This window comes from Nocardia sp. NPDC046763, from assembly GCF_040645495.1.
In the GTDB taxonomy this organism is placed as follows: Bacteria; Actinomycetota; Actinomycetes; order Mycobacteriales; family Mycobacteriaceae; genus Nocardia.
On sequence record NZ_JBEYYI010000005.1, the window covers coordinates 113,223 to 167,450 of the forward strand.

General features: G+C 69.1%; 60 protein-coding genes (2 of these 60 running past the window's edge). 32 read left to right on the plus strand and 28 right to left on the minus strand.

The features are described 5' to 3' along the window. A protein-coding gene (locus ABZ909_RS10030) for a hypothetical protein (protein WP_356997490.1) crosses the window boundary here: on the plus strand, positions 1–101 show its final stretch. It extends 382 nt beyond the left edge of the window; 101 of the gene's 483 nt are visible here — the last part of the coding sequence; the start codon falls outside the window, past its left edge; it ends in the stop codon at positions 99–101. 13 nt (positions 102–114) lie between these two features. Here ABZ909_RS10030 and ABZ909_RS10035 read toward each other — a convergent pair whose 3' ends face one another. Continuing rightward, a complete protein-coding gene (locus tag ABZ909_RS10035) occupies positions 115–1,443 on the minus strand; it encodes an FAD-dependent monooxygenase (RefSeq protein WP_356997492.1) in 1,329 nt (442 codons plus the stop codon). A gap of 47 nt (positions 1,444–1,490) precedes the next feature. On the opposite strand from ABZ909_RS10035, the gene ABZ909_RS10040 reads away from it, so the two are divergent. Then, positions 1,491–2,003: a CGNR zinc finger domain-containing protein gene (locus ABZ909_RS10040; RefSeq protein WP_356997494.1), complete on the plus strand. Its 513-nt coding sequence runs from the start codon at positions 1,491–1,493 to the stop codon at positions 2,001–2,003. A gap of 60 nt (positions 2,004–2,063) precedes the next feature. Next, positions 2,064–3,005: an aminoglycoside phosphotransferase family protein gene (locus ABZ909_RS10045; protein ID WP_356997496.1), complete on the plus strand. Its 942-nt coding sequence runs from the start codon at positions 2,064–2,066 to the stop codon at positions 3,003–3,005. Between the two features lie 16 nt (positions 3,006–3,021). On the opposite strand, the gene ABZ909_RS10050 is transcribed toward ABZ909_RS10045, so the two are convergent. Both ABZ909_RS10050 and ABZ909_RS10055 read right to left on the minus strand, forming a co-directional pair. After that, positions 3,022–3,462 carry a DUF1707 domain-containing protein gene (locus ABZ909_RS10050; protein WP_356997497.1) on the minus strand — a complete coding sequence of 147 codons (441 nt, stop codon included), beginning with the start codon at positions 3,460–3,462 and terminating at the stop codon, positions 3,022–3,024. A gap of 74 nt (positions 3,463–3,536) precedes the next feature. Then, a complete protein-coding gene (locus tag ABZ909_RS10055) occupies positions 3,537–4,127 on the minus strand; it encodes a TetR/AcrR family transcriptional regulator (RefSeq protein ID WP_356997498.1) in 591 nt (196 codons plus the stop codon). Positions 4,128–4,203: 76 nt separating this feature from the next. Between ABZ909_RS10055 and ABZ909_RS10060 the strand changes: the two genes are divergently transcribed. Both ABZ909_RS10060 and ABZ909_RS10065 read left to right on the plus strand, forming a co-directional pair. Further along, positions 4,204–4,989 (plus strand): SDR family oxidoreductase, encoded by a 786-nt coding sequence (locus tag ABZ909_RS10060; protein ID WP_356997499.1) that lies wholly within the window; start codon positions 4,204–4,206, stop codon positions 4,987–4,989. Continuing rightward, positions 4,986–5,477 carry an SRPBCC family protein gene (locus tag ABZ909_RS10065; protein WP_356997500.1) on the plus strand — a complete coding sequence of 164 codons (492 nt, stop codon included), beginning with the start codon at positions 4,986–4,988 and terminating at the stop codon, positions 5,475–5,477. Before ABZ909_RS10060 ends, ABZ909_RS10065 begins: the two co-directional genes overlap by 4 nt. Positions 5,478–5,487: 10 nt before the next feature. Here ABZ909_RS10065 and ABZ909_RS10070 read toward each other — a convergent pair whose 3' ends face one another. Further along, positions 5,488–6,348, minus strand: coding sequence for a LysR family transcriptional regulator (locus ABZ909_RS10070; RefSeq protein WP_356997904.1), 861 nt, complete (start codon positions 6,346–6,348; stop codon positions 5,488–5,490). A 112-nt stretch (positions 6,349–6,460) separates the two neighbouring features. Here ABZ909_RS10070 and ABZ909_RS10075 point away from each other — a divergent pair, with 112 nt between their 5' ends. The 7 genes from ABZ909_RS10075 (at position 6,461) to ABZ909_RS10105 (ending at position 12,832) form a co-directional block, all read left to right on the plus strand. Then, entirely contained in the window at positions 6,461–7,756 is a 1,296-nt protein-coding gene (locus ABZ909_RS10075; RefSeq protein ID WP_356997502.1) for an NAD(P)/FAD-dependent oxidoreductase, read from the plus strand. A gap of 79 nt (positions 7,757–7,835) precedes the next feature. Beyond that, the gene (locus tag ABZ909_RS10080; RefSeq protein WP_356997503.1) at positions 7,836–8,210 is read left to right on the plus strand and encodes an ABC transporter permease; all 375 of its coding nucleotides are present in this window, start codon (positions 7,836–7,838) and stop codon (positions 8,208–8,210) included. Positions 8,211–8,280: 70 nt separating this feature from the next. After that, positions 8,281–8,970, plus strand: a complete 690-nt coding sequence (locus tag ABZ909_RS10085) for an SDR family oxidoreductase (protein ID WP_356997504.1) — start codon at positions 8,281–8,283, stop codon at positions 8,968–8,970. Beyond that, entirely contained in the window at positions 8,967–10,013 is a 1,047-nt protein-coding gene (locus ABZ909_RS10090; protein ID WP_356997505.1) for an S-adenosylmethionine:tRNA ribosyltransferase-isomerase, read from the plus strand. The genes ABZ909_RS10085 and ABZ909_RS10090 overlap by 4 nt, the downstream gene beginning before the upstream one ends. Positions 10,014–10,321: 308 nt before the next feature. After that, positions 10,322–11,170: a GNAT family N-acyltransferase gene (locus tag ABZ909_RS10095; RefSeq protein WP_356997507.1), complete on the plus strand. Its 849-nt coding sequence runs from the start codon at positions 10,322–10,324 to the stop codon at positions 11,168–11,170. Positions 11,171–11,176: 6 nt separating this feature from the next. Further along, positions 11,177–12,130 carry a lysophospholipid acyltransferase family protein gene (locus ABZ909_RS10100; RefSeq protein ID WP_356997509.1) on the plus strand — a complete coding sequence of 318 codons (954 nt, stop codon included), beginning with the start codon at positions 11,177–11,179 and terminating at the stop codon, positions 12,128–12,130. A gap of 75 nt (positions 12,131–12,205) precedes the next feature. Then, positions 12,206–12,832, plus strand: a complete 627-nt coding sequence (locus tag ABZ909_RS10105; RefSeq protein WP_356997511.1) for a VOC family protein — start codon at positions 12,206–12,208, stop codon at positions 12,830–12,832. A gap of 296 nt (positions 12,833–13,128) precedes the next feature. On the opposite strand, the gene ABZ909_RS10110 is transcribed toward ABZ909_RS10105, so the two are convergent. Further along, the gene (locus ABZ909_RS10110; protein WP_356997513.1) at positions 13,129–14,232 is read right to left on the minus strand and encodes a hypothetical protein; all 1,104 of its coding nucleotides are present in this window, start codon (positions 14,230–14,232) and stop codon (positions 13,129–13,131) included. Between the two features lie 20 nt (positions 14,233–14,252). Between ABZ909_RS10110 and ABZ909_RS10115 the strand changes: the two genes are divergently transcribed. Together ABZ909_RS10115 and ABZ909_RS10120 are read left to right on the plus strand one after the other, a co-directional pair. Next, on the plus strand, positions 14,253–14,825 hold the full coding sequence (locus ABZ909_RS10115; protein WP_356997515.1) for a class F sortase: 573 nt from the start codon (positions 14,253–14,255) through the stop codon (positions 14,823–14,825). Between the two features lie 229 nt (positions 14,826–15,054). Further along, the gene (locus ABZ909_RS10120) at positions 15,055–15,195 is read left to right on the plus strand and encodes a hypothetical protein (protein WP_356997517.1); all 141 of its coding nucleotides are present in this window, start codon (positions 15,055–15,057) and stop codon (positions 15,193–15,195) included. Between the two features lie 64 nt (positions 15,196–15,259). Here the strand turns inward: ABZ909_RS10120 and ABZ909_RS10125 are convergent, their stop codons facing one another. The 7 genes from ABZ909_RS10125 to ABZ909_RS10155 all read right to left on the minus strand — a co-directional run bounded on the left by ABZ909_RS10125 (position 15,260) and on the right by ABZ909_RS10155 (position 20,698). Beyond that, complete coding sequence (locus ABZ909_RS10125) at positions 15,260–15,724, minus strand: phage tail protein (RefSeq protein ID WP_356997519.1); 465 nt, start codon at positions 15,722–15,724, stop codon at positions 15,260–15,262. Positions 15,725–15,828: 104 nt separating this feature from the next. Next, positions 15,829–16,464 (minus strand): glyoxalase, encoded by a 636-nt coding sequence (locus tag ABZ909_RS10130; RefSeq protein ID WP_356997521.1) that lies wholly within the window; start codon positions 16,462–16,464, stop codon positions 15,829–15,831. A 65-nt stretch (positions 16,465–16,529) separates the two neighbouring features. Then, positions 16,530–17,132: a TetR/AcrR family transcriptional regulator gene (locus tag ABZ909_RS10135; RefSeq protein ID WP_356997523.1), complete on the minus strand. Its 603-nt coding sequence runs from the start codon at positions 17,130–17,132 to the stop codon at positions 16,530–16,532. Positions 17,133–17,493: 361 nt separating this feature from the next. Further along, the gene (locus ABZ909_RS10140) at positions 17,494–17,685 is read right to left on the minus strand and encodes a hypothetical protein (RefSeq protein ID WP_356997525.1); all 192 of its coding nucleotides are present in this window, start codon (positions 17,683–17,685) and stop codon (positions 17,494–17,496) included. Between the two features lie 264 nt (positions 17,686–17,949). Beyond that, positions 17,950–18,819, minus strand: coding sequence for a helix-turn-helix domain-containing protein (locus ABZ909_RS10145; protein WP_356997527.1), 870 nt, complete (start codon positions 18,817–18,819; stop codon positions 17,950–17,952). Positions 18,820–19,906: 1,087 nt separating this feature from the next. Continuing rightward, positions 19,907–20,200 (minus strand): hypothetical protein, encoded by a 294-nt coding sequence (locus tag ABZ909_RS10150; RefSeq protein ID WP_356997529.1) that lies wholly within the window; start codon positions 20,198–20,200, stop codon positions 19,907–19,909. A gap of 33 nt (positions 20,201–20,233) precedes the next feature. Further along, positions 20,234–20,698 (minus strand): hypothetical protein, encoded by a 465-nt coding sequence (locus tag ABZ909_RS10155; RefSeq protein ID WP_356997530.1) that lies wholly within the window; start codon positions 20,696–20,698, stop codon positions 20,234–20,236. Positions 20,699–20,805: 107 nt separating this feature from the next. On the opposite strand from ABZ909_RS10155, the gene ABZ909_RS10160 reads away from it, so the two are divergent. The 6 genes from ABZ909_RS10160 (at position 20,806) to ABZ909_RS10185 (ending at position 27,583) form a co-directional block, all read left to right on the plus strand. Continuing rightward, entirely contained in the window at positions 20,806–21,603 is a 798-nt protein-coding gene (locus ABZ909_RS10160) for a murein transglycosylase (protein WP_356997532.1), read from the plus strand. A gap of 81 nt (positions 21,604–21,684) precedes the next feature. Then, the gene (locus tag ABZ909_RS10165) at positions 21,685–23,337 is read left to right on the plus strand and encodes an alkaline phosphatase family protein (RefSeq protein ID WP_356997533.1); all 1,653 of its coding nucleotides are present in this window, start codon (positions 21,685–21,687) and stop codon (positions 23,335–23,337) included. A gap of 288 nt (positions 23,338–23,625) precedes the next feature. Beyond that, positions 23,626–24,846 carry a cysteine desulfurase family protein gene (locus ABZ909_RS10170; protein ID WP_356997535.1) on the plus strand — a complete coding sequence of 407 codons (1,221 nt, stop codon included), beginning with the start codon at positions 23,626–23,628 and terminating at the stop codon, positions 24,844–24,846. Next, positions 24,847–25,968: a tRNA 2-thiouridine(34) synthase MnmA gene (gene mnmA / locus ABZ909_RS10175; RefSeq protein ID WP_356997537.1), complete on the plus strand. Its 1,122-nt coding sequence runs from the start codon at positions 24,847–24,849 to the stop codon at positions 25,966–25,968. Positions 25,969–26,003: 35 nt separating this feature from the next. After that, the gene (locus tag ABZ909_RS10180) at positions 26,004–26,459 is read left to right on the plus strand and encodes a hypothetical protein (protein ID WP_356997539.1); all 456 of its coding nucleotides are present in this window, start codon (positions 26,004–26,006) and stop codon (positions 26,457–26,459) included. Between the two features lie 80 nt (positions 26,460–26,539). Continuing rightward, positions 26,540–27,583: a methionine synthase gene (locus ABZ909_RS10185; RefSeq protein ID WP_356997540.1), complete on the plus strand. Its 1,044-nt coding sequence runs from the start codon at positions 26,540–26,542 to the stop codon at positions 27,581–27,583. Between the two features lie 43 nt (positions 27,584–27,626). On the opposite strand, the gene ABZ909_RS10190 is transcribed toward ABZ909_RS10185, so the two are convergent. Then, positions 27,627–28,181 (minus strand): helix-turn-helix domain-containing protein, encoded by a 555-nt coding sequence (locus tag ABZ909_RS10190; RefSeq protein ID WP_356997542.1) that lies wholly within the window; start codon positions 28,179–28,181, stop codon positions 27,627–27,629. Between the two features lie 145 nt (positions 28,182–28,326). On the opposite strand from ABZ909_RS10190, the gene ABZ909_RS10195 reads away from it, so the two are divergent. Beyond that, positions 28,327–29,175: an SAM-dependent methyltransferase gene (locus ABZ909_RS10195; RefSeq protein ID WP_356997543.1), complete on the plus strand. Its 849-nt coding sequence runs from the start codon at positions 28,327–28,329 to the stop codon at positions 29,173–29,175. Between the two features lie 61 nt (positions 29,176–29,236). Here ABZ909_RS10195 and ABZ909_RS10200 read toward each other — a convergent pair whose 3' ends face one another. From ABZ909_RS10200 to ABZ909_RS10210, 3 genes are all read right to left on the minus strand, one after another. After that, entirely contained in the window at positions 29,237–29,650 is a 414-nt protein-coding gene (locus tag ABZ909_RS10200) for a hypothetical protein (protein WP_356997544.1), read from the minus strand. A 59-nt stretch (positions 29,651–29,709) separates the two neighbouring features. Beyond that, positions 29,710–30,960 (minus strand): ATP-binding protein, encoded by a 1,251-nt coding sequence (locus tag ABZ909_RS10205; RefSeq protein ID WP_356997545.1) that lies wholly within the window; start codon positions 30,958–30,960, stop codon positions 29,710–29,712. A 149-nt stretch (positions 30,961–31,109) separates the two neighbouring features. Then, positions 31,110–31,529 (minus strand): PPOX class F420-dependent oxidoreductase, encoded by a 420-nt coding sequence (locus ABZ909_RS10210; RefSeq protein WP_356997546.1) that lies wholly within the window; start codon positions 31,527–31,529, stop codon positions 31,110–31,112. A gap of 135 nt (positions 31,530–31,664) precedes the next feature. On the opposite strand from ABZ909_RS10210, the gene ligA reads away from it, so the two are divergent. Together ligA and ABZ909_RS10220 are read left to right on the plus strand one after the other, a co-directional pair. Beyond that, positions 31,665–33,770: an NAD-dependent DNA ligase LigA gene (gene ligA / locus ABZ909_RS10215; protein WP_356997906.1), complete on the plus strand. Its 2,106-nt coding sequence runs from the start codon at positions 31,665–31,667 to the stop codon at positions 33,768–33,770. Positions 33,771–33,876: 106 nt separating this feature from the next. Continuing rightward, positions 33,877–34,407 (plus strand): GNAT family N-acetyltransferase, encoded by a 531-nt coding sequence (locus ABZ909_RS10220; protein WP_356997547.1) that lies wholly within the window; start codon positions 33,877–33,879, stop codon positions 34,405–34,407. Positions 34,408–34,581: 174 nt separating this feature from the next. Here the strand turns inward: ABZ909_RS10220 and ABZ909_RS10225 are convergent, their stop codons facing one another. The 3 genes from ABZ909_RS10225 to ABZ909_RS10235 form a co-directional block, all read right to left on the minus strand. After that, a complete protein-coding gene (locus ABZ909_RS10225) occupies positions 34,582–34,743 on the minus strand; it encodes a hypothetical protein (protein WP_356997549.1) in 162 nt (53 codons plus the stop codon). A 26-nt stretch (positions 34,744–34,769) separates the two neighbouring features. After that, positions 34,770–35,189 (minus strand): hypothetical protein, encoded by a 420-nt coding sequence (locus tag ABZ909_RS10230; RefSeq protein ID WP_356997551.1) that lies wholly within the window; start codon positions 35,187–35,189, stop codon positions 34,770–34,772. Between the two features lie 240 nt (positions 35,190–35,429). Continuing rightward, positions 35,430–36,080 (minus strand): amino acid-binding protein, encoded by a 651-nt coding sequence (locus ABZ909_RS10235; RefSeq protein WP_356997552.1) that lies wholly within the window; start codon positions 36,078–36,080, stop codon positions 35,430–35,432. 244 nt (positions 36,081–36,324) lie between these two features. Between ABZ909_RS10235 and gatC the strand changes: the two genes are divergently transcribed. The 3 genes from gatC (at position 36,325) to ABZ909_RS10250 (ending at position 40,382) form a co-directional block, all read left to right on the plus strand. Beyond that, complete coding sequence (gene gatC, locus ABZ909_RS10240; RefSeq protein WP_356997553.1) at positions 36,325–36,624, plus strand: Asp-tRNA(Asn)/Glu-tRNA(Gln) amidotransferase subunit GatC; 300 nt, start codon at positions 36,325–36,327, stop codon at positions 36,622–36,624. Beyond that, entirely contained in the window at positions 36,621–38,090 is a 1,470-nt protein-coding gene (gene gatA, locus ABZ909_RS10245; RefSeq protein WP_356997554.1) for an Asp-tRNA(Asn)/Glu-tRNA(Gln) amidotransferase subunit GatA, read from the plus strand. Before gatC ends, gatA begins: the two co-directional genes overlap by 4 nt. Positions 38,091–38,390: 300 nt before the next feature. Next, complete coding sequence (locus ABZ909_RS10250; protein ID WP_356997556.1) at positions 38,391–40,382, plus strand: ADP-ribosylglycohydrolase family protein; 1,992 nt, start codon at positions 38,391–38,393, stop codon at positions 40,380–40,382. Here ABZ909_RS10250 and ABZ909_RS10255 read toward each other — a convergent pair. After that, positions 40,343–41,653, minus strand: a complete 1,311-nt coding sequence (locus ABZ909_RS10255) for an alpha/beta-hydrolase family protein (RefSeq protein ID WP_356997557.1) — start codon at positions 41,651–41,653, stop codon at positions 40,343–40,345. The two genes, ABZ909_RS10250 and ABZ909_RS10255, sit on opposite strands and share 40 nt — an antisense overlap. Before the next feature lie 119 nt (positions 41,654–41,772). Next, positions 41,773–42,582, minus strand: a complete 810-nt coding sequence (locus ABZ909_RS10260; RefSeq protein WP_356997559.1) for a hypothetical protein — start codon at positions 42,580–42,582, stop codon at positions 41,773–41,775. A gap of 167 nt (positions 42,583–42,749) precedes the next feature. On the opposite strand from ABZ909_RS10260, the gene ABZ909_RS10265 reads away from it, so the two are divergent. The 3 genes from ABZ909_RS10265 (at position 42,750) to ABZ909_RS10275 (ending at position 47,010) form a co-directional block, all read left to right on the plus strand. Further along, the gene (locus ABZ909_RS10265; protein ID WP_356997560.1) at positions 42,750–43,973 is read left to right on the plus strand and encodes a histidine kinase; all 1,224 of its coding nucleotides are present in this window, start codon (positions 42,750–42,752) and stop codon (positions 43,971–43,973) included. A 131-nt stretch (positions 43,974–44,104) separates the two neighbouring features. Beyond that, complete coding sequence (locus ABZ909_RS10270) at positions 44,105–44,764, plus strand: response regulator transcription factor (protein ID WP_356997561.1); 660 nt, start codon at positions 44,105–44,107, stop codon at positions 44,762–44,764. 68 nt (positions 44,765–44,832) lie between these two features. After that, complete coding sequence (locus ABZ909_RS10275) at positions 44,833–47,010, plus strand: protein kinase (protein ID WP_356997562.1); 2,178 nt, start codon at positions 44,833–44,835, stop codon at positions 47,008–47,010. On the opposite strand, the gene ABZ909_RS10280 is transcribed toward ABZ909_RS10275, so the two are convergent. Next, positions 47,007–47,195, minus strand: coding sequence for a hypothetical protein (locus tag ABZ909_RS10280; protein ID WP_356997907.1), 189 nt, complete (start codon positions 47,193–47,195; stop codon positions 47,007–47,009). The two genes, ABZ909_RS10275 and ABZ909_RS10280, sit on opposite strands and share 4 nt — an antisense overlap. Before the next feature lie 392 nt (positions 47,196–47,587). Between ABZ909_RS10280 and ABZ909_RS10285 the strand changes: the two genes are divergently transcribed. Together ABZ909_RS10285 and ABZ909_RS10290 are read left to right on the plus strand one after the other, a co-directional pair. Continuing rightward, the gene (locus ABZ909_RS10285; protein WP_356997564.1) at positions 47,588–48,469 is read left to right on the plus strand and encodes a helix-turn-helix transcriptional regulator; all 882 of its coding nucleotides are present in this window, start codon (positions 47,588–47,590) and stop codon (positions 48,467–48,469) included. Further along, positions 48,466–48,663 (plus strand): DUF397 domain-containing protein, encoded by a 198-nt coding sequence (locus tag ABZ909_RS10290; RefSeq protein WP_356997566.1) that lies wholly within the window; start codon positions 48,466–48,468, stop codon positions 48,661–48,663. The genes ABZ909_RS10285 and ABZ909_RS10290 overlap by 4 nt, the downstream gene beginning before the upstream one ends. A 37-nt stretch (positions 48,664–48,700) precedes the next feature. Here ABZ909_RS10290 and ABZ909_RS10295 read toward each other — a convergent pair whose 3' ends face one another. Both ABZ909_RS10295 and ABZ909_RS10300 read right to left on the minus strand, forming a co-directional pair. After that, complete coding sequence (locus ABZ909_RS10295) at positions 48,701–48,925, minus strand: hypothetical protein (RefSeq protein ID WP_356997568.1); 225 nt, start codon at positions 48,923–48,925, stop codon at positions 48,701–48,703. Positions 48,926–48,990: 65 nt separating this feature from the next. After that, complete coding sequence (locus tag ABZ909_RS10300) at positions 48,991–49,485, minus strand: carboxymuconolactone decarboxylase family protein (RefSeq protein ID WP_356997570.1); 495 nt, start codon at positions 49,483–49,485, stop codon at positions 48,991–48,993. Positions 49,486–49,572: 87 nt separating this feature from the next. On the opposite strand from ABZ909_RS10300, the gene ABZ909_RS10305 reads away from it, so the two are divergent. Beyond that, positions 49,573–50,151, plus strand: coding sequence for a CGNR zinc finger domain-containing protein (locus tag ABZ909_RS10305; protein ID WP_356997572.1), 579 nt, complete (start codon positions 49,573–49,575; stop codon positions 50,149–50,151). A gap of 177 nt (positions 50,152–50,328) precedes the next feature. Here ABZ909_RS10305 and ABZ909_RS10310 read toward each other — a convergent pair whose 3' ends face one another. The 4 genes from ABZ909_RS10310 to ABZ909_RS10325 form a co-directional block, all read right to left on the minus strand. Beyond that, positions 50,329–51,360: an ATP-dependent 6-phosphofructokinase gene (locus tag ABZ909_RS10310; RefSeq protein WP_356997574.1), complete on the minus strand. Its 1,032-nt coding sequence runs from the start codon at positions 51,358–51,360 to the stop codon at positions 50,329–50,331. A gap of 70 nt (positions 51,361–51,430) precedes the next feature. Continuing rightward, complete coding sequence (locus ABZ909_RS10315; RefSeq protein ID WP_356997576.1) at positions 51,431–52,384, minus strand: hypothetical protein; 954 nt, start codon at positions 52,382–52,384, stop codon at positions 51,431–51,433. A gap of 195 nt (positions 52,385–52,579) precedes the next feature. Further along, on the minus strand, positions 52,580–53,533 hold the full coding sequence (locus ABZ909_RS10320) for a hypothetical protein (protein ID WP_356997577.1): 954 nt from the start codon (positions 53,531–53,533) through the stop codon (positions 52,580–52,582). After that, positions 53,523–54,228: the final stretch of a protein kinase gene (locus ABZ909_RS10325; protein ID WP_356997578.1), read on the minus strand. It continues 1,130 nt past the right edge of the window; only the last 706 of its 1,836 coding nucleotides appear in the window; the start codon falls outside the window, past its right edge; the stop codon is at positions 53,523–53,525. Before ABZ909_RS10325 ends, ABZ909_RS10320 begins: the two co-directional genes overlap by 11 nt.

Here is a 54,228-nt window from a genome sequence, read left to right on the forward strand (position 1 = left end):
TCACGGCGGTCCTGGTCACCGATGGACGCACCTACCTCTGGCGGACCGTCCACGAAACCGCGATGCCGGATACCGAAAGTCCCTCTCCCGCAGCGGGGTAGCTCAGCGGGCGACTCATCCGTAGACGCGGGCCGCGATGTGGCCGTCCGGGCGGATCAGCAGCGCGGTGGTGGGGGAGAGGTCGCACGACTTCCGGAGTTGTTCGGGGAGTTGGGATCCCGTGAGGAGAACGTGGCCGGGGCCGACCAGGTCCAGGGTGGAGCGGCCGTCGGGGAGCCAGGCGTGGGGGAGGCGGGCGCCGACGGCCGCTGACGGCGTGTAGGCGCCGGTGGCGATCGTCGTGCCGGTGTCGAGGTAGGTGGTCCCGAGCAGGAGTTCATCGTCGATGCGATAGCTGCCGCGGTTGCGGGCGTTCGCGGTGGAGGTGTCGATGACCTGACGAGCGAGTGGGCGGCGCTCGGATTCGTACGTGTCGAGCAGGGATCCGGGGGACGCGCCCGTCAGGACGGCGGCCAGTTTCCATGCGAGGTTGTCGACGTCGCCAATGCCTACGTTCATGCCATGGCCGCCGGTGGGCGGGATTGCGTGCGCGGCATCGCCGGCGAGCAGTACCCGGCCGGATCGGTAGGCGGCGGCCAGCCGCGCGTCCATGCGCCAGGTCGCGGTATCCCGGATGGTGATCTCCAGATCGGGTAGGCCGGTTCCTCTTCGTATGAGGGCCGTCAGGTCGAGGTCGCCGGGTTGCCTGCCCTGGAGCGGATGCTGGTAGATCCACTGGCGGTCGTTGTCGATGGCCAGGAATCCGCCGCCGCCGGTGAGGAAGTAGGAGGCACTCGCTCGATCCGCGACCAGTTCGCCCAGGGGTGCGTCGAAGCGGACGCTGAGGAATTCGTTCAGGCCGGTCGGGCCGTCCATGGTGATGCCGGCGCCGACTCGGACGGTACTGTGCGCACCGTCGCAGCCGATCAGCCAATCCGCTTGCAGCGTGGACTCTTCCCCGGTGTGCTCATCGCGCACGGTCGCGGTCACTCCGGGATCGGACTGCTCGTACGAGATCAGTCGCACGCCCCGCCGCACCGTATCGCCCGCGTGTGCGGACAGGACTCGCTCGAGCGCGTCCTGGGAGCAGACCAGGCCGGGTGTGGGCGTGTGGCCGGTGTCGTCCGAAACCGGCAGGGTGCGAACGTAATCCGGATCGTCGAGGGTGCGGCCGCGGAAGAACGCGACATGGTCGGCGGGCAGTCCCGCCGAGCGGATCTCCGCCTCGAGTCCGAGCCGTCGGAAGATCTCCATCGAGCGGGCCGAGATGCCCCGCGCTTTCGGGTGCGGGGACGGCTCGGTGCGGGCCTCGATGACTCGATGATCAATTCCCATCCGTGACAACAGGATCGACAGTGTCAGCCCGACGGGGCCGCCGCCGATCGCCAGTACCGAGGTACGCATCATCCTCCTGTAACGCCAATTATTTAGATTGACGTTACACTGTCGGAGTGGCGGATGACCAGAACCCGAGAGGGCTGTACTTCCTGGCCGACTTGGCGAATGCCGTGCGGGCCGGCAGCAGGGACGACGAGGTGCGGCGCATCCTGAGGGGGCATCGCGCGCCGGAACGCTATATCTCCGCCGAGCCCGCCGAGATCCGCCCCGCGGCCGCCCGGATAGCCGACATCCTCGATCTCGCGGAGCCCGATGCGGCGGCACATGCCATCAATGCCCTGCTGGCCGACTACCCCGCGCGCCCGACGCTCGTCCAATTCCCCGGTCGCCCATGGTCGATGCACTCACGCCCGCCGGAGGACGCCGATCCCGAATATTGGCTGCTGTCGAAGGCGGCGCTGGCGCTCGGCCTGTGGTTGAGCGATCGTGGCCGATGCGCCTGGGGGCGCTGTGCCGCCCCCGACTGTGGCCGCTTCTTCATCGATACCGGACGTCGGCAACCGCAGAAGTACTGCGGCACCACCTGTGCCACGAGAACCAGGGTGGCCGCGCACCGCCGGCGTTGATACCGGGCGACTCGGTCAAATGAATTGCCCGTCCGTTCCGCGGTGCGGCAGGCTGGACCGATGCCGATCTCACTGCCGTCCGACGTCGCCGAGAATATCGCTGACAGCTTCGGCGAGCGGGGGCCGGAGTGGCTGGCCGCGCTGCCGGGGGTGGTCGAGCAACGGTGTGCGACCTGGGGGTTGGAGGTCATCGGGGACAGCTTCGGTGGTGGGACGCACTCGTGGGTCGCGCCAGTGCGGCGTGTGGACGGCTCGGTCGCCGTCCTGAAGGTGCCGGTCGTCGACGAGGAGAACTACGGGGAGCCGACCGGGCTGTACTGCTATGGCGGGGATGGGGCGGTGCGGTTGTACGAGTTCGATCCGAGGACCGGGGCGATGCTGCTCGAGTGGGCGCGGCCGGGGACGGAGCTGCTGTATCAGCCCGGGTTTCCGAGTCTCGAGGGGCGGCCGGAGAACAGTGCCAAGGTCGAACAGGCGTGCCGGTTGTATCGGCGGCTGCGCCGGGAATCGGTCGCGGTGCCGGGCGGGTTCCCGGCCCTGCCGACGGCCTCCGGGATGGTGGCCGAATGGGAGGGGATGTTCGTCGAGTCGGAAGCCGGTGTGGCCGAGGTGATTCCGGCGCACCTGCTGGATCGGGCGGCGGAGCGGTGCAGTGAGCTGGCGGCGCCGGATGGGCCGCTGCTGGTGGTGAATCGGGATACCCATCTGGGCAATATCGTTGCGGCGGAACGGGAGCCGTGGCTGCTCATCGATCCGAAGGCGTATCTGGGGGAGGCGGCGTTCAATGCCGGGTTCCTGGTGATGATCCAGGTGCAGAGCGATCCGACGCCAGAGCATGCCCGTGCGGTGGTCGAGCGAACGGCGGCAGGGTTGGAGGTGCGCGCCGATCGGGCGCGTGCCTGGGCGTTCATGCGGTCGATGGAGGAGATCGTGTGGGCCGTCGAGGACGAGGAGCCCGAGGACCTGCGGTTGCATCTCGCGGTCGCGACCGCGTTGGCCTGATCGTGGCGGCCGAAACCTACAGCGGCCGGTACCGTTCGCGGGCCGCCCGCCGCCGCTGCACATCGCGTTCGACCACCATGCCGATGGAGGTGGGAATGAGCAGTGCGAGTCCCCACGGCACCGCAACCCAGATCGGCCAGAAGTAGCCCATCCCGGTGGCCAGCCAGATCACCACGCACATGAGGTTCACGAAAACCCACGGCGCCCAGATGATCTTGACCCAGATCGGCACGCTGCCGCTGTCGCCGGCACGGCTCGCGGGCCGTCCCGGACCCCGTGGGGCCGGTAGGTCGGACATGATCGGCGCCAGTTCCCCGTAGGTCCGGGCCGAGTACACCTGCTGCAATCGTTCGTCGAACTCGTGCAGCGTGATGCGCCCCTCGCCCATGGCCACGCGTAGCCGGTCGACGATCTGTTCGCGGTCCCGGTCGGAGGCCCGCATGTTCTCCTGCCCCACGATGCCAGGGTAATTCGGTTCCGCCCGATGTGTCGGCGGTATTCGGCCGGGCGGCCGCGGCTTTCGCGCCGCGGTCAGGTGTCGGCGAGCAGTCCGGCGAGGCCCGCCACCAGCGCCCGGGCGTCGGAGCGGGCGGTCGCGGCCCACGGCGCGCTCGGTTTGTGGATACGCAGGGAGGCCACCCCGTGCACGGCGCACCAGATGCGCAGAGCGGTGGCGCGGCGGGCCTGCGGGTCGGTGTCGGGCAACAGCCGGGCCAGGCGATCGAGCAGATCCAGCCCGGGGCCCTCGCCCTCGGTATCGAGCGGATCGGGCCGCTCGAACAGCAATTGGTATGCGCCAGGGTGGTTTTCGGCCCAGGTCAGGTAGGCGCCGAGCAGGGCGTCGAGTCGTTCGGCGGGGCTCGCGGCTTCCGGGTCGGCGGCGTCGAGGTCGGCGCGCAGCCGGCCGAACAGCTCGGTGATCACCGCGTAGTTCAGCGCGTCCTGGGAGGCGAAGTGCATGTAGACGGCGCTGGGTGCGACGCCGCAGGCGCGGGCGATGGCACGCAGTGACGGCGCGGGCAGCGGCTGTGGTTCGAGCAGCAGGTCGATGGCCGCGGCGACGAGTTCGGCGCGCAGCCGCTCGCCTTCGCCGCGGGTTCGGCGCTGTCGGGTACCAGGCACGAAGTCCTCCTTGACAGAGATGACTGAACAGCTGTTAAGTATACATAGCTGAACATCTGTTCACCTAGGAGGAGAAATGACCGAGTGGTATCCGGCGACCGCGGTCGTCACCGGCGCGAGCAGCGGCATCGGCGCGGCCTTCGCCACCGCCCTGGCCGCCCGCGGCTGCGATCTGATCCTGGTGGCCCGGCGCGAGCCGCGGCTGCGGGACCTGGCGAAGGAATTGGAAGCCGCGCACGGGGTTTCGGTGCGCGTACTCGCCGCGGACCTCGCGGATCCGGCCGGCGTGTCCCGGGTCGCCGAGGTCTGCACCGATCCGCTGCATCCCGTCGGCATCCTGATCAACAACGCCGGTTTCGCCACCCACGGCGCGCTGGCCGACCATGCGGCCGGGAAGGTTCGCGAGGAGATCGCGGTGAATGTGGCCGCGCTGGCCGAACTCACCCACGCCGCGCTGCCGGCCATGGTGACCCGCGATCGCGGGGTGATCGTCAATATCGCCTCGACCGCGGCCTTCCAGCCGATTCCGTTCATGGCCGTCTACGGCGCGACCAAGGCCTTCGTGCTCTCCTTCACCGAGGCGCTGTGGGGCGAACTGGACGGGTCGGGCGTCACCGCGTTGGCGGTCTGCCCGGGCGCGACCGACACCGAATTCTTCGATGTGGCAGGCGAAGCGGCGAGTGTCGGCAGCCGGCAGACGCCGCAGCAGGTGGTGGCCACCGCCCTGCGGGCCCTGGATCGCCGCAACCCGCCGCCGAGCATCGTGTCCGGAACCGCCAATGCGGTCTCGTCGGGTCTGCCGCGAATCCTGCCCCGCCGCACCACCATCCGCGTGACCAGGCGTCTGGTGGGGTCGAAATGATGTTCGCGTTGCGCCCGAGCGAACTCGGCGATATCGATGCCATGCGCCTGCACCTGCACAGCGAGCGCACCGTGGCGGCCTCGGCCGCGCGCACCTTCGAGATCCTCGCCACGGGGGAGGGGCAGACCGAGTGGGCGAACGGCTATCGCGCCACCACCTGGTACTCGAATGCCCGTGCCGCGGGCGCGATCCGCGATATCCACCTGCGCTGGATCACCGTGCGGGAACGCTTCCTGGCCTGGGAGCCGGCCGCGCGCTTCACCTTCGGCGCGGACGCCATGTCGATTCCCTTGGCCCGCCGCATGATCGAGGACATCTCGTTCACGCAGATCGACGCCAGGCACTGCACCCTGACCTGGCAGGTCCATCTGGATCCGGCCCCGGCGCTCGCGCCGTTCGAGGCGCGGTTCGTGCGGTCGATGCTGACCCCGATGTTCGAGTCCTTCGCGGCCGGTCTCGCCGAGTTCGCCGCCGCGCATCCCGGTTAGGAGCGATGCGTCACGCGCAGTGCAGCGCCGCCAGCAGGGTGGTCACGATGGGGGAGGTGCGGCCCTCGCTGCGGGTCACGGCCGAGACCGGGATGCGCAGCGGGTGCCCCGTGAGCCGCAGGGTGGCGATGCCCTCGGTCTGGCTGTCGGCGTAGAGGATGGTCCAGGCGTCGGGCCGGTTGATGAGTTCCATGGTGGCGGTGTGGTCCGGCGGGATGGGCGGGCCGAAGACCGGCCCGGTGGGGAGATCGGCGAAGGCGGCCCGCACCACATTGTGGAGCAGGACCTGTTCCGACTCGGGCGGGAGCAGCAGCGGATAGGCCCCCAATTCCGCGAGGGTGACATCGCCGCCGCGCATGACCAGCGGGTGCGCGGTGGAGGTGGCGATGACCGGATCCTCGTCCCAGAGCTTCTCGACGGTCAGTCCGGGCTGGTCCACACTGCCCCGGATGAGAGCGAGGTCACAGTCGCCGTCGGCCACCGCCTGGATGCGCTGCCGGAAGGGCTTGATGACGAATTCGATCTCCGCACCCGGATGCGCCTCGCGCGCGCCGGCGATGGCGGACAGTGATCTAGTTGCGAAGCTCATGTTTGCCGCCAGGCGAATGCGCGGCCCGGAGGCCCGCACAGCTGCGCGAATGGCCGATTCCAGGCTCAGCATTTGCTTCGCAAGGGGAAGTAGCCGAGTGGTCGCGTCCGTCGGGACGACCGAGCGTGTGGACCGTTCGAAGAGGTTCACGCCGAGGTCGCGTTCCAGCCGGGCGATCTGATGACTGATAGCCGACTGCGAGATGAAGCATCGGCTCGCGGCCCGGCTGAAGCTCAGCTCCTCGCAGACCGCCACGAAGTAGGCCAGTTGGCGCAGCTCCACGGCATTCTCCAATTCATGATCAACGTAGATAAGAGTCATCTTGATTATGCGCCCTGACGCGTGGAACAACCGCGTTCCGAATCACGGTTAGTCATGACGGAAGGGAGCAGTCATGCAACACGTGGAGGCGGGTATCGAAACCGCCGATGTCGTCATCGTCGGATCGGGCTTCGGTGGTCTCGCCGCTGCGAAGCAGTTGAACAAGTCGGGTGTCCGCTACGTCCTGATCTCGGGTACGCCCGAGCACCTCTTCCAGCCACTCCTCTATCAGGTAGCGACGGGTGTGCTGGCTTCGGACGAGATCGCGCCTCCCATGGCCAATATCCTGCGCAACCACAAGAACGGCGAGGTGCGGCTGGGCAAGGTCACCGCCATCGACGCCCCCAATGCGGTACTCACCTATGAGACGTCCGAGGGTCCGCGCCGGATCCGGTATGGCAAGCTCATCGCCGCCACCGGCGCCAGCCAGTCGTACTTCGGCCGCGACGACTTCGCGGACAAGACGTTCTCGCTCAAGACCATCGACGACGCCCGCAACCTGCGCGCGCAGATCCAGCGCGTCTTCGAGCAGGCCAAGGATGCCGACCCCGAGACCCGCCGCCGGTTGCTGAGCTTCGTGGTGGTCGGCGCGGGCGCGACCGGTGTCGAGGTCGCCGGTCAGCTGAAGGAACTCGCGAAAAGGTATTACCACCAGGAGGACACCGTCACCCTGGTGGAGGGTGCGGGCGTGGTGCTGCCGCCCTTCGGCGGCGGGCTGTCGGAGTACGCCAAGGAGTCGCTGGAGCGCAGCGGCGTCGAGGTGCTGGTCGACACCTTCGTGACCGACATCGAGGACGGCAAGGTCACCGTCAAGAGCAAGGACGGTGTGGAGCGCCGCATCGCCGCCGAGACCGTGGTGTGGTCGGCGGGCGTGCAGGCCGGCGGCTTCGCCCAGGTGCTGGCCGAGGCCACCGGCTGCGAGACCGACCGCGCCGGACGTCTGCTCATCAACCCCGACTGCACCGTCGGCGGTCACGCCGACATCTTCGCCATCGGTGACATGACCTACCTCAACGGCTACCCCGGCCAGTCGCCGGTGGCCATGCAGGAGGGCCGCCACGTCGCCGACATCATCCGCGGCAAGCAGCCCGCGGCCACCCCGTTCAAATACTGGGACAAGGGCTCGATGGCGGTGATCAGCCGCTTCAGCGCGGTCACCAAGCTGAACGACAAGGTCAAGTTCACCGGCCTCATCGCCTGGGTGGCCTGGCTCGCGGTGCACATCTACTACCTGGTCGGCTTCCGCAACCGCTTCGCCGCGGTGTTGTCGTGGCTGGTCGCCTTCATCGGCAGCGGCCGGCCCGGCTTCAACGAGGTCGAAAAGGTTCCTGCCGCAAAGACTTCGGAGAAGGTGCCGGTAGCGGTCTGACCGCATGAACGAAACGAGCCGCCCGGCCATCGCGCCGGGCGGCTCGTTGCCGTTGCGGGGCAAGGTTAACCATGCGACCATGGCTGTTCCTACAACTCGATTGCTGGTGCTGGCGGTGGTCCGCATCGCGGTCATGGGCGCGGGTCTGGCGTCCGCGTCCTATGCGCTGGGTCTGTGGGCGCGCTCCGAGGACACCCTGGCCTCGCTGCTGAACTCGGTGTCGGTGCCGATCATGCTGCTGTCGGGCATCCTGCTGCCGATGACGGTGGGACCGAAGTGGCTGCAGGACGTCGCGAAGGTGAATCCGTTCTCGCACACCGTGGACGCGGCGCGGGCGCTGTTCCGCGGTGACTTCGGGGCGCACGAGGTCTATGTCGGCACCGCCGTCACCATCGTGGTCTCGCTGCTGCTGATCCTGGTCGCCTCCCGCAGCTTCGCAAGGGAGAACGCCTGACCCGGGCGGCTCTTCGCTTCCGGCGAAAAGTCATTGACCTGAACAGTGGTTCAGGTTTCACGATGGCTGTATGCCTGAAAACACGAAAAGGGCCCTGATCACCGGGGCGTCGGCGGGCTTCGGTCGGGCGGTCGCGCTCGCGCTCGCCGAACGGGATTGGGAGCTGATCCTGGTCGCTCGCGGCGCGGATCGGCTCGACAAGGTGCGGGTCGCGACCGGCGCGCACGCCATCGCGGGGGATGTCGCCGATCCGGCGGTGCGCGAGCGTATCGCCGAGGCCGTCGGCCCCGGCCGACTGGATCTGGTGCTCAACAATGCCAGCGCACTCGGCCCGAGCCCCCTCCCGACCCTGGATCGCTACCCGCTGGACGAACTCGCGGCCGTCCTGGACACCAATGTGATTGCACCCCTGGCGATTCTGCAGCTCACCCTGACCGCGCTCCGGGCCTCCGAGGGCGTGGTGGTGGACATCAGCTCCGACGCCGCTGTCGGCGGCTACGAGGGCTGGGGCGGTTACGGTGCCTCCAAGGCCGCGCTGGACCAACTCACCAACGTGCTCGCCGCCGAGAATCCCCGGCTGCGCATCTACAGCTTCGACCCCGGCGACATGCGCACCGAGATGCACCAGGCCGCCTTCCCCGGCGAGGACATCTCCGACCGCCCCGAGCCGGAAACCGTTGTGCCCGCACTGTTGCACCTCCTCGAGTCGCGCCCACCGAGCGGCCGCTACCTCGCGTCCGAACTGTCGGTGGCGTCATGACCCTCGGCCTGGAGGAGCTCGCGTTCACCCTGCCCGACGAGCTGTCGGCGACCAGCCCACCCGAGGCGCGCGGCCTGGCGCGTGACGAGGTCCGGATGCTGGTGTCCGACGCGGGGACGGTCACCCACGCGCGGTTCCGTGAGCTGCCGACGTTCTTGCGCGCCGGAGACCTTGTGGTGGTGAACAATTCGGCCATGCTCAGCGCCGCGGTGGACGCGCGGTACGGTGATGCGGCCGCGGTGCTGCACTTCTCGACCTGGCTCGACGACGGGCGCCGGGTGGTCGAACTGCGCGACCCGGCGGGCGTGCCGTGGCGCGGGCGGGCGCTGAAACCCGGTGCGCGCATTACCCTTCCGGACGACCACACCGCCATCGTGCGCACCCGTTGGCTGCCCGGCAGCGACCGCCTGTGGACCGCGGACATCGAAGCCGGGGCGGGGGCGGATGTGCGGGCGCTGCTCGCACGGTACGGCCGCCCGATCTCCTACTCCTACCTCGCGGGGCGATGGTCGGCCGCCTACTACCGGACGGTCTTCGGGTTCGAGCCGGGCAGTGCCGAAATGCCCAGTGCGGGGCGGCCTTTCACCGAGGCGCTGGTGACCGAGCTGGTCGCGGGCGGGGTGGGGTTCGCGCCGATCACGCTGCACACCGGGGTGTCCTCGCCGGAGTCCGGGGAGCCGCCCAGTCCGGAGCGGTTCGCGGTGCCGGAGATGACGGCGCGGCTGGTCAATGCCACGCACGCGGCGGGCGGCCGCGTGGTGGCGGTGGGGACCACGGTCACCCGGGCGCTCGAAACCGCCACCGCCGCGGACGGTCTGGTGCGTCCGATGGCCGGCTGGACCGAACTGGTGCTCGACGGCGATCGTCCCGCGCGGGCGGTGGACGGGCTGATCACCGGCTGGCACGCGCCGGGCGCCTCGCATCTGCATCTGCTCGAATCCGTGGCGGGCGGGGCCGTGGTCCGGGAGGCATACCGGGTGGCGCTCGACTCCGGGTATCTCTGGCACGAATTCGGCGATTCCGCCCTGCTCTTCCGGAACTGACCCGTCGTCGTTCCGGGAGTGGACCCCCGCGATGCTGAGGCTCGCACGGGGGCGTAGGCTGATTTCTTCCGCGTTGCCGACCACTCGCGGACGTGGGTCCGGGCTCGCCGCAACGTCTTCCGGGCTCGCTGCGCGGCCTTCCGGGGCCACCGGTACCCCGCCGGGATACGAGCATTTGTCCTGGTAGAGAACGTTGCGAGGCGGTCGGATGAACTCCCGGTGCGGTCTGCGTCGCGTTCACCGGACTGGCATCGGCAGGTAATCCGGCGGTCGCTCCAGCGCAGTCTGGGACTGGCTTGATCAAGCCTATGACCACCATGGCAGCGTCGAATTCCAGCCTGCTGGCAGCCGCGTCGAAGCCCGCCCCGGAAGCGCCCCGCACCACCGGACGGTCCCAGTACTCCCTGGTCGTCTCCTCCGATGCCGAGCACCGCGAGGCCGCACAGCGGCTGCGCTACCAGGTGTTCGCCAATGAGCCGGGCTTCACCATTCCCGACAACGGAACCGGCCTGGACGCCGACCGTTTCGACGACCACTGCGATCACCTGCTGGTGCGCGACGAGCTCACCGAGCAGTTCGTCGGCTGCTACCGCATGCTGCCCCCGGACAAGGTGACCGCCGCCGGCGGGTATTACACCGCCACCGAATTCGACCTGGCCGCACTGGATCCGGTCGGTCACCGGATCGTGGAGATGGGCCGCGCCTGCGTGGTGCCCGATCACCGCAACGGTTCGGTGCTGACGCTGATGTGGGCGGGCATCCTGCACTACATCCAGCTCACCGGATACGACTGGGTGATGGGCTGCGTGTCGGTGCCGATGCGGATGACGCCCGAGGACGAGCCCGGCGTGAACGTGCGCGGCGTGCGCGACATGCTGCTGCGCAAGCACGCGCTGGAGACGGAACGCCATGTGCGCCCGTACAACCCGGTGGTGGTGGACGGCCGCACCCTCGACGAACTGGAAGCCCCCGCCCGCCCCAAGCTGCCCCCGCTGCTGAGCGGCTACCTGCGCCTGGGCGCGCAGATCTGCGGCGAGCCCGCCCACGACCCGGACTTCGCGGTCGCCGACTTCGTCGCCCTGCTCGGCCTCGAGACCATCAATACCCGCTATCTGGAGCGCCTGCAGGGCGCGGCCAACAGCCTGGATGCCCGGTGATGCCCCATGATGCCCGCACTGCTCTCCCCGGAGACCGGATCGCTCTCGTGCCCGCCGGCCGAGGCCTCCGCCCACGCCTGGATGCCCCACAGTCCCTGTGGCCCTTCGTGTGTCGATGCTCCCGCTGAGGCGGGCACGCTGCGGGTGGCCGCCCGGATCGCCGGCATCGCCGGGGTCCTGCTGAGCTTCCCGATCGCGCACTACGCCACCCCGCGCCGCCGCCGCGCCGGGCTGCAGCGCCGCTATGCGCGAGCCCTGCTGGCCTGCTGCGGAATTCGCGTCCGCATCGTCGACAACCGCGCCCCCGAGGACCGTCGCGAGGGCGGTGTGCTGATCGCGGCCCGTCACATCGGCTGGACCGACATCGTGGCCCTCACCGCCGTCGAGCCCGTGTCCTTCGTGGCCCGCGCCGACCTGGTCGAGTGGCCGATGCTCGGCGATGTCGCCAAGCGGGTCCGCGTCATCCCGATCGAGCGCGAACGCCTGCGGCAGCTGCCGTCGGTCATCGCCATCATGGCCGACCGCCTGCGCGCCGGCGAGCGCGTCACCTTCTTCCCCGAGGGCACCACCTGGTGCGGCCGTGCCCACGGCAGCCTGCGGCCCGCCCTGTTCCAGGCCGCCATCGACTCCGATACGCCGGTGCAGCCCATCCGCCTGCGCTACCTCGACCGCGACGGTGGTCTGTCCACCATCCCCGGCTTCGTCGGCATCGACTCGCTCGCCGACTCGTTCCGTCGCGTCCTGCGTTCCAAGGGCGTCGTCGCCGAGATCGCCCTGCAGCCGCAGCTGCTCCCCGACACCGACCGCCACGAGCTGGCCCGCCGCTGCGAGCGGACCCTGGAGGGCGACACCGTCGCCCGCGCCTTCACCGACGTCATCCACGGCTCCGAGCACCTCGAGGCCGTCGGCACGGGTGCGGTCCGGCGGGCGGAGGCACCGCGGGCGACCGTCGGGAAGTGACTCGCCCGCGAGTGGCCCGGGACTGATCAGGAATCGAGAAGCGCTGGTCAGTGGCGCGACCGTAGCGTTGCTGACATGACTTCCATCGAGAACATCACCCTCGACGTCGCGGACATCGAAGCCGCGGCCACCTTCTACTCCACCGCGTTCGGGCTGGACTCGCAGCTGCTGGGCTTCCGGGCCACCCAGGAACCGAGTACGGGATTCCGGGGCTACACGCTGTCGCTGACGGTGGCCCAGCCGGCCGACGCCGACGCCTATCTGGATGCGGCGCTGGCGGCGGGTGCGACCTCGGTCAAGCCCGCGGCCAAGTCGATGTGGGGTTACGGCGGCGTGGTCCAGGCCCCGGACGGCGCGATCTGGAAGGTGGCGACCTCCTCGAAGAAGAACAGCGGCCCGGCGGCCAAGCGCTTCGACTCCATGGTGTTGCTGCTGGGTGTGGAGAACATCGGTGCGAGCAAGCGTTTCTATGTCGACCACGGGCTGCCGGTGGCCAAGAGCTTCGGGCCCATGTATGTGGAGTTCGACACCGGCTCCAGCCCCGTGAAGCTGGCCCTGTACAAGCGTCGCGCCCTGGCCAAGGACGCCGGGGTCGCCTCCGACGGCAGCGGGTCCCACCGCCTTGTGGTCGGCGGCGCCGCGACCTTCACCGATCCGGACGGATTCGCCTGGGAGACCGCGTCCCAGCATGCCGCCCGCTGACTCGTCACCGTTTCCGCGGGCGGTTGCCCGCCCTACCGGAACGCCGTCGGCATGTTCGGTGAAGCAGAGCAAATTAGGGGCTTCGGGTGAGGACTTGGTGCATTAGGGGTTTGGGCAGGCGTCCAGTTTCAAATGTGCCTGAATCGGCATAGTTCGCGCGGTCAGGGCGATTTGTCGGTAACACACCAACCCGTCTGTTCGACGGGAAGGCAACCGAACAACAACGTCTGGAAGCGAATTCGAAAATGTCGGCTAGGACATTCCCGGTCATGGTGGTCGCCGCGGCCGCAGTCGCACTATGGGCGCCGCTGGCGGGCGCGGACCCGACCGCGACGACACAGCCCGCCCCCGGCGCCGGCCTCGGTGTGGACGTCGGCATCGGACCCGGAGGCGTGAACGTGGGCGTCGACGTCCAGGGTGGAGGCGGCGGCAATGCCGGTGCGTCCGTGCAGCCGAGCGCCGGCGCGAATGCCGGCGGCGGTGTGCAGGTCGGCGGTGGCGCGCAGGCCGGTGGCAACACGGGCGGCGGCGTGCAGGTCGGCGGGGGTGCGCAGACCGGTGGCAATGCCGGTGGTGGCGTGCAGGTCGGCGGCGGTACGCAGACCGGAGGGGATGCGAATGGCGGTGTGCAGGTCGGCGGCGGTACACAGGTCGGTGGGGATGCGAATGGTGGCGTGCAGGTCGGTGGGGGTGCGCAGACCGGTGGCAATGCCAATGGTGGTGTGCAGGTCGGCGGCGGTACGCAGGTCGGTGGGGATGCGAATGGTGGCGTGCAGGTCGGTGGGGGTGCGCAGACCGGTGGCAATGCCGGTGGCGGTGTGCAGGTCGGCGGCGGTACGCAGGTCGGTGGGGATGCGAATGGCGGTGTGCAGGTCGGCGGCGGTACCCAGGTCGGCGGTGACGCCAATGGTGGCGTGCAGATCGGCGGCGGCGTCCAGACCGGTGGCAATGTCAACGGTGGCGTGCAGGTCGGCGGTGGCACCCAGGTCGGCGGGGATGCCAATGGTGGTGTGCAGATCGGCGGAGGTACGCAGATCGGTGGCAATGTCAACGGTGGCGTGCAGGTCGGCGGCGGTACGCAGATCGGTGGAAACGCCGGTGGCGGAGTGCAGGCCGGCGGGAACACCGACATCGGCGGTAGCGCACTGGGCGGCATCGACCTGGTGACGGCCGGCGCGGCGGCGGCAGGTGCGGACACCGCGTACGGCATGACGATTCCGGTGGGTGCGACCGCCGGGATCCCGGGCGGCACGGCGGTAACCGATCAGGTTCCGCCGGGCGGCTACGTGATTCCCAAGGGTGCGCCCGATACCGGCGCGGGCGGCATGGCCGCCCAGGTGAGCGCGCAGTGAGCACCGCGGACGGAAACGCCCTGGGCGCGTTGAGAATCCGTCGACCACTACGCGGTGCGCTTGTCGCCGTGGTGGCGATCATCCTGGCCCTGGTGACCGGTTGTTCGTCCTCCGGCTCGACCCATTCGGCCGCGAGCACGACCACCGCGGCCGCGTCCGCCTCCGGGGTGAAGACGGCGGCCGCGATCAGCCGGTCCACTCCGGTGTCGTTCGACATCGCCTCGATCAAGGCCTCGGGGTCGCTGATCGCGGTGGGGCTCAATGCCGATGGCTCGGTCCAGGTACCTTCCGACTACCTGCAGGCCGGCTGGTACCAGCAGGGTCCCGCGCCGGGGGAGCAGGGCTCGGCGGTCATCCTCGGCCACGTCGACTCCTACAAGGGCACCGGCGTCTTCTTCTATCTGAAGAAGGTGAAGCCGGGCGACATGATCGACGTGAAGCGCGCGGACGGCAAGACCGCGCACTTCAAGGTCACCGATGTCCGCATGTACCTGAAATCCCAGTTCCCCGACCAGCTCGTCTTCGGTCCCCGCGGTGGCGCGACGCTACAGGTGGTCACGTGCGGCGGCCAGTTCGATCAGGCTGCCAAGAGCTACGAGTCCAACGTGGTGGTCTTCTCGTCCCTCGATTCGGTGACCTAGCCGCGCTCCGGGTGCGCGGCGGTCCTGTGAGTCTGCTGTGGCCTTGATTGTCCGAATGTCGGCGTGTCGCGCTGTCGCGGCCGCTGAGCCTCGGCGATGTTGTTGGCAGAGAACAGGTTTCGGTGCATCCGAGGGCGGCCGATCACGCCACACCGGATTTGCCGGTGGTGCCACGGATTGGCTACGTTCCCGTGCGCACCAATCGGATCGACCGACAGCGGAGGCGGACATGCAGATGTTTGCGCAGAACCTCGGAACGATCGGCTACGACGCGTTGTCGATCGGGCAGGGAATGCTCGCGATGCTCACCGACATCATCGGTACGGGTAGCACCGGCAATGTCGGCGCCGGTCAGTACCCGTTCGGCTGATCGAGCAGTGGCCGAACCGTCCCGCAGGTCTTCGTCGGCTGCGGGGCGGTAAGGTGTACCGGGGTCAGTACTCGCCCTTGATGACGAAGTACGAGCCGCGAATGGTGCCGGCCAGCTTCGACTTCTGCCGCGCGAACTTGAACTGCGAAGCGAGCTCCGCGGGGACTTCCATCCCGTCGGAGAGCTTGAACCCGACCGCTCGTTTCTTGGCGTCGTCGAGGGTGTACATCACGTTGATCGACAGGCCGTTCTGATAGAACACGTAGGCGATTCGAATGTCCTCGACCTGGAAGGCCGTCGCCTCGAGGGGCTTGGAGGAGATGACGAGGGCCCGCTCCTCCCGGAGGATCCGGTTCACCCAGTCGATGGTCTGCCGGGCGTCCTCCGCGGGCTCCACCGTGAAGACATGGTCGTACTTGTTCTTGAAGTACCGGGCCTCGTTCGCCCGCAATCCGGCGAGCGCGGGTGCGACCGGTGACGACTCCAGTCCCTCGGTCGAAACGTTCACGAAGTCAACAACATACGGCATGTCGAATTCCTTCACACGAATGTCCGATCAGGTCGGACGGTGCTCTCGAACAGGCCGCCGTAATCCTAGCCGCGGCCGCTCGGCCGATGAGTAACCCGAAGGCGTCACGGGCGTTTCGCCGATGCTTCCCATTCGAAGCCGTCCGGGTCGACGAACGAGGTGGTGGCGCCGCCGACCACGATTCCGTGCGTGCCCGAGCCGGTCGAGGGCACGCCGGCGTCCTTGGCGGCGGCTGCGAGTGGGTACATGGCGAGTTTGACGGGGGAGTCGGGCAGCGCGAATTCGACGTACTTGCTGCCGAAGCTCTTCGAGACGGTGAGGCCGCGGTCGAGGTAGAACTGCTTGCTGGTCTTCACGTTCTCGACCCCGAGCAACAGGACGACGCTGTCGACGTCGCGGGTCGCGGGGCCGGTGTTCTTCTTCTGGGAGGTGGTGACCTTCCAGACGGTGCCGTCCGGGCCCTGGATGACGGCGCCGTAGCCCCAGAGGCTCTTCTTGGCCGGCTTCAGGATGATGAATCCGTTCTGCAGTGCGCTGGCGATGAGGTTGTCGGCGGTGCCGGGCTGGGTGACGACCAGGGACAGCATGAATCCGCGGAAGCCTTCCGCCGGGGCGGTGGCGGGACGAAATGTCAGCCTGGCGCCGAGGCCGAAGGCCGCTTCGTAGGCGGCCGCGCTGGCGATGGGGTCGGCAGCCTCGAGGCTGACATTGATTTCGGTGGTGGTGGCGGTGTTCGTCATGCCGACAACGCTAAATTTCGGCCGGGTCGGCGACATCCGTGGCGACCACGGATCCCGCCACTGATTCAGTGCGCCGTGGTCGGGTGCGGCACCCACAGCCGGATGAAACGCTCCAGCAGCACCGTCAGGTGCACACCGGTGGACTCGATGCGCAGGCGGTGACTGCGCGCCAGCGTCACCAGGCCGTGCACGGCGGCCCAGAACACCTCGGTGTCGGCGTCCGGATCGATGCCGCCGGGGGATTCCCTGATCACCGACCGCATTTCGTCGAAGGCGCGGCGCAACTGCTCGGGCGTCTCGGCGCTGCCGAAGGCGAGATCGGTGGCCTGGACGAACATGGCGTCGTAGAGCGCCGGCTGGGACAACCCGAATTCGACATAGGCGGTGGCCAGGGCGCCCAGGCGCTGTTCGAGGGTCTCGCTCCCCGCGCACGCGGTGTGCAGATCGTCGGCCAGGTCGGCGAAGCCCTGCACGGCCACCGCCTCCACGATGGCCTCCATACTCGTGAAATGGCTGTAGAGCACGGGCTGGCTGTACTCGATGCAATCGGCCAGCCGGCGCGTGGTCACCGCGGCCCAGCCATCGTCCTCGGCGAGTTTGCGGGCGGTGTCGATGATCAGCTGACGCCTGGCGGCTCGCTCCCGCTCGCGCCGTTCCCGGATCGTCATCGCCTCATCGTATCGGCGATAAAGATATCTAGCTACAGCCTCTGATCATATCGACGATACAGGTTCTAACATCGCTAGCGACACCGCCGCCGAGCATGGGGAGCCGTTGTGGCCTATCCGGCGATGGCTGCGGCGAACCATCTGTCCGAAGGGGAAATACACATGCGGACAAGAAAACTCGGCACCCAGGGCTCGACGGTCTCCGCGCACGGGGCTCGGCTGTATGGGCATGAGCGTCGCCTACGGGCGCGGCCGACGAGCGGGAGAGCATCGCCACCACCCGCCATCCTCGAGCCGATCCGACGCGCATCTTGCACGCCGGACAGCGGGGTGGTGACCGGTCGAGGTCAACGCCCGGCCATCACCGGGCCTTGCTCGTGGACGGGGTGGTGGTCGGCACATCGATCACATCCGGTATCTGGCCGCCGCCGAAAACCGGTACCGAGGTCGCCGAAGTCGGCGGGGTGAGCGGACTGCTGTGGTGGCTGCCGCAGCCGGCGACGGCCACCACTGCCAGCGCAATCGACGCCACTGTGATCAGGTGCTTGGGCACGTATCGACCTTTCGTGTGGGATCGGTCGCGGCCGCGCCCCACACCACCCCATTGCCCATGTCTCGGTGCGTGTGCGGTCGACCGCGTTGAAAACCAGGGCCGGTCCGCGAGTCGGCATCGGCCGCACCGATTCTGGTGCACCCGGTCGGGCGCCGCACCACCGGTGCCCGAAATCGGCACGCGTGGTCCGCAGTCTGGCACTTTCGGAACGCCCGGGATGGCCGTCGGCGGGAACGTGTGCGGTGTGGTCGATCCGGGTGCGGACTACGCGGCCGCATCACGCGGCGCGGTGCTCCGGATCAGGTGGACGACGTCGTACGGGCGCATCGGCTGGGTCGGTCGCAAGGATCTGTAGGTATACCGATCGACCGTGCCCTGCTCCAGGTTTCGCATCAGCAGCGCGTCGCCGTCCCGTTCGCCCTCGACGGGATCGGTGGCGAAGAATCGTTTGAAGTCCTTCGGCGATCGGGAATGGCAGACGTTGAAGATCTCGTCGAGGCGCTGTTGCGGAACGATGCCGGGACCCATGACACGCAGGGCATGGATCACACGAACGGCAACGTCGCGCCAGTTGACCAGCAGCTCTCGTGCGGCCTCGGTCATGATCCATTCGACCAGATTGACCGGATGGGCCGGACCGAGGTCGGCCGGCGTCAAGCTCGGAATCAGTTGGCGCGCGGGACCGTTGGCGGCGACGACGTCCAAATGGGGGAATCTGATGAAAAAGGCGGGCCCGGAGAACGACTCGAGATGATCGAGATCCTCGCGGCCGATGGTCCGGGGCCAGGGTTCCGCGCGCAGCGTATCCATGTCACCGAGCGCCAGCGACATGATCTTGCGCAGCATCCAGTCCGGCGGATTCAACGCGCGGCACCAGGCCGCCAGACCCTCGGTGCTCGGGTTACGCAGACCCGCCTCCCACTTCCGCAGGGACGACAGCGTCGTCGATGCGGCCAGGGCCACCTCCTCCTGAGTCAATCCCAGCGCCTCACGTTGCCGGCGGAGATAGCCCCCGATCTCCGGTCGCTCGCAGACCCACGAGAGCCGGCCGGCGCCGCGACGGACCTGGGTGGGTGGGATCGGGGGAAACGCCGACTGGCCGAGGTGGGGGAGCGAAGGTGCGGCGATCTGCACGGCCAGCCTCTCTATCGAATGTCCTGCGAAGCCCTGCGCGGCCGAGCGGTGTGAATCGGATTCGCTGAAGAACTTTTACCCGACGGGTCGAAGCGCCGCACTGTCGGAAAGATCACAGCATTTGCAACATGAATATTGGCTAATGCCAACGATTTTCCGACACCTTTCATGCACCGTCTGTTCACTGAAATTTGGGTAATGGGGCAAATTGGTGAACGGAGCTCCGGAGCTCATATGTCGTGCCGCTTCGGTTGTGCGGCGATGGGTATGGGTGGTCGGACGGCAGGTGTGACAATTTGTGTCGCTCGGTCGAGTGATCAACTCGCGTTTTTGCTGCCGAATAGAGACGAAACATGTTTGCGTTCAACGATTTTGGCGAGACCTGACGCACGCGTACGGGCGAAGACCCGGTTCTGTCGATCAGTGGTTGCTGTGTTTTTCCTGCCGGTTGCCTCTGCCGGGTCCTTCGAGGTGTCGATCGGCCGATCCATCCCGCTGGTGATGTGCGATTCTCCCTGGTGCACAGAGATATTACGCCTGATCTCGGGCCTGCCGTCGCTGCCATGTTGCGGGGCACCGGCGCGTTGTGGTGTGCGGTGCGGGGCTGAGTTGCGCGCTGTCCGAGGACATTGCACAGTCTTGGTCGCCAGAAAGCCGTTTCATAACGAGTTTTGAATTTCCGGCCCCGGTGGCCATCCAGTTCGTCCTCCGCATGGGCACTGGTGTGGCGACTTATCGCGGAGAAAGAATCCACAGTGGGGACAGCCTTGGACAGCAACGAACCCGATCAGGACGACTCGGACACGTCCGAACCGGCCAACGAGCCGAACGCCGATGCCGTCGATCCGGCGGCGACCGAATTCATCGAGGCCCCGGGGAAACTCGTCGAGGCCCCGGGGAAATGGCAGCTGATGGCTCGGCTGATCGCGTCGCGTCCCGTCCGCCGCCATCTGCCGAAGGTGGCGGCCGGCGCCGCGCTGGCGAGCCTCGTCGTCGGCGTGGTCGCCGCGGCCGAACCGCGGGGAACGGATCAGGCGGCGGCGAGTGCCGCGTCGACCGAAACAACGAAGGCATCGGATTCGCAGAGCTACGCCGATCTGACCGCGGCGCAGGTCGGGTCGACCACGCCGGAGATCGGTCTCGCCGACAGCTCTGTGACGCCGAGCGACGTTCCGGTCCCCACCGACGGCTCCACGCCCGACGCTACGGGCGACCCGGTCGCCTCGACCGATCCGGGCACCGACGCGGCGTCCGCGACAACGGATCCCGCCCAGGCGACCACCACCCCGGATACGACGACCAGCGTCCCTGCCACGACCACGGATACGCCGGTCACGACCACGGATACGCCGACCACGACCGCCGGTCCCAGCCTCTCCATCGACGCGAGCGCGACCCTCTCGTTCCAGGCGGATCAGTCTTCCGATCCGAGCCAGACCGTTCCGCAGTCGGTGACTCCCACATCGGACCCTGCCACCACCACAACGACCGTCACGGTGACCACTGACCCATCGGTGACGACCACCACCGTCCCGCCCACCACCACAGTTCCGGTCACCACGCCCCCGTCGACAACGACGACGATTCCGGTGGACACCACGACCACGGCGCCCACGACGACATCGCCTGTGACGACCACGGTTTCCGTGACGACCACGCCGACGGTGACGCCCAACGCGGTGACGACGACCGCCCTGCCACCGACCTCGCCCCACTGCATCGCAACGCCGCCGCGGAATCCGACGCAGCCGCTGGCGTCCACCCTCGTGCATCCGCCGACCGTGAAGCCGCTGCCCGCGCCGCCGGCCGCCCCAGCGCCGAAGCCGCCCGTGCCCGCGACATCGAAGCCCCCGGTGCCCGCGACGTCGAAGCCGGCCACGCCCCCGACATCCAAGGCGCCGACGCCCCCGCCGCCGCCCGCCCCTCGTCCGTGCGGCTAGGCGCACGGCGTGAAACCTTGTTCGCACCAGTGAATTTCGCGGAACCATGACGAATTCGTATGTGCCCGGCACGGGTGGCCGGGCGATGGGCGGGGCTCGGTTGCCCCTGTTCATCGCCGCGGTCGCGCTCACCGTGGCCGGGTGTGCCGCAGGGCCGGGCCGGGCGCCGGAGCCCGCTCCGCCGGGCTCCGGCGGCTCGATCCCGAAAATCCGGCTCGACGCGATGGACAACAAGCTCGACCAGCTCCGCGAGTGGGCTCGCCCGCGGTCCGACAAGGACGGCATTCCGTTCCGCGCGCTGGAGGCGTACGGATACGCCACGGTCGTGCTGGCGAAGGCTCAGCCCGGCTGCCACCTCGGATGGACCACGCTGGCGGGGATCGCCCGGGTGGAAAGCGATCACGCCCGTTTCGGCGGCGCCACCATCGGGGCCGACGGCCTGGTACAGCCGCCGATTCGCGGCGTGGCCCTCAACGGCACGGGCGGCAATGCCGTCATCCTCGATCCCGCCTCGACCGCCCGGGCCGGGCGCACCGTCTACGCCCGCGCCATGGGTCCGTTCCAGTTCATCCCGGACACCTGGAAGCACTGGGGCGTTCGCGCCGGTGCCGACTATCGCGCCCTCGCCGATGCGCTCGAGGCCGCGAAACCCGTTGCTACCGGCGACCTGTCGGGCAACCCGGACAATATCGACGACGCTGCGCTGTCCGCCGGCCGCTACCTGTGCGCCGCCGGCGGCGATCTGGCCACCGCCGCGGGCTGGCGGCAGGCCATCCTCGCCTACAACCACTCCTCGGTCTATGTCGGCCAAGTGCGAACTGTCGCAACCGGTTACGACAACTGATCGCCCTCCCTCTTCCGAATCAATTCATTCGCAACAACACCGTGACACAAGAGGTTTGTGTCGTGTGATCAGGAGGAATCCATGTCCCGCAAGAGCATTCGGGTCGCCGCTGCCGCCGGCGCAGTGGCGCTGGTCTGTACCTGTGCCGGTATCGCCCATGCCGCCCCCGGCGGCAAGACCGGTCAGGGCAAGGACGCCGACCATGTGCTGCTGATCTCGATCGACGGGATGCACCAGGCGGACCTGGCGTGGTACGTCAAGCAGCACCCGAACTCCGCGCTGGCCTCGCTCGCGAACAACGGCGCCGAGTACACCAACGCGGAGACCACCAACCCGTCGGACTCCTTCCCGGGCATGGTCGCGCAGTTCACCGGCGCCACCGCGGGACAGTCGGGCGTCTACTACGACGACACCTTCAATCACGACCTGCTGCCCGCCGGCACCACCGACTGCGCGCACACCCCGAAGGGTGCCGAGGTCGCGATGACCGAGGCGATGGACAAGAACCAGAACTCGATCGACGCCGGCCAGGGCCTGCCGGGGCTGCCGGGCAGCATCCTGGGCATGACGGGCAACCCGGCGACCCTGCTGAACACGGCGGCCATGCCGGTCGACCCGGCCTCCTGCAAGCCGGTCTACCCGAGCCAGTACCTCCAGGTGAACTCGGTCTTCGACGTGCTGCACGCCGCGGGCAAACTGACCGCCTGGTCGGACAAGCACCCCGCCTACTCGATCCTCGAGGGCAAGGCCGGCAACGCCATCGACGACCTGTTCACCCCGGAGATCAACTCCGATTCCCCGATCGCGGGCAAGGACTGGACCAAGGACGACAAGTCCACCCAGCAGTACGACGGCTACAAGGTGCAGGCCGTCCTCAACGAGATCGACGGCTTCGACCACAGCCACACCAAGCAGGTCGGTGAGCCTGCCATCTTCGGCATGAACTTCCAGACCGTCTCGGTCGCGCAGAAGCTGCCGACCTCCGACGGCATGACCGGCGGCTACCAGGCCGACGGCGTGACACCCGGCGCGCTGCTGTCCGGTGCGCTCGACTACGTCGACGGCCAGCTGGGCAAGCTGCTCGGCGAGCTGAAGACCAAGGGCGAGGACAAGAACACCACTGTCATCGTCTCCGCCAAGCACGGCCAGTCGCCCACCAAGCCGAGCGACCTGACCCGCATCGACGACGGCCCGATCATGACCGCCCTGAACGCCGCCTGGAAGGCCAAGCACCCCGAGGCCACCAAGGACCTGGTCGCCTTCAGCGTGAACGACGACGCCATGCTGCTGTGGCTGAACGACCGTTCGCAGGCCGCCGCTGATTTCGCAAAGCAGTGGCTGCTGGCCAACAACGGCACCGGCAACGACATCGGCGGAAACCCGAAGGCGTACACCAAGTCCGGCTTGACCGAGGTGCACGCCGGCGCCGACGCCGCCTCGTACCTGGGTGCCCCGGAGAACGACCCCCGCCACCCCGACCTGGTCGGCGTCGCGCAGGTCGGCACCGTCTACACCGGTGGCAAGGGCAAGATCGCCGAGCACGGCGGCGCGAACCCGGCCGACCGCAATGTCCCGCTGATCGTCTCCGGCCCGGGCGCCAAGAAGGCGGTCGTGACCGAGGCCGTGCAGACCACCCAGATCGCGCCGACCATCCTGAAGCTGCTGGACGAGAACCCGCAGAAGCTCGACGCCGCCAAGGCCCACGGCGTGCGCGAGCTCCCGAACCTGGGCTGATCCGATTCGGACAACGCGACTACGACGGCCCGCCGGTCCGATCCGGCGGGCCGTTTCGCACCCGGTCGCACGGGTGAACCATCGGACCAGTCGGGACGCGGGCGAACCCGGCCCGCCGCCGATTCGTGGCCTTCATGGAGGACTCGACCGGGGCGGTCGGCGGAGCGAGGCCGGCGTCGGGAGCGGAGGCGGAGCGTGCGGGCGCGGTGGTCGCGACAATGGGGGCGCGAGCTGCTGCGGGTATGGCGGGAATATCGTCTCGACGGCGGCGGCTATCCTTTGGTGGTCATGAAGTCGGCTTTCCCGGGTCCGGTCGGTGCCCAGACGGTCTACCTCGATCACGCGGCCACGACACCCATGTTCCCGGTCGCTGTCGAGGCAATGTGCGCTGCGCTGGGTATGACGGGGAACGCGTCGTCGTTGCACGGGTCCGGGCGGGCCGCCCGGCGGGTGCTGGAGGAGGCGCGGGAGTCGATCGCGGCGGGGCTGGGGGCGCGGCCGTCGGAAGTGATCTTCACCTCGGGCGGGACCGAGAGCGACAATCTCGCCGTCAAGGGCATCTACTGGGCGCGGCGTGACGCCGATCCGCGGCGGAACCGGATCCTGGTGAGCGCGGTGGAGCATCACGCGGTGCTGGACACGGTCGAGTGGCTCGAGCAGCACGAGGGCGCGCGCATCACGTGGCTGGAGTGCGATGCCCAGGGCATCGTCTCGCCGCGCACGCTGCGCGACGCGCTGGCCGAGCACGCCGCGGAGACGGCGCTGGTGAGCGTCATGTGGGCCAACAACGAGGTCGGCACCATCCAGCCGATCCAGGAGTTGGCCGCGGTGGCACAGGAATTCGACGTGCCCATGCACAGCGACGCGGTGCAGGCCGCGGCGCAGCTGCCCATCGACTTCGCCGCCAGCGGGCTGGCCGCGGCCAGTTTCGCCGGGCACAAGGTCGGCGGGCCGCACGGCGTGGGCGTGCTGCTGCTGGGGCGGCAGGTGCCGGCGGTGCCGCTGCTGCACGGCGGCGGGCACGAGCGGGATCTGCGCTCGGGCACCTCGGACGTACCCGCGGCGGCCGGCCTGGCCGCCGCGATTCGTGAGACCGTGGCCGGCCTGGCCGTGCGCGCGGTGGAGCTGGAGCTGCTGCGGGACCGGCTCATCGAGGGCGTGCGCGCCGTCGTGCCGGACGCGATGCTCAATGGGGCGACCGGCGCGCAACGCATGCCGGGCAACGCCCACTTCACGTTCCCCGGCTGCGAGGGCGATTCACTGCTCATGCTGCTGGACGCCGCCGGGATCGAATGCTCGACCGGATCCGCGTGCAATGCCGGTGTGGCCGGACCCTCCCATGTGCTGCTGGCCATGGGCGTGGAACCGGCGCTGGCGCGCGGATCCCTGCGATTCTCATTGGGACACAATTCGACCGATGCCGATATCGATGCCCTGCTGGCCGTGCTGCCGCAGGTGGTGGAACGGGCGAAGGCGGCCGGACTGGCCGGAGCGAAGGGAGGCTTCTAGATGCGAGTACTTGCCGCGATGAGTGGTGGCGTGGATTCCGCCGTGGCGGCCGCCCGCGCGGTGGATGCCGGACACGAGGTGGTCGGTGTGCACCTGGCGCTGTCGGCGAGCCCGGGCACGCTACGCACCGGATCGCGCGGTTGCTGCTCCAAGGAGGACGCTGGTGACGCCCGGCGGGCGGCCGACGTGCTCGGAATCCCGTTCTACGTCTGGGATTTCGCCGACCGGTTCAAGGAGGACGTGATCGACGACTTCGTCGCCGCGTACGCCGCCGGTGAGACCCCCAACCCATGCCTGCGCTGCAACGAGAAGATCAAGTTCTCGGCGCTGGCCGACCGCGCGGTGGCGCTGGGCTTCGACGCCGTCGTCACCGGGCACTACGCGCGGCTCGCGGACGGCGTGCTGCGCCGGGCCGTGGACGAAGACAAGGATCAGTCCTACGTGCTGGCCGTCCTTACCGCCGAACAGCTTTCGCGAGCCATGTTCCCGGTCGGCGACACCCCGAAGCCGCAGATCCGTGCCGAGGCCGCCGAGCGCGGGCTGGCGGTGGCGGGCAAGCCCGACAGCCACGACATCTGCTTCATCCCCTCCGGCGACACCCAGGCCTTCCTGGGCGCGAAGATCGGCATCCGCCCTGGCGCGGTGCTCGACGCCGACGGCACCAAGCTCGCCGACCACGAGGGCGTGCACGGCTTCACCATCGGCCAGCGCAAGGGCCTGGGCCTGCCCGGCCCGGCCGCCGACGGCAAGCCGCGCTACGTGACCGGCATCGATCCGGACACCGGCACCGTGCACGTGGGTTCGGCCAAGGACCTCGAGGTGTGGACGGTGCGCGCGGACCGCGCCATCTGGACCTCGGGCGAAAGTCCTTCCGGCCCGGTGGAATGCGTGGCCCAGGTACGCGCCCACGGCGGCACGGCCCCGGCCGTCGCCGAGGCCGTGGACGGCGGCCTGGTGGTGCGCCTGCGCGAACCGCTCACCGGTGTGGCCCGCGGCCAGGCCGTGGTCCTCTACCGCCCCGACGCGGCGGGGGACGAGGTGCTGGGCAGCGGCACCATCTCCGGCACCGAACGCGAACCTCACTCGTACGCAAGCGAACTGGTCTCGGATAGCGCCCGGTGAGCAGCCGTCATTCGCGCAGTGGCGCGAAGTCATATATGGCGCAACAAGTCCGGCCGAAATTCGGGGGACGCATCGTGTGGCGCACCGGCCTGGCGCAACCGGCGAAGCTGCGCCCGCGGCGCGGTCCCGGCAAGGCCTGCCTCGGTAGGGGCGGCGCCGCCAACCGGACCGCCGCCGAACAGGCGAGCCAACCCGCCCGGACCGACACCGGCGAATTCCTGCCGGGTGAGGCACAGCCGGGCCCGGAAGGTCCGCACGACGCGACGGCGGGCAGCTTCGGCGAACGCACCGACCACTCGGGCCGCAAGCGCCAGGTCGTCCGGGTCGCCCCCTATGCCGAGCGCGGCGGCCGGGGCACCACCGGCCCGGCCCTGCCCGGCGAGGGCAGCGAGCGCGCGGGCAAGACCTGGGACTGGTTCGTGAACACGACCTGCTGGGACTGGTATGCGAATTCGAGTGGCCGGGCCGATCGCGGCGATGCCGACGAGTAATCGCACGCCGCGCGGTGTCGAGTTCGGTGGTGAGCCGGGGTTTCCGGAATCGTACGGCCGAGTGATTCGGGGTGGCTCAGATGACTGACGACACGAAGACGCCGGTGCTGCGCGGCGGCATCGCGACCGGGGTCGGCTCGTGGCCCGGGACCGATCCGCGGGAGGCGGCGGCGACCGTGGTGGGAGAGCTGGGGCAGCTGCCGCATCTCGTCGAACTGCCCGACCGCGGCGTGGGCGCGGACATGATCGGACGGGTGTCGGGCCTGCTGGTGGATATGCAGTTCGACAGCACCACGCGCGGATATCGGCTGGCGGCGCGGCCGGGCGCGGTCGCGCGGCGGGCCCACGATCTGCTGCGCACCGATCTGGACGCGCTCGAAGAGGCCTGGGAGACCGGCGGTTTCGCGGGGTCCGGCCATCCGGTGAAAGTGCAGGTGGCCGGACCGCTGTCGGTGGCCGCAGAGGTGGAGCTGCCGGGCGGGCATCGCGTCCTGACCGATTCCGGTGCGCTGCGCGATCTTTCGGAGTCGCTGGCCGAGGGCATCGCGAATCATGTGGCGGAGGTGGGCAAGCGGCTGGGCGCGCCGGTTGTGCTCCAGATCGACGAGCCGCACCTGACGGCCGTGCTGACCGGCACGCTGAAGGGCGTGAGCGTCCTGAACACCGTGCGCGCCATGCCCGAACCCGAGGCACTGCACATCCTGGACATCATCGCGGGGAGCCAGTCCGTGCCGGTGCTGGTGCACACCTGCGCCGACCGGCCCGCGCTGGGCTTCCTGCGCGAGAGCGGGGCGGCCGCGGTCGGCTTCGACATGGCCGCCATCGGCACCCCCGACCTCGACCGGATCGGCGAATTACTGGACAGCGGAAAGCATCTGGTGCTCGGGCTGGTGCCCGCCACCGCGCCCGCCGCGCCCGTCACCTGGCGCGATATCGCCGAACCCGGTGTGCGGCTGATGGATCGGCTCGGTTTCCCGCGGCGCCTGCTGGCCGAGCAGATTCTGGTCTCCCCGGCCTGCGGCCTCGCCGGAGCCCCGCTCTCCTGGGCGCGCCGCGCGCTGAGCCTTGCCGCCGAGACCGCGCGTGCCTACGCCGAGGAGCCGGAGTCGCTCACTTTCGAGTGACGCCGTGCGGCAGTGTGCCGCAGAGCGTTTCGGCGGGCGCGGCTCACATCCGGGCCAGGATGTCCAGCGCGATCGCCACCGCCGCGTGGTTGCTCTCCTCGTCGGGGAGCTCCAGATCGCCCATCATGGACAGGCTCCAGCTGATGGCCAGCAGCGCCTGCCGGGCATGAAAGGTGGCCAGCGGCTCCGTGCTGGGCGCGGTCATGAGGTCGGCCAGCACCCGGAACTGGTAGCGCAGGCTGGTGCCGAAGCCGAGGTCTCGGAAGGCGGGCTGGTTCTCGTGCCAGAACCGGATCATGTCCTTGCCGAGGCTGTGCAGCAGCGCGCCGTAGCGAATCACGATCTCACGGGCCCGTTCCGGCCCCGGCGGCGTGGCCTCGGCCCACCGCACGATCTCGTCTATGCCGCCACGCAGATCCTCCGACAGGCTGGCGACGATGTCTTCCTTGGTCCGGAAGTGGTAGTAGAGCGCGGCTTTCGTGACGCCCAGGCGTTCGGCGATCTCGCGCAGCGAGGTCTTCTCATAGCCGCGTTCGGAGAACAGCTCCATGGCGACGGACCGAATCCGCTCCCGCGTATCACTGCGACGCCCGTCCATCGAGTCCTTCCCTCGGTACCCCGGCCTTCTTCCTGACGGTCGGCCGCCTTTCTGCTTGACGACCGGCAAGGGGAAGCCTAGCGTCTCCATCACCGGCAGATACCTAGCCGGTCGGCAAGTTACTTTGCGCAGTGGGGAGCAAGACATGACCGAGACAGCAGCGAGAGTGCCGGTCGACGGCGTGGCCGTGACCGCCATCGGGGTCGCCATCATCCGGGCGCGGGAATCCGAACGCGACGATCGCCTCTACGACGACCCGCAGGCGAAGGACTTCGTGGCCGCGGCCCGCAAAGGCTTCGACCCCGAACGCTGGGCGCGGATGGAAGCCCTGGCCGACCAGTTCTACGACGGCCGCACCATCGGCGTGCGCCTGGTCGACGAGCGCTTCCGGGAGGCGATCGAGGCCGGCTGCGGCCAGATCGTCCTCCTGGGCGCCGGTTTGGACACCCGCGCCTACCGCCTCGACCTCCCGCCCACCCTGCACGTCTACGAGATCGACCTCCCCGAACTCTTCGCCTTCAAGGAACCGGTCCTCGCCGCCACCGCCGCCACCCCCACCTGCCACCGCCACGTGGTCATCGCCGACCTTCGCGAAAACTGGCGAAAAACCCTGCTCGACATCGGCTTCGATCCAACCGTCCCGACCTGCTGGGTCGACGAGGGCTCACTCGGCTATCTCAACCAGGACTGGAACCGCCAGGTAGTCCTGACCCTCACCGAATTGTCCGCCCCCGCAAGCCGTTTCGGCGCAGGACGTATGACCATCGACCCCGAATCCCCTCGGTACCGAGAACTACGCCGCCTCGTCTCCGGCGACGACACCCCACAACCGCCTGCACCCACCCACACCCCCGACTCCGACATCGAACACTGGCTCAACACCATCGGCTGGACCACCGAATTCCGCAGCTGGAACGACATGACCGCCCACCTACCTCGCCCCACCACCCCGCTCGACCCCCGCATCGGCACCATCGCCGCCATCCGCCGCTGAGCGCCCGGCGCTGGCCGGGTCTATGCCCGGCGTGCGGCACGGAACGGAAACCGAGGTCCGTTCAACCCCGGTCCTTCGGGCGTTTGGAGCCGAAGTAGGGGCGGGCGCCGGGGTGGTCGAGTTGCCATTTGTCGGGCTTGCCGGAGGGGTAGGCGACTGGGATCTGGTCGCCGATGGCGGGCCAGTTGTTCACGTCCCAGGCGAAACGGCCGTAGACCTCGTGGGCGACCACGGTGGGGCCGGAGATGCTGCCGGTGATGGTGACGTACTGCTCGCCGAGGTCGTCGGGGCGGGGGCTGACGCCGGTGACGTGGAGGGTGCCGGATTCAGGGCCGGCGGGGGCGGCGTTCCAGGAGGCGGCGAGCGGGTCGCCGGAGAAGGCTCGTGAGCTGCCGCCGTTGCCGCGACGGTAGTACACCAGGGCCGCGGCCAGTGCGCCGCCGATCAGCAGGACGAACATGAGCTGCAGGAGCATGAACTCCATGCTAGGCGGCGTGGAGTTCATGCCCGGCCGGGGCCACGTGACGGGTGCGGCTAGTGGGCGGTGAGTTCGGAGACGCCGTTGTGGCGGCGCAGCTGCCAGACCGTGGTGCGCTTGGACTGGGAGCGGCCGTTGCCGCGGTCGATGAGGGTGCGGTTGGCGGTGGTGAACACCAGTTGCGCGCCCTGGGTATTGGTTTCGGGATTCTGGAACAGCTGGATGAGGCTGTCGGCCGTCTCGGGAGTGAGGGCGGCGTCGATATCGTCCACCGCCAGCACGCCACCGGTGTCGAGGGCATCGAGCATGGGCGGCAGCAGGCGCAGCATGGCCAGGGTGGCGCCGGACTCGTCGGTGATGTCGAAGGCGGTTTCGATGCCCTCGTGGGTGAGGCCCAGGCCGACGCCGCGGCGGGCCACCATGCGTGAGTACAGCGCGTCCCGGGCGGCGTAGAGGTTGGCCAGTTCGCGCTGCAGCAGGGTGACGGTGATGCCGTGCTCGAGGAACATCTCCTCGGCGTAGTTCGCCGAGATGGTGCAGGACTCGATTTCCTTTGTGGTGGAGGCGATATCGGCGTCCAGGTCACGCAGGTAGTCGGCGTACATGGGGTCGTCGGACGGCAGCAGCAGATCGGTGATGCCGAGGTCGGCGGCGCGCAGCAGCGTCAGCAGCCGCACCGCGTGGTCGGTCGAGCGGGAGATGTGCGAGCCCACCCGGTGCGCCACCTCCTGCGGATCCGGCTGCCCGCACTGCACTTCCAGCAGTGACTGGAACCAGCGGTAGGCCGGGACCAACGGCTCGGCGTACAGCTGCCCGGACAGGCTGAGCAGCAAGGCATTCGGGCGCACCAGCGGCACCACGGCGCCCAGCCCGTACCGCGCGGCCTCGAACATGGGTCCGATGCGGATGTCGTCGCCGGCGCGCTCGAACACCACGCGCTTGCGATTGTGCGGATGCGAGTGCAGCCATTCCGCGGCCACATCGGCATTGTCGAGCCGGAACCCGTAGGTGTACGGGCACCCCTCGGCGACGAAGTTCGCGACGAATTCCGAAGGCCGATCGGAGAATCCGAGGTGCGGCGTCCGAACCGGCCCGGAGTAGGGATCCCACCCGGTGACCGAATTCAGCACGGCGTCGCGCATGCGATCGAGCGCGTCGATGAGGCCGGTCTTGCCGGTGGCGGCCGTCCCGTAGACGGCGGTGACCGGTGTGGCGACCGGCCCGCTACCCCGGGTCAGCCGCAGTTCCTGCGGTTCGGCGAGTGACCGATGATTCGACACCTGAAAACTACGCAACACCCTGGACATCCTGCCGGTCGCGGGTCGGAAATGCGACTCACCTTATTCGGGCATTCCGCGGGGGTGGCACTCGGAGGGCAACTTTCGCGATATCCGGGTTCGAAACCGGTGTGATCGGCACGAATTGCGCCGCGGTCGAATAACGGTGTGCGCGAACCTCAGCGGAGCAGGCCGTATGCGCGGGCGGGAGCGAGGCGGACGACGGCGCGGCGGTCGGCGACCATGGCGCGGCGGTAGTCGTCCCAGTCGGGGTGCTCGCCGCTGAGGGCGCGGTAGTAGGCGACCAATTCGTCGACCGTGGCGTCGTCGGGATCGGCGGCGACGGGGGAGACCTCGGCCTCGCCTTCGATGACCGCGTACGACCAGAAGTCGTCACTGCTCATGTGCAGCGCGGCCCACGGCTCCCGGACCAGATTGTGGTACTTGGCACGGTCTGCGGTGATGGAGATCCGGATGATGCCGTCCTCGCCGGCCCAGTGCAGCACATTGGACAGCTGCGGACGGGTGTCGCGGCGAATCGTGGTGAGCACCGACTTACGGTGGGAGCGCGCGAAATCGACTGCCTTGGCGAGGTCCATACCGAGTGGAACCCGGGCGGTTACGGGCGTGTTCCCGAGGCCGGAAAATCCGCGCATCAGGCGTGCGACGTGCGGGAATGTTGATCAAACCTGTCGGTGAGGCGGGATAGAGTGCCTGGTGTGAGCGAATCGGGCATGGAGATCACCGCGGCGAGCGGGGACGAGCGCGTCGAGTGGCAGCGGCTGGCGGAGGAGGTTCGCAACCATCAGTTCCGCTACTACGTGCGGGACGCGCCGATCATTACCGACGGTGAGTTCGACGAGCTGTTCAACCGGCTGGTGGCGCTCGAGGAGGCGCATCCGGATCTACGCACCCCGGATTCGCCCACCCAGCTGGTCGGCGGCGGCTTCACCACCGAGTTCCAGCCCGTGGATCACCTGGAGCGGATGTACTCGCTGGACAACGTCTTCGACGAGGACGAGATGCGGCAGTGGATCGCCAAGGTCGAGGCCGATGCCGGCGCCGATCTGCACTACGTGTGCGAGGTGAAGATCGACGGCGTCGCCCTCAATCTCGTCTACGAGGACGGCAAGCTGGTGCGCGGCGCCACCCGCGGCGACGGCCGCACCGGTGAGGACGTCACCCTCAATGCCCGCACCATCGAGGACATTCCGCACGAGCTGATCCACAGCGACGAGTTCCCGGTGCCCAAGCTCCTGGAGGTGCGCGGCGAAGCGTTCATGACGCTGGCCGACTTCGAGGCGCTCAACGCCGCCATCGTCGCGGAAGGCAAAGCGCCGTACGCGAATCCACGCAATACCGCCGCCGGGTCACTGCGGCAGAAGGATCCCGCGGTGACGGCGCGGCGGCGGCTGCGCATGATCTGCCACGGCTTCGGCCGGCTGGAGGGCTTCGCGCCGGAATCGCAGTTCGAGGCCTACCGCGCGCTGGCCTCCTGGGGTCTGCCGGTGTCGGCGCACACGATCCGGGTGCAGGGCGCGGACGCGGTGGTCGGCCGCATCAACTACTGGGGCGAGCACCGCCACGACATCGAGCACGAGATCGACGGCCAGGTCATCAAGGTCGACGAGTTCAGCCTGCAGCGCCGCCTGGGCGCCACCTCGCGCGCGCCCCGCTGGGCCATCGCCTACAAGTACCCGCCGGAGGAGGCCACCACCAAGCTGCTCGACATTCAGGTGAATGTCGGTCGCACCGGCCGGGTTACGCCGTTCGCGGTCATGCAGCCGGTCACCGTGGCGGGCTCCACCGTGGCCATGGCCACCCTGCACAATGCCTCGGAGGTGCAGCGCAAGGGCGTGCTCATCGGCGACACCGTCACCATCCGCAAGGCCGGGGACGTGATTCCCGAGGTGCTGGGCCCGGTGGTGGACGCCCGCGACGGCAGCGAGCGGGAATTCGTGATGCCCACGCACTGCCCCGAGTGCGGCACCGAGCTGGCCCCGGCCAAGGAGGGCGACGCCGATATCCGCTGCCCCAACCAGCAGTACTGTCCGGCCCAGCTGCGGGAGCGGGTATTCCACGTGGCCGGGCGCGGCGCGTTCGATATCGAGGCGCTGGGCTACGAAGCCGCCATCGACCTGCTGAAGTCGGGCGCCATCGCCGACGAGGGCGACCTGTTCTCCCTCGACGCGGACAGGCTGCTCACCACCACGCTGTTCACCAACAAGAACGGCACCCTGTCCGCCAATGGCAAACGCCTGCTGGAGAATCTGGAGTCCGCCAAGGACCGCCCGCTGTGGCGCGTGCTGGTCGCCCTCTCCATCCGCCATGCCGGTCCCACCGCGGCCCGCGCCCTGGCCACCGCCTTCGGCAGCATGGACCGCATCCGGGAGGCCTCGGCCGAGGAACTGGCCGCCACCGACGGCGTCGGCCCCACCATTGCCACCGCGGTCACCGAATGGTTCACCGTGCCCTGGCATCTCGAGATCGTCGACAAGTGGACCGCCGCCGGCGTCCGGATGGAGGACGAGCGCGACGAGTCCATCGAGCGCAACCTGGAGGGCCTGTCCATCGTGGTGACCGGCTCGCTGGAAGGCTTCACCCGCGACGGCGCGAAGGAGGCCATCCTCGTCCGCGGCGGCAAGGCGGCCGGATCCGTGTCCAAGAAGACGGCTTTCGTCGTGATCGGCGACGCGCCGGGTTCGAAGGCCGCCAAGGCCGAGGAACTGGGTGTCCCCATCCTCGACGAGGCAGGCTTCGTGAAACTGCTCGAGGGCGGTCCGGAGGCGGTGTCGGAAACCCCCGAACCGGTGTCCGAGAGCCCGGAGGCGGTGTCCTAGAAATCGATTCGCACCGGCCCGGCGCTTCGCGCGCCCGCGCCCGGTGCGGTGCGATCGGCGAGGCAATCGCGTGCTGCGGGGTGGGGTTGAGGATGGAGTTGTGGTGATGAAGGTGCGGACCGAGCGGCCACGGGACGGCGGCGTGGAGATTCGGGTGGCCGAGCCCGGGGACTACCCGGCCATCGGCGAACTGACCGTCGAGGTGTATGTCGGTGAGGGGCATGTGAATCCGCGTAGTCCCTATGTCGAGGACCTCGCCGATACGGCCACCCGGGCGGCGGCGGCCGAGATCCTGGTGGCGGTCCGCGACGGCGAGCTGCTGGGCTCGCTGACCATGGCCCGGCCCGGCACGCCGTTCGCGGATATCGCCCGGCCGGGAGAGTTGGAGTTCCGGATGCTCGCGGTGTCCAAGGGGGCCCGCGGGCTGGGAGTGGGGACTGCCCTCATGACGCGGGTGATCGATACCGCCCGCGCCGAAGGGTTCGACGCTGTGGTGCTCACCACCATGCCGACCATGCAGGATGCACGGCGCATGTACGACACGCTGGGCTTTGCGCATGTGCCGGAAAGAGATTGGCGCACCGACACGGGCCTGCCGCTCACGGTGATGCGCCTGGAGATCGCTGCGGCACGCTGACCTGGCCGGGCCGGACGCCCGGCATTGTCGAATGGGCGAAGGGCGGCGGCGGACTCATCGACCGGCCGCGGCGGACCGGCTCGACCGTCATGCGGTCGAACCGGCCAACCTCGCGGGCCCGCGACGGTTTCGCGGGCGATGTCCCGGGGACGGCGGCGACGGAAGTCCGGTCTGTCATCCCGGCATGTTCGGGCCGCCCGGCGTGGCGGGCCTGCTCGCGCGGGTGGACGCGGTGGTCGCGCGGGTGGGTGTGGACTTCGCAGTGGTCGGTGTCGTATTCGCGGTGGTGGGCATGGTGCTCGTGGTTATCGGGATGGGTGTTGCGGGATTGCGCATGGGGGCTCCCGTAGCTCGGTGCTGGGTCAGCAGAAGCTGGCCAGCGGGCGGCAGACGGTGTAGCCGGAGCTGTCGGCGTTCCAGGACGGCGTCCAGACGGACGGATTGCCCGCCCGGTTGTCGAACGGGTGCGGCGAAGGGGCGGGGACCTTGCCGGGGGAACGCGGATGCTGGTTCTGCAGAACGGGATTCATGTCCGAGTGCAGGTAGCCGAAGGGGTCGCTCGCGTGCAGGCCGGTGGGGTCGTCACCGTGGGTGATGATGCCCGAACTGCCGCCGGATCGGGGCCCGGCCGAATCGGAGGCGCCGGGCGAAATGGTGCCGCGGGACAGGGATTCGGCGGTGGCGGGCCCGGCTGCGAGCATGGCTGCGGCCAGTCCGGCCATGGGGGTCAGGGCGAGGGTTGATTGGCGGAGGTTCGGGCGTGATCGATGGGCTTGCTGCATGGCGTCCTGCCTCTCTGCATGGCGTCACTGCTGATCTGCTTGCCGGTTCTGGTCACGTCGGTGACTTATCTACTAAGTGCGACCGTAGGTTGTCTACGTAGACGAATGGTAGGTAAGTCCTGTGAATCTACTAAGTTCATACGTAGATACGGGACGGTGAACAGCGGCCGGGCAGACGAGAACGCCCCCACCGGATCTCCGGCGGGGGTGTGAAACGCTGTGCGAGAAAGGTGGTGCGGCTCAGCCGAGCACGGTGGCGACGATGCCGGCCAGATAGCCGAGCCGTGCGACCTCCGACGGCCGGAAATCCGGACCACCCGGGCGGCCCAGCAGCAGCACCTTGCCGGTATTACCGAGCGGAGCGGCAGCCAGCTTGGTGTCCATGTCCTTCCACAGCTGCGGCAGCCAGTCGGCCTCACCGTCGAGGACCGTCGGCTTCTCCAGCGGCATCCACGGCGCCGACGCCGCCTGGGTCGACGGGGCGCTCTGCGAGCCCACCACGCGATACGCGCCCTGTGGGCCCATGTCGAGCACGGTCGACCAGCCCACCCGCAGCACCCGCGGCACGCCGTCGACCAGCACTTGCAAACGATCGTCGCGCGCATTGGCGACCTGATCGATGAGCTCGAGTTCGCGGTGGGTGTCCAGCATCCCGGAGTACGGGCGCAGCGAATCGACCTGTACATCGTGCAGGGATTCGGCCGCGGTGATGAGGGTGTCGGGCAGCGCGCCCGAGGGCACCTCCACCACGATGTCGTCGATCGCGAAGCCGTCGCCGCGCTCGACGACATCCAGCGAGAGGATGTCCGCGCCGACGGAACCCAGCGCCAAGGCCAGCGATCCGAGACTCCCTGGGCGATCCGGAAGTTGCACGCGAAGCAGATAAGACACGTGCCTTCCTTTCTTTACTGTGCGACCGAAACTTTCGGACGGGTACCCGAGTCCCGCAATACTTACACCCTCGAGAGCTGGTTATCGAATCGAACCATTCCCTGTGATGCGGGCCACTTACCCGTCGGTTACACATTGATGGTGCCAGGTCTGGCGCACACCTGCGACCGGTGGCTCGAGGCGACCCACTAGGCTGTGGGATGGCCAATCACCAAGCTCGAACCATGCCGAAAGGGGTCCCGCGGTGCCCGCCATCTCCAGGGACGAGGTCGCTCACCTCGCCCGGCTGTCCCGGCTCGCTTTGACGGACGACGAACTCGATCTGTACGCCGGTCAGCTGGATTCCATCCTGACCCACGTCGCGCAGATCTCGCAGGTCGCCGCCGCGGACGTGCCCACCACCGCATCCCCGAATCCGGAGACCAATGTGACGCGCCCGGATGCGGAGCAGCCCTGCCTGACTCCGGAGCAGGCGCTCGCCATGGCGCCGGCCGTCGACGAGCAGCGGTTCATGGTTCCGCAGATTCTGGGAGAGGGCGAATGACAGACCTGACCAAACTGTCCGCGGCCGAACTCGCGGACAAGATCCACGCGCGCGAGGTCTCCTCGGTCGAGGTCACCGAGGCCCACATCCAGCGCATCGCCGAGGTCGACGGGGAGATCAACGCCTTCCTGCACGTGGCCGGCGAGCAGGCGCTGCTGACCGCCGCCGAGGTGGACCGTCAGGTCGCCGGCGGCAAGGTGGTCTCGGCGCTGGCCGGTGTTCCCTTGGCGCTCAAGGACGTTTTCACCACCACGGACATGCCGACCACCTGCGGGTCGAAGATCCTCGAAGGCTGGGTGTCGCCGTACGACGCGACGCTCACCACCAAGCTGCGCGAGGCGGGCATCCCGATCCTCGGCAAGACGAACATGGACGAGTTCGCCATGGGTTCGTCCACCGAGAACTCGGCGTACGGCCCGACCCGCAATCCCTGGGATACCGACCGGATTCCGGGCGGCTCGGGTGGTGGCTCCGCCGCGGCGCTCGCCTCGTATCAGGCGCCGCTGGCCATCGGCACCGACACCGGCGGTTCCATCCGCCAGCCCGCCGCGGTCACCGCGACCGTCGGCACCAAGCCGACCTACGGCACCGTGTCCCGTTTCGGCCTGGTCGCCTGCGCGTCCTCGCTGGACCAGGGTGGCCCGTGTGGACGCACCGTGCTGGACACCGCGCTGCTGCACGAGGTGATCGCGGGCTACGACCCGAAGGACTCCACCTCCCGCAATGTGCCGGTGCCGCCGGTGGTCGCCGCCGCCCGCGCGGGCGCCGAGGGCGACCTGAAGGGCGTGAAAGTCGGTGTGGTGAAGGAACTTCACTCCGACAGCTACCAGCCGGGCGTCATCGCCTCCTTCGACGCCGCGGTCGCGCAGCTGAAGGAGCTCGGCGCCGAGGTGGTCGAGGTGTCCTGCCCGCACTTCGAATACGCGCTGCCCGCCTACTACCTGATCCTGCCGTCGGAGGTGTCGTCGAACCTGGCGCGCTTCGACGCCATGCGGTACGGCCTGCGCGTCGGCGACGACGGCTCGCACTCGGCCGAGCAGGTCATGTCCATGACCCGTGAGGCCGGGCTGGGCCCGGAGGTCAAGCGCCGCATCATGATCGGCACCTACGCGCTGTCGGCCGGGTACTACGACGCCTACTACGGTCAGGCCAACAAGGTCCGCAACCTGATCGCGCAGGACTTCGACAAGGCCTACGCGACCGTCGACGTGCTGGTCTCGCCGACCAGCCCGTTCACCCCGTGGAAGCTGGGCGAGAAGGTCAACGACCCGCTGGCCATGTACCTCTCGGATCTGTGCACGCTGCCCACCAACCTGGCCGGGCACTGCGCCATGTCGGTGCCGTCCGGGCTCAGCGCGGACGACGGCATGCCGGTCGGTCTGCAGATCATGGCCCCGGCGCTGGCGGACGACCGGCTCTACCGGGTCGGCGCGGCCTACGAGGCGGCCCGCGGGCCCATCGCCTGATCGAGGCAATCGTGACGGCCTGATCGAGGCAATCGTGACGGCCTGATCGAGGCAAGGGAGACAGCCTGACCGAGGCGGTCCCGCAATCGAATTCGGCCCTCGCCGGTGTCCACCGGCGGGGGCCGTCCGCATCCACCGGCCGGGGACCGGGCGCTGTCCGCCCGGGTTGCCCGAATCCTGCTGCCAGACTTATCCGTATCCGCCCGATCGGCATCCGGCCGATCGGGCAATGCCTGCGGCGTGTCGGTCCAGACCGGTAGGCTGGCAGCGGTTCGGCGTGTGTGAAGGGTTTTCTTGGGGATGTTGCGACGCGGCGAAGTCTTCGCGGGCTACGTGATCGAGCGCGAAGTGGGCCGTGGCGGAATGGGTTCGGTCTACGCTGCCCGCCACCCACGGCTTCCGCGGCTCATCGCGCTCAAACTGCTGCACCGGGAGATGTTCGGCGAGAACGAGACTCGCCTCCGGTTCGAACGCGAGGCCGATGTCATCGCCCAGCTCGACCATCCCAACATCATCACCGTCTACGACCGTGGCGACGAGGACGAGCAGCTGTGGATCGCCATGCAGTACGTGGACGGGGTCGACTGCGCCTCCATCGACCCCTATGACCTCAGCCCCGACCGGGCGGTCGAGATCATCGTGCAGACCGCGGCCGCACTGGATTACGCGCACGGGCGCGGCGTACTGCACCGGGATGTGAAGCCCGCCAATATCCTGCTGTCCCGCTCCGGCGGCATCGGCGCCGGATTCGCCGAGCGGGCGCTGCTCAGCGACTTCGGCATCGCCCGGGTGCTCGACGACACCGCGCACCTGACCCGCACCGGCATGCTCAATGCCACCCTGGCCTACGCCTCCCCGGAACAGCTCACCTCGGCGCCCATGGGGCCGCGATCGGACCAATATTCCCTAGCGTGCACGCTGTTTCGGCTGCTCACCGGGCACGGGCCGTTCGACGCGCCGAATATCGCGACCGTCATGCTCGGGCATCTGCAATCGCCGCCGCCCGAGGTGAGCCTGCTGCGGCCCGAGCTGCCCGCAGAACTGGACGCGGTGCTGCGGAAGGCGCTGTCCAAGGATCCGCGCGACCGCTACGACACCTGCTTCGAATTCGCGCAGACCGCGTGGGAGACGGTGGCCGAACCGGTGTCGCTGGTGCGGCGGCCGCGCGGGCCGGTCGCGGACCGGCTGCCGCGTCCGGACACCGTGCTCGGCTGCCTGTTCGGCGGCGCCGTCGGGGACGCGCTGGGCGCGCCGATCGAGACCATGCTGCTGCCGAACATCCAGCAGCGCTACGGGATCCAGGGCGTCACCGGGGAGGGCAGCGGCTACCGGGGCCGTATCTCCGACGAGACGCAGCTGGCGCTGTTCACCATGGAGGCGCTCATCCGCGGCGCGCGGGCGCGCGGGCGTGGCACCGCCGCCGCGGTGGGCATGATCCAGGAGAACCTGCTGGTGTGGCTGCGCGGGCAGGGGCAGGCGGCGGTGCCGGAACAGCCGGTGCCGTTGCAGAGCGGGCTGACCGGATACCCGGAGCTGATGACCTACCGGGGGCCGACACAGACGACCATCTCGGCCATGCTGCGGGTGGCGGCGCGGCAGCAGCCCGGAATTCCGCTGGGCACCCGCGATCATCCGATCAACGACTCCAAGGGCTGTGCGGCCACCGTGCGATCCGCACCGTGCGGGTTCATGCCCTCGCTGGAGTACGCCTTCGAATTGGCCTGTGACGCGGCGGCGCTCACCCACGGCAATCCGAGCGGCTGGCTGCCGGCGGGCGCGTTCGCGGCCATCGTGTACGGGCTGTGCCAGGGACTGGACGTGCGGGCGGCGGTGGAACAGGCTCGGGCCCAGCTGGTTCGCAACCGCGATCACGAGGAGACCACCCAGGCACTGGACGCGGCCGTGCGGCTGGCCGACACCGTGGCCTTCCGGGGACGGCCGATGCCGCCGCCCGGACTGCTGGAGCCGCTGGGCACCGGCGTCATCGGGTCCGAGGCGCTGGCCCTGGGGGTGTGCGCGGCAGTATGCGCCGAAAACGTGGGCGGCACACCGGAACAGATCTTCCGCAACGGCGTGCTGCTGTCGGTGAATCATTCCGGGGACAGCGACTCGACCGGCGCCGTCTGCGGTGCGCTGCTCGGGGCCCGGCTCGGGGTGCACGCCATCCCCGCACCTTGGCGGGCCGGCCTCGACGCGGCGGCCGCCATCGAACGGCTGGCCGCCGACTTCACCCGCGAATTCCGCGGCGCCGCTCAGCAGCCCGGCATGACCGTGCCCTGGTCGGCGCCGTAGCGGTGACCGTGACCGGGCGGGGCGTCGAGCGCGCCCAGCAGGTCGGCGGTGGTCTGCAGGAAGCTGATCACCGGAAGCCAGTGCGGGACCGGCGCGTCCGGGCGGGTGCCGGTGAGATCCGGTGCGTGCCACAGCAGAGCCGGCGACCAGTGCACCACCGGATCGGAGGCATTGGCCAGTACCGTCGCGCGGCCGTGCTGCACCTGCCCGGCGGGCGGGCCCGCCCAGAGCGCGCCGCAGACGCGGCGGTCCTGGTCGGCGGCATCGGTGAAGACGGCGCTGCCGCCCAGCGCGCCCAGGCTCTGGCCGTAGATGTAGAGCTTCGGCGGATTCGGTAGCGCCGCAATCCTCTGCTCCACGGCCCGGAACAGGGCGCGGGCGGATTGCTCGGCGGCGCTGCGCCCGAAGACGAAGGTGACCCAGCTCGGGGCGTCGGAGTACTGCAGACCGACCAGGGCGACATCACCGCCGAAGCGGGCGTCGAGACCCTTGGCCGCATCGCTGTCGATCCAGCCCGAACCGGTCGGCACCGTCACCACCAGATTGCGGCGCTGCAGTCCGCCGGTGCGCTCCAGCTCCCGAATCGCCAGCGCCACCCGGGAATCCAGATCGGGCGCGGAGTTCAGCCCGACATAGACCCGCGCGGTCCGCGCCGGCGCCCCCGCCACGAACCGGCGGCCCTGCGCTCCCAGCGACGGCCAGCTCGCCATCGACACCGGACTACCCGACCGCGTCGGCGAATCCGGTTGCACCAACTCCGGATCCACATACGAATTGGCCGCCGCATAGGCCGCCCGCCGCCACTCCACCACCGTCGGCACGATCACCAGCTGCCCCGCCATCAGCAGCGCCACCCCCGCCGCGATACTGCGCGCCCGTCCCAATCTCCGCACCGCCCAGCCCACCCCGCGCGCGACCGCGACCGCCACGACAACCAGCGGAACGGTCCACGCGAGCCACTGCGCCCAGTACCACGGTCCAATCCCGCCGACCCCCATGGCGGCCCGTAGCTTGTTCTGCCACTGCTCGGCACTACTCATCGCCATCCCGACCAGCGCCACCGCCACGATCAATGCCGGAACCCGCCCGCGCGGCAGGTGCGCGACCCCGAATCGAGTCCACCGCAACACCATCCGGATGACCGCCGCGAGCCCCAACCCGATCAGCACCACGAGTGCGGTCAGCATCGCCTGCGCCGCCGGCGTCCGCGGCAGCAGCCCCGGCGCCAACGAGATCATGGTCCCGCCCGCCACCGCCACACTCGTCTCCACCCGCGGCACTCGAAACCACGCCCACCCGAACCGCATTCGAGACGAGCCAGGGATGTCGGCTGCCACGGTCGTGGCTTCGGCCCGATCGAGCGGTGCGCTCGTGATCTCGGGTGGGCGGGTCACAGCGCCACCGCCACGCCGTCGAGTGTGCCGGGTCCGCGCTCTGGCGCGAGGCTGACCCGGCGGGAGCGCCTGCGGCGCACGAGAATGGTTGTCGCGGTGGCCAGCCCGGCGGCGAGTCCGATGCCGGCGAGGGTGAGGGTGGCGGGGGAGGGGGCGTCGCCGGAGGGCTCGAAGAAGGGCTCGTAGATGGGGTTGCCGTAGTCCTGGCGGATGGAGTTCAGGTCCACGGCCGTGGTGGCGACGCTGGCCATGACCTGACATTGGGCGCGCGAGACCGGGTTTTCGCGGGTGTCGCAGGCCGCGTGCATGCGTCGTTCCAGCGCGGCGTCCACGGTTTGCCGGGCCCACGGGCCGAGCGGCTGGCCGTGCGCGGCGGCGTAGCGCAGCAGGTCGTAGCCGAGATCGTGGGATTTGCAGGCCAGATCGAATTCGGCGGGCAGGGGGACGGGGGAGGAGCAGTCACCGTTCGGGTTGATCAGCATGCCCGCCTCGATGACCGGGCGGTACCCGGCTTCGGTCACGAAGTCCTCGGGGATGACCGTCGGGTCCGGTTGCGCGGCAACCGCTTGCAGGATTCCGGTGCGGGCGGCCGCGTTCTCCGGCGAGACCGGAATGCCGACCGCAGCGCCCCCGGCCGGGGCGAAGGCCACGCCGGCCGAGCATACGATGGTCGCGGCCGCGGCGAGCACGCCGACCCGGCGCAACCGGTCCGCCGGCGAGCCGCTGGCTGGGTGGCCGACGGCTGCCGCGGACCGGGAGGCGGTGGAACGGGGCGAAGTCCTGCGGGAATTCGGGAACGCTCTCATGGGTCTCGACGCTAGGAATCGGGCTCCGACCGGGGCCTCAGCCTGCGGGGCGGTTCCGGAGTGGGCGGGTCGGGGGAGGCCGGAGCGGGTGTCGTACCCGGGTAGGGGGTGGGAGATCACTCAGGGGTATGAGGTGCGGGCGGCGCGGAGTCTCTACGGTCGAGGGCATGGTCGGAAATATGTCTGGGCAGGCCCGTGTCGCACGGGCGCGGCAGGTGTTCGACGGGTTCACGGTCCTGCTCGCGATCGTCTTCATCGCGGTGGCCTGGCCGACGCTGCATCTGACGCACAAGGTTCCGGCCGCGGCCGCGCCGTTCATCGCGGGCTTCGCCGCGTTCCCGATTCTGCTGCTGCGAGTGAATTCGCCACTGGGATGGGCGGTTTCGGCCGGTTCGGCGCTGATGATCGCGCTCGCGGTGCCGCATCAGCCGGGCAATACGATCCCGTTCCAGGTGGTGCACATCCTGGTGCTGTTCGCCCTGGTGTTCGCGGTGGCCGTGCGCGCCCCCATCCGGATCGTGGCCGTGGTGTGGGTGGCCACCTCGCTGCTGTTCGCCACCGCCATGGCCCAGACCGGGGACAGCTTCGCCGAATCCGGGTTCGGCTGGCCGCTGGCCATCACCGGCCTGGTGGTGTTCGGCCTGCTCATCCGGTGGGTGGTGCTGTCGCGGCAGGCGCTACTCAAATCGGAGGAGGAGACCGAGCTGGAGCGGGCCCGCCGCGCCATCCTCGAGGAGAAGGCGCGCATCGCCCGCGACCTGCACGATGTGGTGGCGCACCACATGTCGATGGTGGTGGTGCAGGCGCAGACTGCGCCGTATCGGATCACCGGGCTGTCGGCCGATGCCCAAGCCGAATTCGAGTCCATCGGCACCGGTGCGCGGGCGGCGCTCAACGAGATCCGCGGCATGCTCGGCGTCCTGCGCAGTGACGGGCAGCTGCCCGAGCATGCGCCGCAGCCCTCGGCCGCCGACGTCCCGGGTCTGCTCGAGGGCGCGCAGCGTGCCGGGGTGCCGCTCACCTGGACCGTCGACGGCAGCCTCGACACCGTGCCCGAGACCACGGGCCTGGCGCTCTACCGGATCGTGCAGGAGTCGCTGGCCAATGCGTCCCGGCACGCGCCCGGGGCGGCGGTGCGCGTGGACCTCGGCTGCGCAAGCGAGCTGACCCTGACCGTCGCCAATGATCGGCCGATCGCGGTGCGGCCGGGTGATCACTCGGGCACGTCCGGCAGCGGTATCGCCGGTATGCAGACCCGTGCGGCCGCGGTCGGCGGCGTGCTCACCGCCGGGCCCCGACCGGACGGCGGGTTCGAGGTGCAGGCCCGGCTGCCGCTGGCGCCCGTGCCGAGTGCCGCGGGCAGGGCGGAGGTGCTCGGCTCCGGCCACTGAGTTCGGGGTTCCGGTCACCGAGCCGGGTCCGGCCCGGCGAGCGCGTGCGATGGAGGGGGTGCGAAGTAGTCGTCGCGCGGGCCGTTCCGGTCGGGGCATGGCAAACTCGGTGTCGTGCGTGAGGTGGGACTGTGGCGATAACCGTGTTGATCGCCGACGATCAGGCGATGGTGCGGCAGGGGTTCGGGGCGTTGCTGGCGGCGCAGCCCGATATCAGCGTGGTCGGGGACGCGTCGGACGGGAAAATCGCTGTGGCCGAGGCGAAACGGCTGCGCCCCGACGTGGTGCTGATGGATGTGCGCATGCCGGAGATGAACGGGCTCGACGCCGCCCGCTCGATTCTCTCCGCCGGCTTCGAACCACCGGTGCGGGTGCTCATGCTCACCACCTTCGATATCGACGACTATGTGTACGAGGCCCTGGGCATCGGGGCCAGCGGGTTCCTGCTCAAGGACGCGCCCGCCGAGGAACTGGTGCGCGCGGTCCGGGTAGTGGCCGCCGGTGACGCGCTGCTCGCGCCGACCGTGACGCGCCGGCTCATCGCCGATGTCACGCGTCGCCGCGCCCGGCGCGCGCCCGCGCCGCAGCTGTCGGTGCTCACCCCGCGGGAACGCGAGGTGCTGGAGCTGGTGGCGCGCGGCATGTCCAATGCCGAGATCGCTGAAAGCCTTTTTGTCGCAGAACAAACGGTGAAGACGCACGTGTCGAAGGTCTTCACCAAATTGAACCTGCGTGATCGGGCGCAGGCGGTGGTGCTGGCCTACGAAACGGGACTGGTGACCCCGGGCTGACCTGCCCGGACAGGGTTTCGACGGGTAGGCTCACGGACTTGTACGTCGCCGGAAGGGGGTCGTAGCCAGTGCTGAATAGCGGTGACGTGTTCGCCGGGTTCACCATCGAACGACTGCTCGGACAGGGCGGGATGGGCTCGGTCTATCTCGCCCGGCATCCCCGCCTGGGCAAGTTGACGGCACTGAAGCTGCTGAACCGGGAACTGTACGCGGACAGGGAGATACGCGCCCGATTCGAACGCGAGGCGGATCTGGTCGCGCGGCTGGACCATCCCAATATCGTCGAGGTGTACGACCGCGGCACCGAGGACGAGATGCTGTGGATCTCCATGCAGTACGTGGACGGGGTGGACGCCGCCGGCATCAATGTCGCGACGCTGCCGCCCGAACGGGCGGTGCAGGTGATCGAAGGGGTGGCCAGCGCACTCGACTACGCGCACGGCATGGGGGTGCTGCACCGGGATGTGAAGCCTGCCAACATCATTCTGGCCCGCGCCGTCGCCGGCCACGGCGAGCGCGTCTTCCTCACCGACTTCGGCATCGCCCGCCTGCGCGAGGACTCCACCCACCTCACCCAGGCAGGCATGTTCACCGCCACCCTCGCCTACGCCTCGCCCGAGCAGATGACCGGCGCCCACCTGGACCCCACCACCGACCAGTACTCCCTGGCCTGTGCCCTCTACTGGCTCCTGATCGGTGCCGGCCCCTACGACTCGCCGCACCCCGCCGAACTCATCCGCGGCCACCTCCAGCTCCTTCCGCCCCCCGTTTCCCTGCGCCGCCCCGGCCTCTCGCCCGCCATGGACGCCGTCCTCACCAAGGCCATGGCCAAACGCCCCGCCGACCGCTTCCCCACCTGCACCGACTTCGCCAAGGCCGCCCGCCGTGCCCTCTCCGGCCCCCCGGTCCAGCACTCGGTCCACCAGCAGCCCCTCCATCCCACCTACCCCAATCCCCCCGCCCCCCAACCGAACTACGCCCCCCAGCCCTACCCCGGCCAGGCCTACCCGGCCCCGCCCCAGCCGTACCCCGCCACGGCGCTGCCACCCCAACCCTCGGCCTATCCCGCACCCCCGCAGCAACCGCTCGCGCCCAATTACCCCGCGCCGCAACCGCAGTCCGCACCCCCCGGCTCCCAACAGCCCGTCGGTGCCCCCGGCTACCCACCGCCCGCACAGTCGGCGGGGCCGCAGCCACAAGTCCCCGCGCCCGCTGCCGCCCCGACCTACCCGCCGCCCCCGTATCAGTCCGCCTACCCCGCGCCGGCACCGCAGGCGGTACCGGACGCCGAGCCAACGGATGCCGGGCGGGTGAATCGGTTGGCGGATGCGCATGATGCGTCGCAGCGGCCGACGGATGTCGTTCCGCAGCCGGTGGTTTCGGCGGGGCAGCCGGAGGAGTCGTCGACCGGGCTTGCCGCGTCGGGGACCGACCGGCCGGAGCGGGCGGGATCCGCAGCGGCGGGTGAGGATTCGTCGAGTTCGGCGGGCGGTGGTGTATCGGGGCCGTCGGTTGCCGGCGGAACGGGCGAATCGGATTCGGGGGAGCGGGGTCTCGGCGGGACCACCGGGTCGCCCGGCTCCGAGGGGATCATCGCCGAGCCCGTGACGGTACTGACACAGCCGGTTGTCGCGCCGCCGGTGTCCGCGGCATCGTCGGCCGCGGCTGAGTCGACAGCGGTTGCGGTGGCCGGCGAGTCGGACGAGGCGGGTGCGGCTGCCGGGGCTGCGGAGATGCGGGCGACCGAGCCGGTCTTGGATGGGGAGGCCGCGGAGTCCGGCCCGCCGCGGTCGGATGGCGCTGTCGGTGCAACGGATTCCGGTGGCGCTGAGGACGAATCGGGTGGTGTGGCGCGGCATCCCGATTCGGGGGCGTACGTGCCCGATGCGACGGACGGTAGCGGCTGGTCGGACGGTGTAGGCGGAGCGGGGAGCGTAGGCGGGGTGGCGACTGAGGGGGCGACGTCGGGTTTCGCTGTGTCCGAGCCGGTTTCGGGCGGAATCGCCGGAACGACGGGTTCTGGTCCGGCTGCTGGAATGCCGGGATACGGGGGCTATGTAGGTGGGGTGCCGGGCGGCCCCGGGTACGGTGGGCCGCCGTTCGGGGGAAATCCGGTGCAGCCCGGGCTGATTCCGACATCGCAGCGGGCGGAGGCGTCGCAGCTCACCGCCGTGGTGGTGCTGGGGCTGGCGGTGGTGGCACTGGTGCTGCTGGTGGTTGTCGCGGTGCTGGTTGTGTCGGGCTAGGCACGGGGGTACGGGTCGGCTCGGAGGCCGAGGACCATTTGGCCCTTGTCGACCAGGATTTGGCGGGCGCGGCGGCGGACCAGGCAGTTGTCCACGGTGCAGAACTTGTGGATCTGCATGGCTTGATGGGCCTGGGTCAGGGCCAGGTCGCCGGGGTCCATCGTGCAGTCGAACAGATACATCATGGTGTCCACCGGGGGCAGTGCAGGGGGCTGAACAATTCGCGGTCCGGCACTGGTGCTCGGCATGCGGCGCATCCGCGCCGGGCCTCGCCAAGCCTATCGAGATTCCTGAGGCCCCACGTCGCATTCGGATCCCTTGTCACGCCTGGTCATACCGAGCGACCGCGGAGCGGCCGGGAGGGATTGGGTGCGCCCGGCTCGGGGACGAGTGGGTCCAGAGATATCGGGGCTCCGGCTTCTCACCGGGCGCGACTCCAGTCCAGCACCGTTTCGGCGAACCGGCAATCGAAGCCCGGACGCGGTGGGAAACTTTCCGAAAGCTCCAGGTCGGCATTCATATCGCGTGGGAGCATCATTCGCAGTGACCGAAAACCGCGTTCGTGGGGGAGGATTCGATGTCGGAGCATGGTTCGACTCTGCCGCGTCGTCAGCTGGGGCGATACCTGCGGGAGGGTCGGATGCAGTGCAATATGACGATCGCCGAGGCGGCGGGGCTGATGGAGTGGAGCGAATCGAAGCTGCAGCGGCTGGAAACCGGTAATGCCGAGAAGATCCGGGTCCTCGACGTCCGGGAATTGTGCCGAATCTACGACTTCGACGATGAGTTCAGCTCCGCCCTCACCGGCCTCGCGCAACAGGCCAGCGTCAAGTCCTGGTGGCACGAATACGACGATCTGATTCCCGAAGGTTTCAATATGTATGTGGGCCTGGAGGCTTCGGCCCGCGCCCTCATCTCCTATCAGCCGGAGATCGTCCCGGGACTGTTCCAGACCGCCGAGTACGCAAGGGTCCTGATCAATGATTACTGGCCGGCTGCTGCACATGACGAACTGGACCGCCGCGTGCAGTTGAAGACGCGTCGTCAAAGCCTCCTGACGCGCAGGCGAAGTCCGGCCACCTTCGACGTCGTGGTGCACGAAACCGCATTACGTCGGATTGTCGGCGGCCCGCGAGTGATGGCCGCGCAGCTGCGACGCGTCGCGGACATGTCGACGCTGCCGACGATCGCTGTTCGTGTACTACCCTTCTCGGCGGGCATACCGATCGGTCACACCGTCGGCCCGTTCGTGATCCTGGATTTCGGCCGGGATTCGGGCAACCGGCCTGTCGAACCCACGGTCGTCTACCTGGAGAACTTCCTCGGCGACCTCTACCTGGAGAAGCAGGCCGCGGTCGACCGATACCGCGAGGCGTACCAAGCGATCCGGCGCGCCGCGCTGGACGAGACGACCAGCAGAGACCTCTTGCGGAGGGCAGCGAAGGAGTATGCGACGTGACCGTCGAACCCGGCGTCCGGTGGTTCAAGAGCGCCCGCAGCACCGGCGCGAAGGAATGCGTGGAAGTCGCTTTCCTCTCCGGTGGCGTCGGCGTCCGGGACAGTAAGAACCCCAGCGGTCCGACGTTGATCTTCCCGCCGGCAGACTGGGATCGTTTCACTGCCGCCCTGGCCGCCGGGCGGTTCGACGACTGAACCTCGGCCCGGCGGAATCCGGTGGCGGCACTGGGAATCAGGCCGTGCGGGCGGTAGCGGCACGGGCGGAGTTGAGGGTGACCGCGGCGGCGTTCCAGATGGCGTAGGCGCTCACCGAGTAGGGCACCCAGGTCGGGTGGTGGATGACGAGCAGCACGATGGTGGCGACGGCCAGCGCCACCGCGCGGATGACGATGCCGTTGTGGAGCAGGCTGCGCAGCACCTGCGCGTCGACGAGGCTGGTGGTCTTGACGGCGTTCATGATTTCCGACCTTAAGAATTCGCACGGGGCCCCGAGGGAGCCGATCGCGTCAGAAACGGGACAGATTACGCGGCGGGCCAGTCGTTTTCGGTCTCGCCGACCTTGTTGACGTAGTTGGTCAGGGTCTGCAGGGCGACCAGGGCGACGATCTCGAGCACCTGCTCCTGCGTCCACCCCGCGGCCAGTGCGGCGGCCGGGTCGGCCTTGCCGCGGCTCTCGGTCAGTTCACGGGCGAAGGCAACGGCCGCAGCCTCTTTCGGGTCCGCGGAGGTGCCGACCTTGGCCGCCTCCACCTCGGCGTCGCTCAGCTTGGCGACCCGCTTGCCGGTGAAGGTGTGCGCCGCGACGCAGTATTCGCAGTCATTGGCCGCGCCGACGGTGAGCGCGATGCGCTCGGAGGTCGGGGTCGGCAGCGTGCCCTTCTTCAGTGCGCCGGACAGCCCGAGGTAACCCTCCAGTACCACGGGCGCGTTGGCCATCACCTTGGTCATGTTCGGCACCCGGCCCATCCGCTTCTTGACCTCGTCCAGCAGCGGTGCGTTGTCGATCGGGGTGATCATGATGTCCTCATCTTTCTAACGGAAGATCGTGCCTCTGTACGTTAGAACATAATGGAGCAAAAGCGCAATACCCGTTAGAATGTGGACATGGTCGATCCCTTGGCACTCCGTTTGGCGAACACCATCCGCGCCACCAGCCGTGGCCTCACGGATGCCTTCGGCACCCCCGAATCCACCCGGGAGTGGCTGGTCGCCAATGCCGCGAATCTCGGTGTGTACCTGGACCTCGAGGCGTACCTGCCCACCGAGGACGAGCGCGCCGCCCTGGCGGACCTGCGGCAGAACGTGCGCGCGCTGTTCGCGGAATACGTTGCGCCCCAGCCGCCCAGCTCCGCCGACGCCGCGGTGCTGCCGGCCTTCCCGGACGCGCTGGCCGCCATCAACCGCGCGGCCGCCCCCGCGCTGCGGCTGCTGGCATGGGACGACGCGGGTCCGCACACCGAGCACCGGTTGCTGACCTCGGACGACCTGGCCACCGTCATGGCCGGACTGGCCGACGCCACCGTCGAGTTCTTCTCCGGCCCCGAGGCCGCCCAGATTCGCGTCTGCCCGGCCCCGCGCTGCGTGCGCTACTTCCTGAAATCGCATCCGCGCCAGGAGTGGTGCTCGGTGGCATGCGGCAACCGCGCCCGCGCCGCCCGCCACTACGCCCAGCACCGCGACTGAGTTCAGCGCCGCCACCGAGCCCGGCATCGTGAGCGAGCTCGGCAGCCGTTGCGAGTCGAGTGCTGCGACCGAGTCCGGGGCCGCGGTCGATCTGTCTCCCGCAACGCGACACGGCCCTCGCACCGATAGGTGCGAGGGCAGTGTGCCGCAGTGTGTTTCGGCTCGGAGCGACCCGGCTCAGCCGAAGAAGGCGGCCGCCTCCCGGTACCGATCCTGCGGCACCAGCTTGAGCTGCTTGGTGGCCTCCGACAGCGGCACCAGTTCGATCTCGGTGCCGCGCAGCGCCACCATCTGCCCGAATTGCCCGGCGTGCACGGCTTCCGCGGCGTGCACGCCGAAACGCGTTGCCAGCACACGGTCGTACGCGGTCGGGGTGCCGCCGCGCTGCACGTGCCCGAGCACCGTCACCCGGACTTCCTTGCCGATGCGCCGCTCGATTTCCGGCGCCAGCTGCTGGGCCACGCCGGTGAACCGCACATGCCCGAATTCGTCGATGCCGCCATCGCGCAGGGTCATGGACGCGGGGGCGGGGTGCGCGCCCTCGGCCACCACGCAGATGAAGTGCGAATCCCCGCGCTGGAAGCGGCGTTTCACCATGGCGCAGACCTCGTCCACATCGAACGGCACCTCGGGCACCAGCGTCAGGTGGGCGCCGGAGGCGATGCCGGAGTTGATGGCGATCCAGCCGGCATGCCGTCCCATCACCTCGACCAGCATGACGCGCTGGTGGGATTCGGCGGTGGTGTGGATCCGGTCGATGGCCTCGGTGGCGATGGAGACGGCGGTGTCGTGGCCGAAGGTGGTGTCGGTGCAGTCGATGTCGTTGTCGATGGTCTTGGGAACGCCCACCACGGGCACGCCCTCGTCGGCCAGCCAGGAGGCGGCGGTCAGCGTGCCCTCGCCGCCGATGGGGATGAGCGCGTCGATGCCGTTGTCGTCGAGGGTCTGCTTGATGCGGGGGAGTCCGGCGCGCAGCACGTCCGGATTGGTGCGCGCGGTGCCGAGAATGGTGCCGCCCTTGGTGAGCAGCCGATCGGTGCGATCATTGTTGAGGATCTGGATCTTGCGATCCTCGAGTAGGCCGCGCCAGCCGTCCTGGAAGCCGACGATCGCATCCCCCCAGCGGCCGTTCGCGGTACGAACGACAGCACGGATCACGGCATTGAGGCCTGGGCAGTCTCCGCCTCCGGTCAAGACTCCGATGCGCATGGTCCCCATCTTGCCCTGAGTTCGGCGACCTGTGATCCCCGCCCCCGTGAACCGCGGGTTACGGTTTCCGCTAGCCGGCGGTGCAGGTACCGCCCTTGAGTTCGTCGAGGTGCTTGCCGACCATGGCGGCGATCTTGGTGAGGATGGCGGTGCCGTCGTCGAAGGAACCGGAATTGGGCTGAGTGGCAACCGCGATGGCGATCTGGCCGCTGTCCACGGGGATCAGTCCGAATTGCCGGACCAGGTAGTTGCCGCTGGGATCGGGTCCCCAGCCGCCCTTGAAGATCGCGCCGTCCAGATTGCCCAGCCCCCAGCGCTGGGTGGAGCTGATCTTGCCCATCAGCGAGGTGACGTCGTCGGACTGCGCCAGGCAGGGGAGTTTGGCGGCGAATTTCAGCTGATTCGCCAGCGACCATTCGGCCTGGCCGAAGGCGGAGTAGTCGGCCCGGGCGCGGGTGGCGGGCACCGTGGTCTCGGTGTCGCCACCCTCGCGTAGCACGTCCTGGACGGTCTGGGCCGCGACCTCGGGGCTCCCCAGCGACTGCCAGAGGGTGTCGGCGGCGGTGTTGTCGGAGTATTCGATGGCGTTGACCGCCGCCGCCTGATTGCCCGAACTCTTGCGCAGCGCCGCCAGGGTCAGCGGGACCTTCATGGTCGACCAGCCGGGCCCGGAGCTCCAATCGCCCAGGGCCAGCACGCGATCGGTACCCACCGGCATCACGGCCAGCCCGACCTTACCGGCCAGCGACGGCTTCAGGTCGTTGGTGAAATCCCAGGCCAACGAGCCGGGCAGCGCCATGACGGTGGTGGGGCTGGCGGCGCTGGGCGCGGCCGCGGCCACGGTGTTCTTGTCCGGGACCAGTACCGGCTTGCTGCTGCACGCGGTCAGCGCCCCGACCAGCACGACCAGCGCTCCGCATCCCCGTGCGAGCCGCCGTCCGCGCCAACGGGATCCGTACCCCGCATCGCGTGCGCTGTCCAGTGCGTCGCGCTGGTCAGCGTTCCGCGAATACGGTGCGTGCACCCCGTAACCTCCATCTGCCCCGGTGTCCGGTGCGTTCCCTGTTCCTAGCGGACGCATCTGGACCCGTCAATCGCAAGGATTGTTGTGGGTCAGGACACTGGCGGTCAAACCCGGTGGGTATGGACGTTTTTCACCGGCTCACGCCCGATTCGGGGTGCACGCTGGGCATTTTGAAACGGAAACGCGCAGAATGTGTTAGCGCGAGCAGAGTCCGCCGTGCAGGTCGGGCAGATGGTCGCCGACCAGCAGCGCGAGCTTGTCCATCATGTCCGTGGCGTCATCGAAGCTGCCCGAGGTGGGCTCGGCCGCCAGCGCCACCGCCACCGGTCCGTTCAGCGTCGGGACCAGCCCGAACTGGCGGACGGTGTACTTCCCGGTGTCGTCGTCGGGACCCCAGCCGCCCTTGAACTCCGCGCCGATGAGCCGGCCCAGGCCCCAGCTCTGGCTGGGGGTGATCTCACTCATGAGCGAGACCACGGAATTGGCGCGCGGCAGGCAGGGCAGCCGGGAGGCGAAGTGCACCTGATCGGCCAGCGACCAGTCGGTGGCGCCGAAGGCGAGCAGATCGTCGGACTCCATCGCGGCCAGCTTGGTGTGGCGCGCGGCGACGTCGGTGGTGGCGTCGCCGGCCTCGCGCAGCACCGCCTCGACCGCGTCGGCCGCCTCGCTGCCGGTGCCCAGAGAGTTCCAGAGCGTCTGTGCCGCATCGTTGTCGGAGAAGGTGATGGCGGCCTCGGCGGTGGAGCGCATGCCCACCGGATCGTGACGCAGCGCGGCGAGCGCCAGCGGCACCTTGATGGTGGACCAGGCGATGCCGGTGCTCCACTCACCCAGCTGGGTCATGTCGCCGCCGCCGACGGGCATGACCGCCACGCCGACCCGGCCGTCCAGGGTGGCCTTCAGATCGTTGAAATCCGCTGCGAACGCGATGGATTTCGGCAGCCCGAACAGCTCCGGTAAATCCGGTCCGATCATGCTCGGGACCGGTAGTGCGGAGCTGTCGCCGACCGGTTTGATATCATCCGACTGCGCCGAATGATGCTGTGCGGCATTGAGATTCACGCTACAAGCCGAGACGGCCAGGACGGCCGCCATTGCCAGCCCGCGCACAAACCCCTTGCGACAGGCCGGAATTGGATCAATAGACATACACCACCGCGTTCTCACCGCCGACGCAGGTCACCAATTTGCCTGCGGCCGTGCAGTTCATCGTGTAAGACCGGCCGGTCACCGGGCTCACTGCCACCACACTAACTGCCGAAGCCGGTCGGCCAGAAGCCGCGTCGGCATAGGCTCGGCGAACCTCTTCCGCGAAAGGACAGGTCGTGACCGTGTTTCCGATCGCGGAACTGGCGTAACCGCTGAGCGCCGCATACACCGGTGGACACGACGTCGCTCCCGCCGGCAATTGCACAGTGGTGGGAGCCGGCGTCGTCGCCACCGGGCCCGTCTGCTGCGAGTGCGGGGCCGTGGTGCCCGGAACACCCTGTGCTGCCGTCGTTATGGGTGCTTCGTTCCCGGAGCGGTCCAGGACTTGCCAGCCCACCGCACCGGCGACGGCGGCCACCGCGACCACCAGCACGCCGATGGACAGCGGCGCCGCCATCGACTTGCCTTTACGCCGCTTTCCCGGCTCCCGGGGCGGCGGCTGGACGATGGGGTGATCCGCGGTCGGGTACAGCGAGGGATCGGGCGCCGGCGCGTACGGGAAGTCCCGTTGCTGCGCCTGGGCGTGGCCCCAGACCGCCTGCTGCTGCGCGTCGGCCGGCAGCGGCGTGTAGTGGAAATCGCTGACCCGCACCCGGGTCGGATCCGACGGCAGGATGACCGGCAGATCGCCGGTG

Excerpts from the sequence above, each read along its gene's own strand:
- ABZ909_RS10035 (WP_356997492.1), bottom strand. The coding sequence starts at position 1,443 with ATGCGTACCTCGGTACTGGCGATCGGCGGCGGCCCCGTCGGGCTGACA.
- ABZ909_RS10045 (WP_356997496.1), top strand. The coding sequence starts at position 2,064 with ATGCCGATCTCACTGCCGTCCGACGTCGCCGAGAATATCGCTGACAGC.
- ABZ909_RS10060 (WP_356997499.1), top strand. The coding sequence starts at position 4,204 with ATGACCGAGTGGTATCCGGCGACCGCGGTCGTCACCGGCGCGAGCAGC.
- ABZ909_RS10065 (WP_356997500.1), top strand. The coding sequence starts at position 4,986 with ATGATGTTCGCGTTGCGCCCGAGCGAACTCGGCGATATCGATGCCATG.
- ABZ909_RS10075 (WP_356997502.1), top strand. The coding sequence starts at position 6,461 with ATGCAACACGTGGAGGCGGGTATCGAAACCGCCGATGTCGTCATCGTC.
- ABZ909_RS10080 (WP_356997503.1), top strand. The coding sequence starts at position 7,836 with ATGGCTGTTCCTACAACTCGATTGCTGGTGCTGGCGGTGGTCCGCATC.
- ABZ909_RS10085 (WP_356997504.1), top strand. The coding sequence starts at position 8,281 with ATGCCTGAAAACACGAAAAGGGCCCTGATCACCGGGGCGTCGGCGGGC.
- ABZ909_RS10090 (WP_356997505.1), top strand. The coding sequence starts at position 8,967 with ATGACCCTCGGCCTGGAGGAGCTCGCGTTCACCCTGCCCGACGAGCTG.
- ABZ909_RS10095 (WP_356997507.1), top strand. The coding sequence starts at position 10,322 with ATGACCACCATGGCAGCGTCGAATTCCAGCCTGCTGGCAGCCGCGTCG.
- ABZ909_RS10100 (WP_356997509.1), top strand. The coding sequence starts at position 11,177 with ATGATGCCCGCACTGCTCTCCCCGGAGACCGGATCGCTCTCGTGCCCG.
- ABZ909_RS10105 (WP_356997511.1), top strand. The coding sequence starts at position 12,206 with ATGACTTCCATCGAGAACATCACCCTCGACGTCGCGGACATCGAAGCC.
- ABZ909_RS10120 (WP_356997517.1), top strand. The coding sequence starts at position 15,055 with ATGCAGATGTTTGCGCAGAACCTCGGAACGATCGGCTACGACGCGTTG.
- ABZ909_RS10125 (WP_356997519.1), bottom strand. The coding sequence starts at position 15,724 with ATGCCGTATGTTGTTGACTTCGTGAACGTTTCGACCGAGGGACTGGAG.
- ABZ909_RS10130 (WP_356997521.1), bottom strand. The coding sequence starts at position 16,464 with ATGACGAACACCGCCACCACCACCGAAATCAATGTCAGCCTCGAGGCT.
- ABZ909_RS10135 (WP_356997523.1), bottom strand. The coding sequence starts at position 17,132 with ATGACGATCCGGGAACGGCGCGAGCGGGAGCGAGCCGCCAGGCGTCAG.
- ABZ909_RS10150 (WP_356997529.1), bottom strand. The coding sequence starts at position 20,200 with ATGGAGAGGCTGGGACCGGCGGTCGTGGTCGGCGTATCCGTGGTCGTG.
- ABZ909_RS10160 (WP_356997532.1), top strand. The coding sequence starts at position 20,806 with ATGACGAATTCGTATGTGCCCGGCACGGGTGGCCGGGCGATGGGCGGG.
- ABZ909_RS10165 (WP_356997533.1), top strand. The coding sequence starts at position 21,685 with ATGTCCCGCAAGAGCATTCGGGTCGCCGCTGCCGCCGGCGCAGTGGCG.
- ABZ909_RS10170 (WP_356997535.1), top strand. The coding sequence starts at position 23,626 with ATGAAGTCGGCTTTCCCGGGTCCGGTCGGTGCCCAGACGGTCTACCTC.
- mnmA (WP_356997537.1), top strand. The coding sequence starts at position 24,847 with ATGCGAGTACTTGCCGCGATGAGTGGTGGCGTGGATTCCGCCGTGGCG.
- ABZ909_RS10180 (WP_356997539.1), top strand. The coding sequence starts at position 26,004 with ATGGCGCAACAAGTCCGGCCGAAATTCGGGGGACGCATCGTGTGGCGC.
- ABZ909_RS10185 (WP_356997540.1), top strand. The coding sequence starts at position 26,540 with ATGACTGACGACACGAAGACGCCGGTGCTGCGCGGCGGCATCGCGACC.
- ABZ909_RS10190 (WP_356997542.1), bottom strand. The coding sequence starts at position 28,181 with ATGGACGGGCGTCGCAGTGATACGCGGGAGCGGATTCGGTCCGTCGCC.
- ABZ909_RS10195 (WP_356997543.1), top strand. The coding sequence starts at position 28,327 with ATGACCGAGACAGCAGCGAGAGTGCCGGTCGACGGCGTGGCCGTGACC.
- ABZ909_RS10200 (WP_356997544.1), bottom strand. The coding sequence starts at position 29,650 with ATGCTCCTGCAGCTCATGTTCGTCCTGCTGATCGGCGGCGCACTGGCC.
- ABZ909_RS10205 (WP_356997545.1), bottom strand. The coding sequence starts at position 30,960 with ATGTCCAGGGTGTTGCGTAGTTTTCAGGTGTCGAATCATCGGTCACTC.
- ABZ909_RS10210 (WP_356997546.1), bottom strand. The coding sequence starts at position 31,529 with ATGGACCTCGCCAAGGCAGTCGATTTCGCGCGCTCCCACCGTAAGTCG.
- ligA (WP_356997906.1), top strand. The coding sequence starts at position 31,665 with ATGGAGATCACCGCGGCGAGCGGGGACGAGCGCGTCGAGTGGCAGCGG.
- ABZ909_RS10220 (WP_356997547.1), top strand. The coding sequence starts at position 33,877 with ATGAAGGTGCGGACCGAGCGGCCACGGGACGGCGGCGTGGAGATTCGG.
- ABZ909_RS10225 (WP_356997549.1), bottom strand. The coding sequence starts at position 34,743 with ATGCGCAATCCCGCAACACCCATCCCGATAACCACGAGCACCATGCCC.
- ABZ909_RS10230 (WP_356997551.1), bottom strand. The coding sequence starts at position 35,189 with ATGCAGCAAGCCCATCGATCACGCCCGAACCTCCGCCAATCAACCCTC.
- gatA (WP_356997554.1), top strand. The coding sequence starts at position 36,621 with ATGACAGACCTGACCAAACTGTCCGCGGCCGAACTCGCGGACAAGATC.
- ABZ909_RS10250 (WP_356997556.1), top strand. The coding sequence starts at position 38,391 with ATGTTGCGACGCGGCGAAGTCTTCGCGGGCTACGTGATCGAGCGCGAA.
- ABZ909_RS10260 (WP_356997559.1), bottom strand. The coding sequence starts at position 42,582 with ATGAGAGCGTTCCCGAATTCCCGCAGGACTTCGCCCCGTTCCACCGCC.
- ABZ909_RS10265 (WP_356997560.1), top strand. The coding sequence starts at position 42,750 with ATGGTCGGAAATATGTCTGGGCAGGCCCGTGTCGCACGGGCGCGGCAG.
- ABZ909_RS10280 (WP_356997907.1), bottom strand. The coding sequence starts at position 47,195 with ATGATGTATCTGTTCGACTGCACGATGGACCCCGGCGACCTGGCCCTG.
- ABZ909_RS10285 (WP_356997564.1), top strand. The coding sequence starts at position 47,588 with ATGTCGGAGCATGGTTCGACTCTGCCGCGTCGTCAGCTGGGGCGATAC.
- ABZ909_RS10295 (WP_356997568.1), bottom strand. The coding sequence starts at position 48,925 with ATGAACGCCGTCAAGACCACCAGCCTCGTCGACGCGCAGGTGCTGCGC.
- ABZ909_RS10300 (WP_356997570.1), bottom strand. The coding sequence starts at position 49,485 with ATGATCACCCCGATCGACAACGCACCGCTGCTGGACGAGGTCAAGAAG.
- ABZ909_RS10305 (WP_356997572.1), top strand. The coding sequence starts at position 49,573 with ATGGTCGATCCCTTGGCACTCCGTTTGGCGAACACCATCCGCGCCACC.
- ABZ909_RS10310 (WP_356997574.1), bottom strand. The coding sequence starts at position 51,360 with ATGCGCATCGGAGTCTTGACCGGAGGCGGAGACTGCCCAGGCCTCAAT.
- ABZ909_RS10320 (WP_356997577.1), bottom strand. The coding sequence starts at position 53,533 with ATGTCTATTGATCCAATTCCGGCCTGTCGCAAGGGGTTTGTGCGCGGG.